Source organism: Pseudomonas sp. Mb7, assembly GCF_054790525.1.
Genome location: NZ_CP186501.1, coordinates 4,243,076 through 4,300,746 on the forward strand (window position 1 = coordinate 4,243,076; position 57,671 = coordinate 4,300,746).

Consider the following 57,671-nt stretch of genomic DNA (forward strand, 5'->3'; position numbering starts at 1 on the left):
GGTTGGCGCCTGACCCTGCCGGGTCTGGCCGGTGAGCCATTGCAACGCTGGGATCAGCGCGACAACCATTGGCGCACGAGCTTCGATGAGCAGCTGCGGGTGATCGCGGTCGAGGAAAATGGTCAGTCCAATGTCGACGTTTTTACTTACGCCGACGCCTCGGCCGAGGCCGGGTACAACCGCCGCGGCCAGTTGCTGGAACAGAAAGACCGTTCCGGTTCGCTGCTCACGGACAGTTATTCCCTGACCGGCCAGCCGCTGAGCGAAACCCGCACGTTCCACGACGGCGAGCCGTTCACCACTCACCATGTGTTCAGCTCGCTCGGCGCGCTGCTCGAGCAGACCGACGCCGGCGGCCATCGGCGACGATCGCGCTACGGCCTGGCCGGGCACCTTCGGCAGGTACAACTGTTGATCAGCGGCCAGAGCCAATGGCAGCCCGTGTTGCTTGATGCGCAGTACAACGCCGCCGACCAGATCATCGAGCAGCAGGCCGGTAATCTTGTCCTCAGTCGCTGGACGTACGACCCTGCAGACAGTCGTCTGCACACTCAGTCCAGTCGCAAAGACACTGGAGCAGTGCTGCAGAACCTCGAATATTTCTACGATCCCGTCGGCAATATCACCCGCATCGAAGACCACGCCTTTCAACCACGTTACTTCGCCAATCAGTTGATCGATGGCCACCGCGACTTCACCTACGACTCGCTCTATCGGTTGACCAGCGCCACCGGCTACGACGACGCCCCGCCGCCGGACATTCCCGGCCTGCCGCAACCGGGCGACCCGAACAATCGCCTCAACTACACCCAGACCTACCAGTACGACAACGGTGGCAACCTGATCGAACTGTGTCACGTACGCACCGGCAACAACTCGACCCGGCAAATGTTCATCGATCTGAAAAGCAATCGCGGGGTGCGCTGGAAAACCGGCGACGAGCCGCCGGATTTCGACACTTTGTTCGATCGCCACGGCAATCAACTGACCGTGCAACCGGGCCAACCGCTGCTCTGGAATACCCGCGATGAGCTGGAAAGCGTGATCCTGGTCCAGCGCGATGGCGGTTCCAATGATGCCGAGTACTACCGTTACAGCCAGGGTATGCGCGTGTTCAAACGCCACGAAACCTTCGCTGCCAACGCCGAGCATTTCCACCAGGTGCGCTATCTGCCGGGGCTTGAAATCCGCACCCGCGACAACGGTGAAGAACTGCACGTCATCACGCTCGGCAACGCCCGCTGCCTGCATTGGGCAAAGAACAATCCCAAAGACATCGACGGCGATCAATTGCGTTACAGCCTCGAAGATCACCTCGGTTCCTGTGCGATGGAACTGGATCAGCAAGCACAACTGATCAGCGAGGAAGGCTATTACCCGTTTGGCGCCACGGCGTGGATGACCCCACCTCCAGAGACCGGGGTCAGCTATAAATTCATCCGTTATTCGGGCAAAGAGATGGACGTCAGTGGCATGTATTACTACGGCGCACGCTATTACGCGCCGTGGTTGCAGCGTTGGGTCAGTGCCGATCCGGCCGGAGATGTGGATGGGTTGAATCTGTATGCGATGGTGTTGAACAACCCGTTAACTTATGTGGATGTGCAAGGCAACAGCCAAGAGAAATTCGATATCGTCAATTTCTCAAACTTCGTGACCACTCTCGGTGATTACTCAGCCACAACGCTGGACCAAATGCTGAAAGTATCAAGCGGACAGTACGGGACTGAACTGCTGGCGAATATTGTTGCAGAATCACTGATAGGCACTGCCGGCTTCTTCGCTGGTTATTTCGGCGGCGGGTTCGCAGGCTCAACACTTACCGCTGCTATGCCCGCCGCCGTCGGCTTCTTGTCGGAGATGATTGCCATGCACATCAGCGGCGATATCGGCGAGGAGATCGCCAGCAAATACACGTCCTTTGCAAATATGACAGTCCCATTGATTCCACAAACTTCGGCAATGAGCGTCGCAGCCATTGATCAAAAGGTCGGCATCACAGAGCGTTCATCGAGTTTCACGCCGGCCGATGCCGCCAACACCTTACTGAACCGCGGCGTCGGAACATTTGTTCCAGGCGTGGGGGCGACACTTAATATCGGTTCGCGGGTGCAGGAGGTGGAGGACATTAAACAGGGTCTGGATCCGGTCAAGATTGAAAAAATCGAAACGATGCTCGCCGACTGGAAACAAGTCCTCACTTCGCGAATGGCCGATATTGAGAAAGCCTTCAGACGCGTAGGACAAAACACGATCAATTCGGCTGACGTGCTACCTGACAAGAGCCGCTTAATGGCTGCCAAGACCATTCGGCTCGATACCTTGCGAGAGCAGACCAGTGCAATCCTGGGATATATCGAAAGCAGCCAGACCACCCTGAAGTGGCACAAAGAAGATTTGCTGACAGACAACAGATTTTTGCGCAAACAAGCGAAACCAGCGTCGAAATTTCAGACATTTGTTCAGCCCTTCACCAAACACAAATTCGCATGAAATACGACCCTGTTCATAGGCGCACTCCAACGGTGGCGGTGATCGATGGCCGGGGCTCGCCGATCCGTCAGGTCAGTTACTTGCGCACTCTGGCAGACGACACACCAAAAGCACTCGTGTCGCTTCAGCAATACGATGTGGTCGGCCGTATGGTGGCGCAGCGGGATCCGCGTCTGCCCACTGCGAACCTCATTAACGTCTACTCACTAAACGGTGATGGGGTATTGACCGACAGCGTCGACGCCGGCTGGCGCCTGATCCTGCCGGGGCTGGCGGGTGAGCCGTTGCGGCGCTGGGATCAGCGCGGTAGCCAGTGGCAGACGATCTTCGATGAGCAACTGCGGGTGGTCGCGGTCGAGGAAAATGGCCAACCCGATGTCGATGTTTTCATTTACGCCGATGCCTCGGCCGAAGCCGGATACAACCGTCGCGGCCAGTTGCTGGAACAGAAAGACCGTTCCGGTTCGCTGCTCACGAACAGCTTTTCCCTGACCGGCCAGCCGCTGCGGGAAACCCGCACGTTCCACGACGGTGAGCCGTTCACCACTCACCATGTGTTCAGCTCGCTCGGCGCGCTGCTCGAGCAGACCGACGCCGGTGGCCATCGGCGACGCTCGCGCTACGGCCTGGCCGGGCAACTCAAGCAAACGGAACTGCTGATCAAGGATACGTCTGACTGGCAACCGGTATTGCTGGACGCACAGTACAACGCCAACGAGCAGATCATTGAACAACTAGCCGGCAATCGCGTCCTCAGTACGTGGACGTACGACCCTGCAGACAGTCGTCTGCACACTCAGTCCAGTCGCAAAGACACCGGCGCAGTGCTGCAGAACCTCGAATATTTCTACGATCCCGTCGGCAATATCACCCGCATCGAAGACCACGCCTTTCAACCACGTTACTTCGCCAATCAGTTGATCGATGGCCACCGCGACTTCACCTACGACTCGCTCTATCGGTTGACCAGCGCCACCGGCTACGACGACGCCCCGCCGCCGGACATTCCCGGCCTGCCGCAACCGGGCGACCCGAACAATCGCCTCAACTACACCCAGACCTACCAGTACGACAACGGTGGCAACCTGATCGAACTGTGTCACGTACGCGCCGGCAACAACTCGACCCGGCAAATGTTCATCGATCTGAAGAGCAATCGCGGGGTGCGTTGGAAAACCGGCGACCCGGAACCGGTGTTTGGCGATCTGTTCGACAGTCACGGTAACCAGAAAGCGATGCACCCCGGCAAGCCGCTGATCTGGAATGCCCGCGATGAGGTGAAGAGCGTGACGCTGATCCAGCGTGAAAACGATCGCAATGACGCCGAGCATTACCTTTACAGCCAGGGCATTCGCGTGTTCAAACGCCACGAAACCTTCGCTGCCAACGCCGAACATTTCCACCAGGTGCGCTACCTGCCCGGGCTTGAAATCCGCACCCGCGACAACGGTGAAGAACTGCACGTCATCACCCTCAGTAACGCCCGCTGCCTGCATTGGGCAAAGAACAACCCCAAAGATATCGACAGCGATCAATTGCGTTACAACCTTGAAGATCATCTCGGCTCCAGCGTGATGGAACTGGATCAAGACGCCGTCATGATCAGCCAGGAAGGCTATTACCCCTTCGGCGAAACCGCGTGGATGGCACCGAATTCGGAAACCAGGTACCGCTTCATCCGCTATTCGGGCAAGGAGATGGATGTCAGCGGGTTGTACTACTACGGCGCCCGCTATTACGCGCCGTGGTTGCAACGCTGGGTCAGTGCCGACCCGGCAGGGGATGTGGATGGGCTGAACCTATATGGGTTTGTGCGCAACAATCCCATGACTTACTTCGACACGACAGGCAACAAAACAGAAGAAGCTCAACCGTCAAGCGCAGGCGTTCGGGCATTTATTACCGGAAACACTCCCACAGAGCGTATGCAGAAGAAACTGGCCTTCCATAACGAGCTGCTTTCAGCCGTCGATCTGGCTGTCAGGGATGTCACCACTCAAATACTCAATCATCGCTCTGAGCCCAACAGCAGGGTATCAACCGCGAAACGTACAGGTTTTTTTCTTGCGGAAAAGGGCACATCCAACGCGGTTGGCATAGGCATGAGCGCAGCCGGGGTAGCACTGGGAATCCCTGGCGGCCCTCTGGGAATGCTGATTGGCGGGGCTCTTGGTTTCCTAGTCGGAAAAACCGTGAGTAAAACGACGAAAGCGATCGGCAGAAAAACCGGTTTGAACACCTCCATCAGCTTGCAACCGGATCGATTGAAAGGAACCAGGCTGTTAAAGCAAACACAGGCCGAACAAGGGCCCGTGGTTAACTTTAAAGCTATCGCCGATTACAACCCGCTCAAACCCGAAGGACGGCAAGAGATCAAACAAGGCGGCATCGCGGCTGGCAAGGAATTGGCGCTGGCAGGCGCTGGCAAGATCCCCTACGTCGGGCCGACTATCAAGGTGATTCCGGACACCCTCGATCTCTTGAATGAAATAGCAACCAGCGCAAATGATCTTACCGAGGATGAGGTGACTGCACTGGATGCCGACATTACCGACACGATTAATATGCTGCAGTATCGCTCGGAACATTTAATCGAAACGGTCAAGACCCTGAGTCGTACTGACCCCTCTAAGCGCATTGAACGCATTGAACGCGACACAGGACAGCGAATAAAAAGGCTTCGAAACCTGAGGACCGTGCTTCATTCCAATTCGTCGACTTTTACTGCCGTATGAAAAGGTGACGACGCGACTCCTGGCCTGAACAGTGCTCATGGTAAGGTGCCTGCCCGTCCTTATTCCTGCGCCCAGCATGCTGCCGACTTCCCGTACCCTGCGTCTGTCGTTGTATACCCTGCTGATCATTGCCGGCGCGGCGCTTGCCGCTACGCTTGCGATCCGCCACGCCGAACGTCAGGCGCTGGAGGAGGATGCCGCCCGTGCCAACCAGCAACTGGCGTTGTACGCCAACTCCCTGCATACCCTGATCGACCGCTACCGCGCCCTGCCCGCCGTGCTGGCGCTGGACCCGCAATTGCGTTCGGCGCTGGCCGGGCCGGTCGATGCCGACGAACAGGCGGCGCTGAATCTCAAGCTGGAAAAGATCAACGGCGCGGCGCAATCCTCGACCCTTGAACTGCTTGATCACACGGGCCTCGCCGTGGCGGCGAGCAACTGGCGCTTGCCGAGCAGTTACGTCGGCCACAATTACGGTTTCCGCCCCTACTTCAGCCAGACCCGCACCCAAGGCACCGGGCGTTTTTACGCGGTGGGCGTGACCAGCGGAATTCCCGGCTATTTCCTCTCCAGCGCGGTGCTCGGCGACAACGACGAGTTCCTTGGCGCAATGGTGGTCAAGCTGGAATTCCCCGAGCTGGAACGCGAATGGAGTCAGGGCAATGACACACTGCTGGTCAGCGATGCGCGCGGGATCATCTTCATCGCCAACCAGCCCGGCTGGCGCTATCGCGCGCTGCGGCCATTGAGCGCCCGCGACATCGATGAGATCAAAGCCACCCGGCAGTACGACAAGCAATCGCTGCAGCCCTTGACTCATTTGTCGCTGCGCCGCTTCGATGACAACAGCGACCTGCGCCGCGTCGAAGGCCCGCAAGGCACGGCGGATTATCTATGGGAATCGCTGCCCCTGAGCGCCGAAGGCTGGACCCTGCACCTGCTGCGCCATCCGCAAGTGGCGTTCGAAGACCTGCGCAACGCCGGGCTGGCCGCCGCCGGGGTGTGGCTGGCGCTGGTGTTTCTGTTGCTGTTTCTCAACCAGCGCTGGCGCCTGTCGAAAATCCGCCAGCGCAACCGCGAAGAACTTGAACAGTTGGTGGAAGAACGCACCCGCGATTTGCGCACCGCGCAGGACGGCCTGGTGCAATCGGCCAAACTCGCCGCGCTCGGCCAGATGTCCGCCGCGCTGGCCCATGAAATCAATCAGCCGCTGACCGCTCAGCGCATGCAACTGGCGACGCTGCGCCTGCTGCTCGAGCATGGCCGGGTCGACGATGCTTATAAAGCCTTGAAACCGGTAGACGAGATGCTCACGCGCATGGCTGCCCTCACCGGCCACCTCAAGACCTTCGCGCGCAAAAGCCCCAGCGGCTTGCGTGAGCGCCTGGATCTGGCGACGGTGGTCGATCAGTCTTTGCAGTTACTCGATGCACGGTTGCGTGACGAGCAGGTCAGTCTGGTGTTGCACCTGACGCGTCCGGCATGGGTGCGCGGTGATGCGATTCGTCTCGAACAGGTGCTGATCAACCTCCTGCGCAACGCCCTCGATGCGATGCAGGGCAAAGCGTGCAAGCGTCTCGAAATCCGTCTGGAAGCCGATGAACAACTGTGGCGCCTGAGCGTCAGCGACAATGGCGGCGGCATCGCCGAAGACCATTTGGGCCAGGTCTTCGATCCGTTCTTCACCACCAAACCGGTGGGCGACGGTTTGGGTCTCGGCCTGGCGGTATCCTTCGCCATCGTGCATGAATCCGGCGGCCGTCTGAGTGCTGAAAATGGCGACAGCGGCGCGGTGTTCAGCCTGACTTTGCCGATCGATCTGGAGGCACACATCTGATGCTCAATTCAGTGATGGTGGTCGATGACGAAAGCAGCATTCGCAGCGCCGTCGAGCAGTGGCTGAGCCTGTCCGGCTTCGAGGTGCAGCTGTTCAGCCGCGCTGAAGAATGCCTCGCCGCCCTGCCCGCGCACTTTGCCGGGGTGATCCTCAGCGACGTGCGCATGCCCGGCATGGGCGGCCTGGCGTTGTTGGCCGAAGTGCAGAAACGCGACGCTGACCTGCCGGTAATTCTGCTCACCGGTCATGGCGATGTACCGATGGCCGTCGAGGCGATGCGCGACGGTGCTTACGACTTTCTGGAAAAACCGTTCAGCCCGGAAACCCTGCTCGGCAGCTTGCGCCGGGCGCTGGACAAACGCCGGCTGATTCTGGAAAACCGTGCACTGCACGAGCAGGCCGACAACCGCGCGAAACTCGATGCGACGTTGCTTGGTGTGTCCCGTGGTTTGCAGACGTTGCGTCGGCAAGTGCTGGACCTGGCGGCGCTGCCGGTCAATGTGCTGATCCGTGGCGAAACCGGCAGCGGCAAGGAATTGGTCGCGCGTTGCCTGCATGATTTCGGTCCGCGCGCGGCCAAGCCGTTTGTGGCGCTGAACTGTGCGGCGATCCCTGAGCAGTTGTTCGAGGCGGAGTTGTTCGGTCACGAGAGCGGTGCATTTACCGGCGCCTCGGGCAAGCGCATCGGCAAGCTGGAATACGCCGATGGCGGCACCTTGTTTCTCGATGAAATCGAAAGCATGCCGCTGGCACAACAGGTGAAACTGTTGCGCGTGTTGCAGGAGCAGAAGCTTGAACGGCTGGGCTCGAACCAGAGCATTCGCGTTGACCTGCGCATTGTCGCAGCGACCAAACCCGACCTGCTCGATGAAGCCCGGGCCGGACGTTTTCGCGAGGACCTGGCGTATCGCCTGAACGTTGCCGAACTGCGCTTGCCGCCGTTGCGCGATCGCCGCGAAGACATCCCGTTGCTGTTCGAAACCTTCGCCCACAATGCCGCTGAACGCTTGGGCCGCACCTTTCCACCCTTGAGTGGCGCGCAATTGAGCCATCTGCTCAGCCACGACTGGCCGGGCAACGTACGCGAACTAGCGAACGTTGCCGAACGTCAGGTGTTGGGCCTGGATGAACCGGCACCGGGGATTGATCCGGGGCAATCGCTGGCGGCGCAGCAGGAGGCGTTTGAGGCGCAGTGTTTGCGTGCGGCGCTGACCCGGCACAAGGGCGATGTGAAAGCGGTACTTGAAGAGTTGCAACTGCCGCGCCGCACGTTCAATGAAAAGCTGCAGCGGCATGGATTGAGTCGGGAGATGTTTTTGGCTGAGTGAGGCTGGGTCGGGATTTTTGCTGCGGCTGAAAACCATCCCCCTCACCCCAGCCCTCCCGAAACGTCGGACCGCCCCCAAGGGGGCGAGGGGGAAAGGGAGCCGATCTTCATGCTTTTCGAAACCTGAGTTCGACTCGGTATCTCAGGTCGGCGTAACTATCAAAAGCACCTCGATCAGTCCCCTCTCCCCCCGGGAGAGGGTTAGGGTGAGGGGCTTTTGATCTCAGCCCCAATAAGCGGAAATCCGCTCACAAGATCAATTCCATCGGCACAAATCCGCTCACCCAATCCCGCCACGCCCTCTAAATCGGCCCTCCCCCCGTTGGCACACCTCCTGCTATAGCCCTCGCAGGCTGCGTTTCGACGCGCTCCACAAAAACAATTAAACGAAGGATCCTTCAATGGATAACTCCAACGCCCTGCCACTTGGGTCGGCTGCCGTGCCGGCCAAAGAAAGAACCACCGCCAGCCGGATCAAATCGATCTTCAGCGGTTCCGTCGGCAACATGGTCGAGTGGTACGACTGGTATGTGTATGCCGCCTTCTCCCTGTATTTCGCGAAAACCTTCTTCCCCGCCGGTTCCACCACCGCCCAACTGATGAACACCGCTGCGATTTTCGCCGTCGGCTTTCTGATGCGTCCGATTGGCGGCTGGCTGATGGGGATGTACGCCGACAAGGTCGGCCGTAAAAAAGCCTTGATGGCCTCGGTTTACCTGATGTGCTTCGGCTCGCTGCTGATCGCCCTCAGCCCGAACTACGAAACCATCGGCATCGGCGCGCCGATCCTGCTGGTGTTCGCCCGTCTGCTGCAGGGCCTCTCGGTCGGGGGCGAATACGGCACCTCGGCAACCTATCTCTCGGAGATGGCGACCAAGGAACGTCGCGGCTTCTTCTCCAGCTTCCAGTACGTGACCCTGATCTCCGGCCAGCTCATCGCGCTGGGCGTCCTGATCGTGCTGCAGAACGTGCTGACCACTGAACAACTGTACGCGTGGGGCTGGCGTATTCCGTTCGCCATCGGCGCGCTGTGTGCGGTCGTGGCGCTGTACCTGCGTCGCGGCATGGAAGAAACCGAGTCGTTCACCAAAAAAGAGAAGTCCAAGGAAAGCGCCATGCGCACCTTGATGCGCCACCCCAAAGAGCTGTTGACCGTGGTCGGCCTGACCATGGGTGGCACCTTGGCGTTCTACACCTACACCACTTACATGCAGAAATACCTGGTGAACACGGTCGGCATGAGCATCTCCGACTCGACCACCATTTCTGCCGCCACGCTGTTCCTGTTCATGTGCCTGCAACCGATCATCGGTGGCCTCTCGGACAAGATCGGTCGTCGTCCGATCCTGATCGCCTTCGGCGTGCTGGGGACGATCTTCACCGTGCCGATCCTGATGACCCTGCACACTATTCAAACCTGGTGGGGCGCGTTCTTCCTGATCATGGCAGCGCTGATCATCGTCAGCGGCTACACCTCGATCAACGCGGTGGTGAAAGCCGAACTGTTCCCGACCGAGATCCGCGCCCTGGGCGTTGGCCTGCCGTATGCACTGACCGTGTCGATCTTCGGCGGCACCGCTGAATACATCGCGCTGTGGTTCAAGAGCATCGGCATGGAAACCGGTTACTACTGGTATGTGACGGCATGCATCGCGGTGTCGTTGCTGGTGTACATCACCATGAAGGACACCCAGAAGCATTCGCGGATCGTGACTGACTGATCGGGTTTCACAGCCACTGCAATGGTGGCTGTGATGGACTCTTCGCGAGCAGGCTCGCTCCCACATCTGGAATGCATTTCCCTGTGGGAGCGAGCCTGCTCGCAATTGGGTCACAGCGTTATCCAGACCTGCATGAAAAATCCCTCACACACGCCGCACAGCGATTAATCGCTAATTAATACTGCCCCCTCATTCTGCAATCACCTGATCGATGACCTGCGCGACGCTCGCTCCGACGACGAAAGCGAATTCAACGTGTCGCCCTTAACATCAAGTTAATCGATTGTTCTTAGCATTAATTTGCGCTTTTTAATCAATTTATTTGGCGTAGCATTAAACCCATGCAAGACACACCGCCAACGAATCTGGAGTAACCGACATGAAAACCAAACTGATCCTCGCCCTGACCCTGTCCGTACTGGCCGCTAATACCTTTGCTGCCGACGGCTCGGATCGCACCAAATCCGCAGACTTCATCAACGGCGCCAGCGCCGCCATCGAAACCAGCCACACCGGCACTTACGCTGCTGATGGTTTTGATAAAACCAGCCTTGGCAAAGCTGTGGCTGCTGATGGTTTCGACAAGACCAACCTGGGTAAAACCGTCGCGGCTGACGGTTTCGATAAAACCGGTACCGCCGCTGCCATCAGCTAAGTATCAGCAGTCCTCCCACAGCCCGGCCTCGGCCGGGCTTAGTCATTTCTGGGGCATGACAATTTTCTCAAATACACACAAATCCACTGTAGGAGCTGCCGAAGGCTGCGATCTTTTGATCTTGATCTTTAAAAGCAAAATCAAAAGATCGCAGCCTTCGGCAGCTCCTACACGGGGTTTTGCGTCTGGCTGGAAATATGCGGGGCGTCCTTGCACTATGGCTGCATCCGAAACGCAGCCTCAGGAATTCACCCACCATGCCCGATGACATCCACTTCTACGAACCCGCCAACGGCCACGGTCTGCCCCACGATCCGTTCAACGCCATCGTCGGCCCACGCCCCATCGGCTGGATTTCCTCGCAGGATGCCAACGGCCGCTTGAACCTGGCGCCGTACAGCTTCTTCAATGCCTTCAACTACATTCCGCCGATCATTGGTTTTTCCAGCGTCGGGCGCAAAGACAGCCTGAACAACATCGAGCAGACCGGCGAGTTCGTCTGGAACCTCGCCACCCGCCCGCTGGCCGAGCAGATGAATCAGAGCTGCGCGATGGTCGCGCCTGAGGTCAACGAGTTTGAATTGGCGGGTTTGACGACAGTGGCGTCAAAGGTGATTTCAGTACCACGGGTCGCAGAAAGTCCGGTGTCCTTTGAATGCAAGGTCACGCAGATCATTCAGTTGCAGCGCGCCGATGGCGAAACCGTGCCGAGCTGGCTGATCCTCGGCGAAGTGGTCGCCGTGCATATCGCCAAGTGGCTGTTGAAGGACGGCATTTACGACACCGCCGCAGCAGAACCGATTCTGCGCGGCGGCGGACCGGCGGATTATTTCCAGTTGGGGCCTGAGGCCCTGTTCAAGATGTGGCGTCCGGGCGCAAACAAGTAACGCGTTACCAGATCAACTCGGCGTCTTCAGTGACGCCTTTGAGGTTATCCAGCTCATTGATGGCCGCTTCATCAGCGGCAATGGCGCCGGGGAAGATCTGGTCATTCAACAGTTTGTGAAAGCGTGGTGCACCGCCATCGACCAGGGCCTTGACCGCGATTGCCGCGTGATAGCCCTTGTTGCCGCCCAACTCGACGGGGACGACTGCGGAAACTGCTTCGAAGTGTTCGAACTCTTTACGTGCCATGTCACATATCCCGGCTCAGACAAACAAGCCGGACATTAAACCCTCAACCGACGAGTTTGTGTACCGGCGCCGGGCATTGACCGAGGGCTTGCGCCGCCGACACGTCCTTGAACGTGTGGAAGTCGAGGCTGTTGACCACCAGTTCCTGCACCAGCTCGGCGAAGATTTCCATCGACGGGCTGTTGAAATAGTTGGTCATCATTTGCTGGCTGCTCCAGAACCCGCAGACCAGCCACAACTCGGAATCACACTGCGAATGCTGCAAGGCAAAGCTCAGGCAACCGGGGGCGGCGCGGGACGGCTCGATCAACGCGCTCAGGCGTACACCGAGTTCCGCCGAACGCCCGGCGCGCGCTCGAACGAAGGCCACATGACTGACGGGAATCTGCTTGGACATGTTCAACCCTCCCAGGGAGTCGCGTGGCAGCCGGGGGACGGGCTGCGACAGGATCAAAGGTTAAGGGCCGCACGCCAGCCGCCGTTAGTCGATTCCTGTCGCTGCGTTGCACAATCCTGCGAGACTGCGCAGAAGACCTGTAACAACCTGTAAAACTGCGTCACACGGTTGTCATACGGCGTATCAAGCAACTTTGCCGCCCTACATCCTGCTATGGCTGAGCCCGCCCACAATCCCATGCAGAATCAGGCAAGCATTTCGCAGGATGTGTCTACCGCTGGCGCTTGCACAAACATATGCTCTGCTCCATTCCACCTCCCCTGCCGAGGATGCCGTGCATGACGTCATTCGATCGTTTTCAAGCCGAACCCACCGCTGACATGGAAAAACAGCGCGCGGAACTGGCGGCGATCATCCGCCGCAACACCACCGACGATGGCAGCTACGAGACCGCCATCGGCTCGCTGTTCATGTCGCGCCACACCCGATCCCACGACTTTGCCCCGGTGCTCGCGCAACCGGCGCTGTGCATCATGGCGCAGGGACGTAAGGAAGTGCGGCTGGCCGACGAGTTCTTTAATTACGATCCGCTGAATTATCTGGTGGTGTCGGTTTCGATGCCGTTAAGCGGGCGCGTGGTGAATGTCTCGCCGGAAGAACCGATCCTCGCCGTGCGCCTGGATATCGACCCGACCGAAATCACCGCGCTAATCGCCGACGCCGGCCCGATGGGCGTGCCGACGCGGCCGACCGGGCGGGGTTTGTATGTCGAGCAGATCGACAGTTCGATGCTCGATGCCGTGCTGCGTCTGGCCCGATTGCTCGATGCACCGAAAGACATCGCCATGCTCGCGCCGCTGATTCGCCGGGAGATTCTTTATCGCCTGTTGCGCAGCCCGCAGGGCCATCGTTTGTATGAAATCGCGATCGCCAACAGCCAGAGCCATCGCATCAGTCAGGCGATCAAATGGTTGAACGGCAACTTCGAACAGCCGCTGCGCATTGATGACCTGGCCAAAGAAGTGAACCTCAGCGTCTCGACCTTGCATCACCGTTTCAAGGCGATGACGGCGATGAGTCCGTTGCAGTATCAGAAGCAGTTGCGCCTGCAAGAGGCGCGGCGCCTGATGCTGGCCGAGGGGCTGGAAGCGTCGGCGGCGGGGTATCGCGTCGGGTATGAAAGTCCGTCGCAGTTCAGCCGTGAGTACAGCCGCTTGTTTGGTGCACCGCCGTTAAGGGATTTGGCGCGATTGAGACTTTCGGTGTGAACTTCAAGAGCCCCTCACCCTAACCCTCTCCCAGAGGGAGAGGGGACTGAATGGGGAATATTGGAGAGGTTCACCGACCTGAAAGTGCTTTACCGAATCCACAATCAACTGGATTTTTCAGGTCGATGGATAACGCCTGACACCTCGGTCGGCTCCCTCTACCCCAGGAAAGGGGACTGAATGGGGGATATTGAAGAAGTACGCTGACCTGAAAGTACTTTGCCGAATCCATAATCGACTCGATATCTCAGGTCGATAGATAGCGCCAGACACCTCGGTCGGCCCCCTCTCCCTCCGGGCGGTCCGACGTTTCGGGAGGGCTGGGGTGAGGGGCGATTTGGAGTCAGCCCCCAATCTAAGCCCCCAACACCCGACAAGCGTCCGCCGGCAACGTCACCGACACCGGATGCCCAATCCCCAACCCGATCCCCTGACACGGCGTACTCAGCGCCGTAAACGTCACCCCGGAACACTCCACCGTCGTCTCGATGGTCGCGCCGATATCACGCACAAACGTCACCTTGCCGAGCAATCGATTCCCCGCCGTCGCTTGCGGTGCGGACAGTTGCAGGTCTTCGGGGCGAATCAGCATCTTCACCTTCTGCCCGACGACAATGCTGCTGCAGATCGGCACTTGCAGCGCGTCACCACCCGGCAGGCTGACCTTGCCATCGCCCAGCGCCGTGGCCGGGAAAATATTGCCCGAGCCGATGAAGTCCGCGACAAACTCATTGGCCGGATGCCGATAGATTTCGATCGGCGTACCGACCTGCTGCACCTTGTGTTCGCCCAGCACGACGACGATATCGGCCATGGTCATCGCTTCGCGCTGATCGTGGGTGACCATGATCGTGGTGATGTTCAGGCGCTGCTGCAGTTGGCGGATTTCCACCTGCATCGACTCGCGCAGCTTGGCGTCGAGCGCCGATAGCGGCTCATCGAGCAGGAGGATTTTCGGGTGCGAAGCAATCGCCCGGGCAATCGCCACGCGCTGCCGCTGGCCGCCGGAAAGTTTCGCCACCGGGCGATCGATCATCGCCTGCAACTGGATCAGCTCCAGCAACTCGACCACGCGCTTGTGTTGATCAGCCTTGCTGACACCGCGCAACTTCAGCGGGTAGGCGATGTTCTCGCCAACGGTCATGTGCGGGAACAGCGCCAGCGACTGGAACACCATGCCGAAGTTGCGCAGGTGCGCCGGGGTCTGGCCGATGTCTTCGCCGTCCAGACGAATCTCGCCACCACTCAAGGTTTCCAGCCCGGCGATCATCCGCAGCAAGGTGGTTTTGCCGCAGCCGGACGGGCCGAGGAAACACACCAGTTTGCCTTCCGGCAAATGCAGGTTGACGTCTTGTACCGCGCACGCCGAGCCGTAGAATTTCTCGACGTTTTCCAGAATCAGACCAGTCATGTTGCACCTCAAATCAAAAGGAAACGCCGCCCTCGCCCACCAGCTTCTCCAGCGCCCAGATCAGGACGAAGTCGATCAGCACGATCAGCACGGCAAACGAGAACACGGTAGGGTCGAGCGATGACACGGTGCGGCTGTACATCCAGATCGGCACGGTCATGACGTCGATGGTGTAGAGGAAATAGGTCACGGTGAATTCGTTGAACGAGACGATGAACGCCAGCAGCATGCCGGCCAGAATCCCCGATTTCATCAACGGCACCACCACATCGACAATTGCGCGCAACGGCGAAGCGCCAAGCATCCGCGCCGCTTCCTCGACTTCGCTGCCGATGGAAAGCATCGCTGCGGTACAGTTCTTCACCACAAACGGCAGCGCCAGAATCACGTGGGCAATCACCAGCCGCGAAGTGGTCAGGTGGAACGGCAGGCTGTCGAACACCAGCAGCAAGGCCAGGCCTAACACCACCATCGGGAACACCAGCGGCAGCGACATCAGTTGCAGCGCCACGGCCTTGCCACGGAATTCGCAGCGGGTCAGCGCATACGCGGCAGGCACCGCGATCAGCGTGGCAAAAACCATCGTCAGGCACGACACCAACAGGCTGGTGGCCATGGCCTGACCGAGGCTGAGCACGTCGCTGGCGTCCGGCGAAACAAAGGTGTGCCAGGCCGCTTTGTACCATTGCAGGCTGTAGCTGCTCGGTGGGAAGTCGAGGTTCGACGCACCGCTGAACGACATGACGATCATGGTCAGGATCGGCAACACCGCCAGCAGCAGAATGAAGCCGGAGAGGATGCCGGCGAACTTGCCGGTTTCGCCGGGCAACAGCACCATGCGCTTCTTGGTCAGGGCACTCATTGCGAAGCCTCCAGCAGACGCCGACGACGGCCAGTGATGTATTCAGAGAGAGTCATGATCGCCAGCGTGGTGACAATCAGCACCACCCCGGCTGCCGACGCGGCGGGCCAGTTCATCAGCGGCGCGATCTGGTCATGCACCATCACCGCCAGCATCGGCACGCGACGGCCACCGAGCAGCAACGGCACCACGAAGCTGCTGGCGTTGTAGGCGAACACCAACGTTGCACCGGTGATGATCCCCGGCAAACTCATCGGCAGAACCACTTGGCGGAACACTTGAAAACGGCTGGCACCGAGGGTTGCGGCTGCTTCTTCATAGCTTCGCGCGACGCCGCGCATGGCGCTGGCAATCGGCAACACCGCGAGTGGAAACGCTGTTTGCACCAGGCCCATCAGAACGCCGTTCTGGTTGTACAGCAACATGATCGGCCGCTTGATCAGGCCGAGGCCCATCAGCGCCTGATTGAGCATGCCGCCGGGACCGAGAATCACCAGCCAGCCGTAGCTTTGCAGCAGCAGATTGACCAGCAGTGGCAACAGCACCGCTGCGAGGAAAATCCGCCGCAGAAACGGCGAGGTCAGCCGCGACATGGTGTACGCCACCGGGATCGCCAGCACCACGGCAATCACCGCGCTGATCAGCGCCAGACGCAAGGTCAGCAGCAAGGATTTCAGGTAATAGGGTTCGAGCAACTGGGCATAACTGGCCAGGCTGAAACCGCTCCATTCCGCGCCTTTGGTGCCGACGCTCATGCGTAGCACCAACAGGCTGGCGGCGATCAGCACGCCGAGAAACAGCATCGACGGCGTGAGGAAAAGCCACGCCCGCGCTGTCGGAGAAATACCGCGCGCCGGACGCACATCGCCGGCGCCAACCGGTTGGGTCAGGGATTGATGTTCCATAGCAATGATCTCGTCAATGGAAGAACAACTGACAAACACAACCTTCATATTCACTGAGAAACCTGTGGGAGCTGGCTTGCCAGCGATAGCAATCTGTCAGTGACATCATTGTCGACAGGAAGGCCGTCATCGCTGGCAAGCCAGCTCCCACAAGGGTTTGCGGTGTTCTGAAGGTTTGTGTTCGGCTCAGGAAGAAAAAATTTCCGTATAGCGACGAATCCATTGGTCATGCACGGTGGCCAGGAAGGCGTTGTCGTGCATGATCGCCTTCTCGGCAATCTGCTCCGGCGTCAGAATGAACGGGCTCTTGCGCGCTTCGGCGGAGATGATCGCCTTGGCGTTGACCGGGCCGTTGAAGATGTCTTCGGCCATCTTGCCCTGCACCAGCGGGTCGAGGGAGTGGTCGATAAACGCGTAAGCCAGATCGGTATCTCCCGGCCGATTCTTCGGCATCACCGAAAGCATCAGGTCGGTGTAGAAACCTTCCTTCATGCCGAACGTAGCGCCGAGGCCGTAGTTCGGATCGCGGATCTGCTTGGGAAAAAATGCCGGGGCATAGAGGCCGCCCATGTCCAGCGAACCGGTGCGGAACAGCTCGGCAATCTGGTTCGGGTTTTCGCCCAACGTCACCACGCGATCCTTGAGTTCGGCGAGTTTCTTGAAGCCCGGTTCGATGTTGTGTTCGTCACCGCCGGCCAGTTTCGCGGCGATGATGATCAGGTCCATCGCCTCGGTCCAGTTCGGCGGAGGCAGGAAAATATTCGGCGCCAGATCGGCATCCCACAACGCGGCATAACTGCTCGGCGCCTCTTTCTGGGTGCGAGTGCTGTAGACCAGACTGTTGCACCACAACAGGTAACCGATGCCGTGGCCATTGGCGCCAGTGCGGTATTTTTCCGGGACGTCGATCAGGTTGGGAATACGGTTGAGGTCGGGTTTTTCCAGCAGCCCGGCGGCCGCCAGACCTTCGGCACCGACGCCGGCCAACGTGATGATGTCGTACTGCGGACGATCACCGCCGGCCTTGAGTTTGGCGACCATTTCCGAAGTGCTGCCGGTGCGGTCGGCGATGACCTTGGCGCCAGTCTTGGCTTCGAACGTGGCGGCGATGTTGCGCAGTGCCGCGAGGCCGGTGTCATCCGACCAGGTCAGCAAACGCAGGGTCTTGCCGGCGAACCGCGTGTCGCTGGCGCTCGCCCGGATGAAGGGCATGCTCAGGGCGGCCGCAGCCACCGAGGCGACGCCGACGGTTTTAATGAATTGACGCCTGTTCAGATCGTGCTCGCCCATGACGGACTCCCTTTGTTCTTTTAAGTATGAGGTTGGTCGCAACCGTTGCATCCGCGCGGCCGGATCCGCTGCAGGCCTTGTTTTCAAAGGCCTGCAGCGCTGCCGACGGGTTCATCCTGAGGTCGTGCAAAACACCTGACTATCGAAAAAAACTCATTGAAGCCATGACGTCGACGCATGCCTCGTTGCGAGGCATGCGCTCACCTTTTTCGGGCGTTCAGAGCGCCCGGATCACGTGTTTGATTTCCTGAAACGCGGCCAGGCCCCACGGTCCCAATTCGCGGCCGATGCTGCTCTGCTTGTAACCGCCCCACGCGGTTTGCGGGAAGATCACTTGCGGCGCGTTGAGCCACACCAGCCCCGCCTGCAGGGCGTTGGCGACCCGCTCGGCGGTCTCGGCGTTACGCGTCACCACACTGGCGACCAGGCCGAATTGGCTGTCGTTGGCCAGGGCAATTGCCTCGGCTTCGCTGCTGAAACTGCGCACACACAGCACCGGACCGAAAATCTCTTCGCACCACAGCGCACTGTCGAGGGGCACGTCGGTGAACACGGTTGGCTGCAAAAAATATCCGCGCGGCAGATCTGCCGGACGATTGCCGCCGCACACTAGCTTCGCGCCAGCGCTCAGACCCCGGTCGATGTGACCAAGCACGCGCTGGTATTGCGCCTGATTGACCAGTGCGCCCATCTCCACGTCCGGGTCGAACGGATCCGCCACGCGAATCGCCTGCGCACGCTTGTGCAAACGTTCAAGGAATTCATCCGCCAATTCATCGGCAACCAACACACGGCTGGTGGCCGAGCACATCTGCCCGGCATTGAAGAAACCGCCACCGCAAGCCAACTCGACCGCTAGTTGCAGATCCGCATCTTCGAGCACCAGCAGCGAAGATTTGCCGCCCAGTTCCAGACTCACGCCCTTCACCGTTTCGGCGGCGCGCTGCATCACCTGGACACCGACGGCGTTACTACCGGTGAAGGAAATCTTGGCGATGCGCGGATCCGCCGACAGTGGTGCACCGACCGCCAGGCCAGTACCGCAAACGACGTTGAACACGCCGTTGGGCAGGCCGGCTTCGGCGATGATCGCCGCCAGCTCCAGCTCTGGCAGCGGCGTGACTTCCGACGGTTTCAGCACCACGCAGCACCCGGCGGCGAGGGCCGGCGCAAGTTTCCACGCGGTGGTGACCATGGGGAAATTCCACGGCACGATCAGCCCGACCACGCCGCACGGCTCGCGCCGCAAGCGTGCGCTGAAATCATCGCTGGGCAGCGGCACGTTGCTGTCCTGTCTGGCGTCGAGGCCTTCAGCGAGTTCGGCGTAGTACTCGAAGGTGGCGATCACATCGTCGACGTCGATGGCCGCTTCGAACTGCGGTTTGCCGTTGTTGCTCGATTGCAGTTTCATCAAGTGATCGCGACCGTTGCGCACGCCATTGGCGATGTTGCGCAGAATCGCGCCGCGCTCAGCACCGCTGGTTTGCGACCAGTCCCTGAATGCTTCAGTCGCAGCGCTCACGGCCTGGCTCACCGCGTGCTCGTCACCACCATTGACCGTGGTCAGCAACGCCTCAGTGGCCGGGTTGATCACGCGCAGATGTTCGCGGCCGGCCGACCATTGGCCGTTGATGTAGAGGCCGTCGAGTGTGGTTGGAAAATTGATCACTTGGCCACCGCCTGCATCCACTGGTTCTGGTCGATTTCGATTACGCTCGGGCCTTGGCGATCGGTCGCGGCACGCAGTGCACTGCGCAGTTGTTCCACTGAGTTGATCGCTTCGGCGGCGCAGCCGAGGGCCTTGGCCACGCCAATGAAGTCCGGGGTGTAGATGTCGACGCCGACCGGTTCGATGGCGCGGTTGACCATGTATTTCTTGATCTCTTCGTAGCCCTGGTTATTCCACAGCAGGACGATCACCGGGGTGCGCGCTTCGACGGCGCTGGCCAGTTCCGGCAGGGTGAACTGCAGACCGCCGTCGCCGATCAGGCACACCACCGGTGGCCGTGCACCTTTATCGGGTTGTCCACCGAGCCATGCGCCAATCGCTGCCGGCAACGCATAGCCGAGGGTGCCGTAGCCGGTCGACGAGTTGAACCAGCGACGCGGACGCTCCGGATTGAAGGTCAGGTTGCCGGTGTACACCGGTTGCGTGGAGTCGCCGACGAACACCGCGTCGGGCAATTCGTGCAGCACGGTTTCGAGGAAACGGGTTTGCGCCAGCGTCGGTGCATCCCAGGTCGCGGCCAGATCATCACGCAGACGCGCCGCGCGTACCTGGCCCCAATCGTTGCGGCGCTCGGCCAGCGTTTTGTGCGACAAGGCGCTGAGCAATGCCTGCGCGGCATTGCGCGAATCGGCAACCAGGGCGACGTGTGGCGGATAGTTACGCACGGTCTGATCGGCGTCGATGTCGATGCGCAGCAGCTTGCCGGGAATCTCGAAACCACCGGCGAAGGTCACGTCGTAATCGGTTTCGGCCAGTTCGGTGCCGATCGCCAGTACCACATCGGCATCGGCGACCAATTCGCGGGTGGCGACCAGGCTTTGTGTCGAGCCGATCAGCAGCGGATGCGTCGACGGCAACAGACCTTTGGCGTTGATCGTCAGCGCTACAGGTGCGTCGAGCAGTTCAGCCAGTTCGGTAAGCTCTGCTGCGGCATCGATCGCACCGCCACCGGCGAGAATCAACGGACGTTGGGCGCCGGCCAGCAACGCGCTCATACGGCTTACGGCAGCGGGCGCGGCACCGGCGCGGTCGATGTTGACCGGAATACTGGCGAGCAGCTCATCGGCCTCTTCCACCAACACGTCCAGCGGAATTTCGATGTGCACCGGACGCGGACGCCCGGCCTGGAACAAGGCGAATGCGCGAGCGAGCACGCCGGGCAATTCCGACGCCGACATCAGGGTGTGAGAGAACGCTGCGACGCCAGCGACCAGTGCGCTCTGGTTCGGCAACTCGTGCAGCTTGCCGCGCCCGCCGCCCAACTGGTTGCGGCTCTGTACGCTGGAGATCACCAGCATCGGGATCGAGTCGGCGTAAGCCTGGCCCATGGCGGTGGTGATGTTGGTCATGCCCGGGCCGGTAATGATGAAGCACACACCCGGTTTGCCGCTGGTGCGCGCATAACCGTCAGCCATGAAACCGGCGCCCTGTTCATGCCGTGGGGTGACGTGGTTGATGCTCGAACGGGCCAGCCCGCGATATAGCTCCACGGTGTGCACGCCGGGAATGCCGAACACCTGCTCGACCCCATAACCTTCGAGTAACTTGACCAGTACTTCGCCACACGTCGCCATGTCATTGCCCTTTTGTCAGCTAAAAACACAGATCCCTTGTGGGAGCGAGCCTGCTCGCGAAAGCGCTGGATCAGCCAACATCAATGCTGAATGTGAAACAGCCTTCGCGAGCAGGCTCGCTCCCACATGACCTGAACATGGGCTCATTGAACGGTCGGCAGGTAGCGGCAACAATCGATTAAAAGTCATACTAGCCATGTCCTCACGTCATACCTTGGATCCCCATGAAACGACTGCCTCCCCTGCCCGCCCTGCATACGTTTCTGATCACAGCGCAGTGCTGCAACTTCACCCGGGCCGCCGAGCAGTTGCATATCACCCAGGGCGCGGTGAGCCGGCAGATCGCCGGGCTGGAAGATCATCTGGGGTATGAACTTTTCATTCGTCTGGCCCGTGGCCTGGAGTTGACGGCCGAAGGCCGGGAGTGGTTGCCACGGGTGGAGAAGGTCTTCGGTCTGATCACTGAGGCCACCGAGCAGATCGGTCTCAAGCGCGAAACCCTGCAACTCAAGGCGCCAAGTTGTGTGATGCGCTGGCTGGTGCCGCGCCTGCTGCAATGGCAAAAGGAACGCCCGGATGTGCCGGTCAAACTGACCACGACGTTGGCCCATGGCGTGGATTTTCAGCGCGAGCAGTTCGACGCGGCGGTGATCTACGGAACGCCGCCGGACAACTCCTCGACCGCGCTGCATCTGTTCGATGAACAACTGACTCCGGTTTGCTCACCGGCACTTTTGAAAGGCCCACCGGAACTGTCCGACCCGGCCGATCTGCAACAGCATCTGTTGTTGCATCCGACCCGCGATATCCAGGACTGGACGGTGTGGCTGACGGCAGCCGAGTTGCAATTGAACAATGTGAACATGGGCCAGCATTTCGAGACGCTGGATCAGGCGATGTCGATGGCGTCGCATGGGACGGGGGTGGCGATTGGCGACTGGTCGTTGATCGGCGATGACTTGCGCGCGGGGCGGCTGGTGATGCCGTTTGCGTTGAAGGTGAGGACGGGGTTGGCGTATTACGTGGTGGTGCCTGCGGGAACCGAGCCTTCGCCGCAGTTGGAGGAACTGATGATCTGGCTGGTAGAGCAGGCGCATTTGCGGTGAGGCTTTTTCCCTCACCCTAACCCTCTCCCAGAGGGAGAGGGGACTGATTGGGGGATGCTCTAGAAATACGCCGACGTGAAATTACTGCGTTGAATCCATAATCGACTCGATCACTCAGGTCGATATACAACGCCAGACACCTCGGTCTGATCTGGCTTAATGATTCTGGACACCCCTAAAGGGCGTTAATCTACGCCCAACGACGAGGTGTGATTTGACCAGACGATATTTTTCGACAGATTTCAAACGGGATGCGGCTTGCCTGGTTTTGGATAAAGACTATTCGGTGAGTGAAGCCTGCGAAGCAATGGGCGTGGGCCCTACAGCTCTGCGTCGCTGGGTTGAGCAACTGCGTGCGGAGCGCAGTGGCAAGACGCCTGAGAAGTCCAAGGCCATGACCGTTGACCAACAACGCATCCAGGAACTGGAAGCAACAATTCGACGGATTGAGCGCGAGAAGGAAATTTTAAAAAAGGCTACAGCTCTCTTGATGTCGGATTCCCTCGATCGGTAAGGCTGGTCGAGGAGTTAAGCGAGCAATATCCAAGATCCGAGTTGTGTGGCGTGTTTGGTATCAACCGCAGCAGTTATTACGAGCGTCTGAAACAGCGGGCGAAAGTGCATGTCGGGCGCGATCGCCTAAAGATCAAGGCTGCCGAATTACATGAGCAAAGTCGCGGCTCAATGGGCGCGCGCAGCCTGTCAAAAGCGCTGTGTAACGAAAAAGAGTCGGTAGGTCGTTACATGGCTCGTAGCCTGATGCGCGAGCTCGGTTTGAAGAGCCAGCAACGGCGCAGGCATCGGTACAAACCCAGCGGTGCGGAGGCGCAATACGCCCCCAATCATTTGGAGCGTAAATTCAAAGTCGAGGCCCCCAATCGAGTGTGGTGTGGCGACGTGACTTACATTTGGGCCGGTACTTACTGGGTTTATCTGGCTGCTGTACTTGATCTGCATGCCCGCCGCATCGTCGGCTGGGCCATGTCCAGAAGTCCGGATTCAGCTCTGACCTGTCGAGCGTTAAAGATGGCTTTCGAGTCGCGAGGACGCCCTGAAAACCTAATGTTCCATTCGGATCAGGGCTGTCATTACAGCAGTAAAGTGTTTCGTGAAACGCTGGCGGACATGCGCATAAAACAAAGCATGAGTCGACGAGGAAACTGCTGGGACAACGCCCCGATGGAGCGTTTCTTTGGCAGTTTGAAATCTGAATGGATACCCAAGGCTGGTTACCGAAACGAAGATGAGGCCAGTACCGATGTATTGCGCTACCTGACCCATTATTACAATCGGATCAGGCTGCACAGTCACAATGGCTACCGAACTCCGGTGGACATGGAGGCCCTGGCGGCATGAAAAAGGGTAAAACCCTATAACCGTGTCCAGTATCGTTTGACCAGATCAGTCGGCTCCCTCTCCCTCGGGAGAGGGCTGGGGTGAGGGGGGAAAGATCTAGAGCCAGACCCATCCCTCAGAAACGCCTCAGTACCCGACAGTAAACCGCTGACGCGAATGCTTCGGCGTTTCCACCTCGTCGATCAGCGCAATCGCGTAATCGGCAAAGGTGATCCAGCTACGCCCCTCGGCACTCACCAGCAAATGATCCTGGCCAACACGAAACTTGCCGCTGCGCTCACCTTCGACAAACTCTGCCGAAGGTGACAGAAAGGTCCAGTCCAGATCTTTCTCCGAACGCAAGGCATCAAGGAAAACCGCGCCAGCGCTGGCTTCAGCTTTGTACTCCGCCGGGAAACCCGCACTGTCGATCACCCGAGTGTCGTCCGGCAGCAACAACGAACCAGCACCGCCGACCACCAGCAAGCGCTGCACGCCCGCCTGCTTCACTGGCCCGACAATCGCCGCCGCAGGCACGGTGGCAAAATGCGCGGCGGTGATCACCACATCGTGACCGGCCACCGCGCCCTGCAACGCGGCCGAATCCAGCACATCGACATTCTTGCTGACCACACCGCTACGGGCGCCGATCTTCGACGTATCGCGGGCAATAGCGGTAACGCTATGGCCGCGACGCAGGGCTTCTTCCAGCAGTTGGCTACCGGCACGGCCGGTGGCACCAATGATTGCGATCTTGCTCATGACATTCTCCAGTTGGCTTGAGAGTGCTGCGTTTTCAGAATCGGCTTACCACTGCATTTCGCCCTTGGCGACTTTCGCGCTCAGCTCCAGCGAACTTTCTTCGCCGAGTGTCGGGTAGCGCTTTTTCATCGCGGCGATCAGTGCGGCGGAATCTTTGGCCTTGGCGGTTTCCGCGTCGAACGCCTTAATGTAGTCGGCGGTGAATTTCACGCTGGCCAGCGAGCGGCGGCTGTCACCCAGGTAGTGACCCGGCACCACGGTGTTCGGTTTGAGGGTTTCGATCGAGTGCAACGTTTGCAGCCAGTCGGCGTGGGATTGCGCGCTCTGGGTATCGGCCATCCATACGTGGATGTTCTCGGCGACAACCACACCACCGACCACGGCTTTGAGCGACGGGATCCACACAAAACTGCGATCCGGTTGTTTGCCGTCGAGGCCGATGACCTGCAATTTCTGCCCTTCGAGCATCAGGCTGTCACCCTTGAGCACGCCCGGCACGATGGTTTTCGCCGGAACGTCGGCGCCCATTTTCGGGCCCCAGAAGGCCAGTTTGCCGGCGACGGTTTTGTTGATGTGATCAACCGTCGGTTGCGAGGCCAGTACCTTGGCCTCCGGGAATGCCTTGGTCAGGGTATCAAGGCCGAAGTAGTAATCCGGGTCGCCATGGCTGATGTAGATAGTGGTCAGGTGCTTGCCGCTGGCGCGGATCTTTTCCACGACTTGCTCGGCCTGGGACTTGCCGAATTGCGCATCAACGAGGATCGCGTCTTTCTCACCGCTGACCAGCACCGAGGTCACCGGGAAAATCGCGTTTGTCCCTGGGTTGTAGACATCCAGGGTCAGATTGGCAGCCGCTGCATGCGCGGCGAAACCCAGAGAAGCAGTGGCGAGCAGAACGCGTTTGAGTGTGGTGAAACCGATCATCTGTTGCTCCGGTGTCCGAATGCCGTGTTTGGCGATGGAACAGAGCTTAGTTGCCTGACTCAGTACAAAAAATGCGATGCTTGAACATAGTTTGTTTCTGAAAGCGGGCAAATCATGGATCGTCTCCAAGCAATGCGGGTGTTTGTCACCGTGGTGGATCTGGGCAGCCAGTCGGCAGCGGCCGATCATCTGGACCTTTCGCGGCCGGTGGTTTCACGTTATCTGGCAGAGCTGGAAGACTGGGTCGGCGCGCGCCTGATGCACCGCACCACGCGCAAGTTGAGCCTGACCGCCGCCGGCAGTGAGATTCTGCCGCGCTGCCGGCAGATGCTAGAACTGTCGACGGACATGCAGGCCTCCGTCAGCGAACCCCACGACGCCCCGCGCGGGCTGCTGCGGATCAGCGTCAGCACTTCGTTCGGCCAGGCCCAACTGGCGGATGCGATGGCCGCTTACGTCAAACGCTACCCGGGGGTGAGCATCGATCTGCAAATGCTCGATCGCACGGTGAATCTGGTCGATGAGCGCATCGACCTAGCGATTCGCACGAGTAACGATCTCGACCCCAACCTGATCGCCCGACGCCTGACCGTTTGTCGTTCGGTAGTCTGCGCCGCGCCCGCTTATCTGCAGGAGCAAGCGGCGCCATTGCGGGTCGAAGAGTTGAGCCAACACAACTGCCTGACGCACTCGTATTTCGGCAAAAGCCTGTGGCATTTCGAGGAGGATGGCGAACCGGTTTCAGTGCCGGTGCAGGGCAATATCAGCGCCAACGAGGCCAGCACGTTACTGCGCGCCACCCTGGCCGGCGCCGGGGTGGCGATGCTGCCGACCTATCAGGCCGGGGTGCATATTCACAGCGGCGAACTGGTCCGCCTGCTGCCCCATGCCGAGCCGCGACAGATGAGCATCTATGCGGTGTATGCCTCACGCAAACACATGCCGGCGGCGCTGCGCAGCATGCTGGATTTTCTGGTGCTCAGATTCCCCGAAACCCCCGAATGGGATACCGGCCTGTAAATCCGATCCACTGTGGGAGCGAGCCTGCTCGCGAAAGCGTCCGTTCAGCCAACTTTTCAGTAACTGAGACACGGCTTTCGCGAGCAGGCTCGCTCCCACACTGGCTATCAATGTGCTGAATGGCCGGTTAAATCCTCAAGCACACTCGCTGGCAACTCCCCAGCGCTGACCTATGCTGAAAGTAATACCGCAGGGTATGTCGTTCAGAGGTCTACGCCATGAACATCAAAACAAGAAGGTACGTCGCGATTTTCATCACCTGCGCCGCCACGCTGGCGCTGTACGGCACCGCCGCCTGGCGGGTCGAACAGCTGCGACAACTGCCGCGCGAGTATGCGAGCTGCAACTTCGAGCGCTGCATTCCGCACAATGCCACGCTGAACGCGCTGCGCTGATATTCAACTGTAGGCGCGAGCAGGCTCACTCCTACAGGGAGGGTTGTGATGTCAGTGGATTACTGCTCGGCCTTCAGACGGTCGCGGAAAGCCTTTGGTGAAATCCCCACCCGGCGCCGAAACAGGCGCGTGAAGTTGGTCGGATCGGAAAATCCCAACAACTCCGACATCTCGTAAATCGTCATGCTGGTGTAGGTCAGCAAGCGCTTGGCTTCCAGCAACTGACGCTCGTGCATGATCTGCAACGCCGGTTGCCCCGCCAGTTCACGGCAAGTGCCGTTGAGGTGCGATACCGAAATCCCCAGCCGATGCGCAAGGTCTTCAACCTTCACGTGTTGGCGGTAAGTCTCCTCGACCAATTGAATAAAGCCATTGAGGTATTCGCGCTGACGTTGCGGCCGCTGACTGGCTTTGTGCCGCACGATCGCCTGACGGCTAACCCAGACCATGATCACGCTGACCAGCGAATGCATGAGCATTTCCCGCGCCGGTTGGTGGCCGTTGTACTCAGCCTGCAACGCCGAAAACAGGCTGTTGAGGTAATCACCGTCGGTGCCTGCCGGGTAGTTTTCTGCACTGGCCAGTGCGTGCACCGAATCGCCCAGTTGCGCCTGCAAGTGATTGATCAGCGGTGTGGCGAGGGTAACGATGAACCCTTCGACGTCTTCGGAAAAGCGAAAGCCGTGCACCGATAACGGTGGCAGCACTTGAATCGCCGGGGTTTGGAGTTGCGTGCGCTGCCCTTCGATCTCAAGCTCTGCCTGACCTTTGAAGACGAAGAGCAACTGGCACAAATCAGCATGGCGGTGGGGTTTGATTTCCCACTCATGTTCGCGACTGCGGGAGGAAATGGTTTCACAGTGCAGCAAGTCAGGGGTCGGCCAGTCCAGGCTTTCACCGTAGAGCTTGAACACTGGAATCGAAGGCAGCTCAGGCTTGTTCATCACTTCAATCCAGGCCTCGGGGTTGTGGGCGATAATCGCACCGATTGGCAGAATGTACAGGTATCAGCTCAGTTTTCACCTTCAATTGACAGACCCGCAAGGGAAAAATGCAAGCACTCGATCCATAAAAATTATTCACCGGCGCTTGTCGCGTGAAGCTTGCGAGCCATAAAAACAATGAAAACGCTGAAAACCCAAGTCGCCATTATCGGCGCCGGTCCGTCCGGATTGCTCCTCGGCCAGTTGCTGCACAACGCTGGTATCGACACCCTCATCCTTGAACGCCAGACACCTGATTACGTGCTCGGACGCATTCGCGCCGGGGTACTTGAACAAGGCATGGTAGAGCTGTTGCGTCAGGCTGGCGTGAGTCAGCGCATGGACGCCGAAGGTCTGGTGCATGGCGGTTTCGATCTGGCTCTGGACGGACGTCAGGTGCACATCGATCTGCACGCGCTGACCGGTGGCAAGAGCGTGATGATCTACGGCCAGACCGAAGTCACTCGCGACCTGATGGCCGCTCGTCGGGAGGCTGGCGCGCCGACGATTTACCAGGCGAGCCATGTCGTTCCTCACGACATGAAAAGCGACGAGGCATTTGTCACCTTCGAAAAGGACGGCGAAATCTTTCGCGTCGATTGCGACTACATCGCCGGCTGCGACGGCTTCCACGGTGTCGCGCGGCAGTCGATTCCGGCCGATAGCCTGAAGGTCTTCGAGCGGGTTTATCCGTTTGGCTGGCTGGGGATTCTGGCCGACACACCGCCGGTGCATGAAGAGTTGGTCTACGCCCGCCATGAACGTGGCTTTGCGTTGTGCAGCATGCGCTCGGCCACCCGCACGCGTTATTACCTGCAAGTGCCGGCGGATGAAAACGTCGATGACTGGAGCGATCAGCGTTTCTGGGATGAGTTGAAAAATCGTCTGCCGGTGGAGCTTGCCGAGAAACTGGTTACCGGCCCTTCGATCGAAAAAAGCATCGCGCCGCTGCGCAGTTTTGTCGTCGAGCCGATGCAGTACGGGCGGATGTTTCTGGTCGGTGACGCCGCGCACATCGTTCCGCCGACCGGCGCCAAGGGTTTGAATCTGGCCGCCAGCGACGTCAGTACGCTGTTCAATATTCTGTTGAAGGTTTATCGCGACGACCGCACCGATCTGCTGGAGAAATACTCGGAAATCTGCCTGCGCCGCGTGTGGAAAGCCGAGCGCTTTTCCTGGTGGATGACCTCGATGCTGCATCGCTTCGATGATCACGATGCGTTCAGCCAGCGCATCAGCGCCTCGGAACTGGACTACTTTGTCAGTTCAGAAGCAGGGCGAAAAACCATTGCAGAAAATTACGTCGGACTTCCTTATGAGGCTATCGAATAGCCTGCTACCGACTTACACTGGCGAGCATCCCCGCTCGCCTGACGATCTGCGGGACTCTCACTGCCCGCAGGTTTTGCCCGTGACCAATCTCAATCACCCCGAAACGCCCAAACCGGCCATTCGCAGCGTGCTGGTCGCGCTGATGATGGCGATCTTTCTCGGCGCGCTGGACCAAACCATCGTCGCCGTGTCGATGCCGGCCATTTCTGCGCAGTTCAAGGACGTCAGCCTGCTGGCCTGGGTGATTTCCGGGTACATGGTCGCGATGACGGTGGCCGTGCCGATCTACGGCAAGCTCGGCGACTTGTATGGGCGGCGCAAACTGATGCTGTTCGGCATGGGCCTGTTCACCCTCGCCTCACTCTTTTGCGGCATGGCGCAAAGCATGGAGCAACTGGTGCTGGCGCGGATCCTTCAGGGCATCGGCGCCGGCGGGATGATCTCGGTGAGTCAGGCGATCATCGGCGACATCGTGCCGCCGCGCGAACGCGGGCGCTATCAGGGTTACTTCAGCAGCATGTACGCGGTGGCCAGTGTCGCCGGCCCGGTACTCGGCGGTTACATGACCGAATACCTGTCATGGCGCTGGGTATTTCTGATCAACCTGCCGCTGGGCCTCGGTGCCTGGTGGGTGGCCCGCCGCAATCTGCGTGGCCTGCCGATTCCCCAGCGCAAACCGGTCATCGACTACCTCGGCACGCTGCTGATGATCATCGGCCTGACCGCCCTGCTGCTGGGCATCACTCAGGTTGGTCAGGGGCATTCGTGGCGCAGCAGCGAAGTGCTCGGTCTGCTCGCTTGTGCGGTGGTGGTGTTGGCGCTGTTTGTCTGGCACGAGCGTCGGGCGCGCGAGCCGTTGCTGCCGATGCACCTGTTTGCCAACCGCAATGCCCTGCTGTGCTGGTGCACGATTTTCTTCACCAGTTTCCAGGCGATTTCGTTGATCGTGCTGATGCCGCTGCGCTTTCAGAGTGTCACCGGGGCCGGGGCCGACAGTGCCGCGTTGCACTTGCTGCCGCTGGCGATGGGGCTGCCGATTGGTGCGTTTTTCGCCGGGCGTCGCACGTCGATCACCGGGCGCTACAAACCGCAGATTCTGACCGGTGCGATGCTGATGCCGGTTGCGATCTTCGGCATGGCGCTCAGCCCGCCCGAGGCGACGCTGGTCGGTGGTCTGTTCATGTTGCTCTGCGGTATTTCCAGCGGCATGCAATTCCCTACTTCGCTGGTCGGCACGCAGAACTCGGTGGAGCAACGCGACATCGGCGTTGCGACCAGCACCACCAACCTGTTTCGCTCCCTCGGCGGCGCAGTGGGCGTGGCGCTGATGTCGGCGCTGTTGCTGGCGTTGCTGCAGGACTCCAGCTTCGCCCATCTGGCGAGCAGTTCGCTGATGAGCGAGGGCCATTCGGGCAACGTCCTGCTGGATGGTCTGAACGCCGCGCCGGGGGATGCGCAAAATGCCTTGCGTGCGGAGTTGCTGGTGACGTTCCGGCATTTGCTGTGGGTAAGTGCGGCGGTGTCGTTGCTGGGATTGGCGGCAGCGATTGCGATGCCGAACAACCTGCTGCGCGGGCGCGAGCACGGCGCAAAATAACTGTCTCCCCTTGATCATTCCCACGCTCTGCGTGGGAATGCCTCAACGGACGCTCTGCGTTCGGCTTTGGATGGGACGCAGAGCGTCCTGGGCTGCATTATTCCCACGCGGAGCGTGGGAACGATCATCCTTCAAGGGCTGTAGTAACCCACGGCGACAAGGAAGTGCCCGGCCTTCTTCAGGTAAGCATGTTTATCCTCAACCTTGCCGGTCACCGGGTTCTTCCAGCGGTATTCATATTCACCCTCATCCTGCTTGCCGATCAGCGCCAGAATCGGCTCGCCCACCGGTTTGCCTTCCGGATCCTTGACCTTGCCGAAGTCGGTATTGATCAAGCGCAGATTGGTGCCGTGGGCGACATAACGCTGGGTATTCAGATCAACGACGAACACGTACAAGTCATCCTGCAAGTAGCCGCCCTTGAGCGAATTGATCGCGGTCAGCGTGCCCTTCTCGTCTTTGCCCAAATCAGTCGCCGCTTTGTCGAGCAACGCCTTGGCCTGCTCGGCCGACGCTCGCGGCAAGTAGTAACCCACTGCCAGAATTCGCTGGCCGATGCGCTGGTAATACACGTGCTTGCGCTCGACCTTGCCATCGGCCCAATTCTGCCAACGGTATTCGGCCTGCTGGATGCCATTGCCTTCCGGCACTTTCAACGCGTCCTTGAAAGTTTTCTGCAAATCCGGGCCGAGCACCTCACTGACGTCACGACCGATCAACGCTGATGAAGGCCCGCCGCTGGCGAGCATCACGCCTTTGGTGTCGACCACGAACACGTAGCGATCCTTGTCGACGAACTCGCCCTGGCGGCTGAACGCGGCAAACGCCTTGTCGCCATTGTCGTGGTAATAGGCCAGGGCTTTCTCCAGCAAGGCGATGGCGGCCTGACTGTCATCCTTGGCGGTCGTGGCGGCGCTGGCCTGGCCGAAACCGGCCAGTAATATCACGCCGAGCCAGGCCACTTTATGCAAAAACCCCATAGCGCATCCCTCGTTCTTGTTGGTGTTTCAAGAGCGTAGACGGCTTGGGGTGATGTACGAGTATTCAGAATGATGCAGGGGATTACAGAATCCCCTGCACTGATCAACAAAGCTTATGGGCGGGCGTTGATCTGCTGCTGCAGATTCTGGATTTGCGCCTGCAACGTATTGATGTTGCGGGTCATCTGCCCGCGGAAGGCGTCGAACTCGGCGGTATTGCCGCCTTGCGGGGCTGCCGGGCGGTTGTCCTGCTCGCTTTTGAGGACGACGATTTCCTGTTCGAGGCGATCGATCGCCGCGCTCGGGTTGCCCTGCTTCTTCAACGCCGCGATGTCGGCGCCGAGGCTTTTGAACTGCGCGTCAAAGGCCTTCAACTGAGCATCGACCTTGCTGGTGTCGGCCGGTGTGCTTTTCACCGTCGCCAGTTCCGCAGTCAAGGCTTTGACCTGCGCCTGCAACTGGGTATTGGCATTCTGCTGTTCAGTGGTCTGCGCGGTCATCTGTGCCAGTCGTTTGTCCAGATCACTGGCCTGCCCCGCGACGCCTTGCTGCTGTTTGCTCTGATCGAGCAGCTTGCCTTCAAGCTGTTTGATCTGCAGCTTGAGGGCTTCGCTGTCGCTGGTGACGTTGGACTGGCTGGCCACGACCTTGCCGGAAATGTCCTGCAAGCGCCCCGCCGCTTCTTCACTGATGCGCGCGAAGCTTTCCTGAGTCGCAACCAGTTGCTGCTCCATCAACGAGATTTGCTGGAAACTCCACCAAGCCAGACCGACGAAGGCGAAAAACAATGCGCCGACCAACGCCCACAACGGGCCGGTGCTGGCCGCCTTGACCTTGACCACGGGCGGCGTGCGCGAGTGCACGGAGGTGCGAGCGGTGGTCGGAATGTCATCGTCGTCGAAGGTGTCGGCCCGCAGGCTCGGGACATCATCGAAATCGTCGTGGGCATCATTACGCATGGACATTGAGGCAACCTTTGTGAAACGCGGTGATGGCTAAATGCTGCGAAGTATAACCGCCGCAGCCGCAGGGATTGACCCCCAAGCGGCTACACGGTTCATTGCCGCCCGGCCGAATCGTTTCAACGGATGTCCTGAGCTTTCCACCAGCCGCAGAACTCATCCAGCGCCGACCACAGGCTGACTTTCGGATCGTAGTCGAGATAATGCCGGGCGCGGCTGATGTCGAGGGTGAAATTTTTTTTCATCACCTGCATGCCCAGGCGCGACAGGGTTGGCTCCGGGCGCCCCGGCCAGAGTTTGCAAGCGCCCTCGTTGAGCGCCGCGACGCTGTAGGCCAGACCATACGAACGGTACTTGGTGACCTGCGGCACTTCCATTTTGCGCATCACGTAATTGACCACATCCCAAAGCGGCACCGGCGCGCCGTTGCTGATGTTGTAGGCCTTGCCCAGTGCGGAACCGGCGGCCAGCAAACTGCTGAGCATCGCTTCGTTGAGGTTCTGCACGCTGGTGAAATCGACTTTGTTCAGGCCATTGCCGATGATCGCCAAGCGGCCCTTGCGCTGCATATTAAGCAGGCGCGGGAAGATGCTCATGTCGCCGGCGCCGGTGACGAAACGCGGGCGCAGGGCGATGGTTTCCAGGCCGAACTCCTGCGCACCGAAAACCTTTTGCTCAGCCATATATTTGGTCGCGGCGTAGTGATGCTTGAACCGCTTGGGCACTTGCTCTTCGGTCAGGTTGAAATGATCACGGCCATCGAAATAGATCGATGGCGACGACAGATGCACCAAACGGCGGACGCGCTGTTTCAGACAGGCTTCGACAACGTTTTCGGTGACCTGCACGTTGCCTTGATGAAAGTCCTGATAGCGGCCCCACAGCCCGACGGCGCCCGCGCAATGCACCACGGCTTCAACGTCGGAACACAGCTCGCGGACCAGATCGGGATCGGTCAGGTCGCCGGGGACAAACTCGGCGCCACGGCGCACCAGATGTTCGACGCTCTCGGCCCGGCGACCGTTGACCCGCACGTCCAGGCCCTGCTCCAGGGCGAAACGCGCAAAGCGTCCGCCAATGAAGCCGCTTGCGCCGGTGACCAGAATTTTCATGTAAAGCTCCGATGTCTTTCGTTTTGCCTGATTCGTGTGTCTTGACGCTGGCCGTCAGTCCAACGGCACCAGCCATTGCGCCGAAGAACGCAGCAATTGCTCGGTCAGCAAGCCCAGCAGTTGACCGCCATTGCGCCAATGATGCCAGTACAACGGCACGTCGATCGGTTTATCTGGCAGCAGTTCACGCAATAACCCGCGTTGCAATTGATCGCGCACTTGCAGTTCCGGCACCAGGCCCCAGCCCAGTCCGGCTTCGATCAGGCGGATAAAACCTTCCGAGGACGGACATAAATGGTGTTCGAATCCGCCATCGACGCCCAACGAGGCGAGGTAGCGATGCTGGAGGAAGTCGTCCGGGCCGAACACCAGCGCCGGGGTGCGTGGCAGTTGCTCGGCGCGCACGCCGTCGGGGAAATGTCGCTCGATAAATGCCGGGCTGGCCAGCGCGCGATAACGCATCGCCCCGAGCAACACGCTGCGTGCGCCGGCCACCGGCCGTTCACTGGCGCAGAGGCATGCGGCCACTTCACCGGCGCGCATGCGTTTGAGGCCGACGGTCTGGTCTTCGACAATCAGATCGAGCAGCAAATGTTGTTCGGCGCAAAAATCTCCCACCGCTTCGGCCCACCACGTGGCGAGGCTGTCGGCATTAAGAGCGATGCGCAAACGTTCCGGCAAACCCTCCTCGTCCAGCGCGGGCACAAGGGTTTGCAGGTCACGCTCAAGCAGACGCACCTGCTGCACATGGTTGAGCAGACGCCGGCCTATCTCGGTCGGCGACGGTGGCGTGCCGCGAATCAACACCGGCTGGCCGACCCGCGCTTCGAGCAGTTTGATCCGCTGCGAAATCGCCGATTGCGACAAACCCAGCACTTGCGCGGCCCGTTCGAATCCGGCCTGCTCGACCACGGCGGCCAGAGCAGAAAGCAATTTGTAGTCGAACATCAGTTTTCCTAATGAGCGATCAGCACTATTGGTTTTTCTTATACAGGTTTCGCCCGGAGAATAGCCAGCAAGCACTCTTTATCAAGGATCACTGCAATGGCTGGCGAAACCTCACTCACAACCTTGTTGCGCAGCATGAGCCCGCAATTGAACGCCGGCGAATACGTATTCTGCACCCTGCCCGATGGCGTGTTACCGAGGGATCTGGAGATCGTCGGCAGCTTCCGCGAACAGGAAGGCCTGACCGTGATTCTCGAACGCTCCCAAGCTGAACAGGCCGGTTTCAGTTTCGACTACGTCGCCGCGTGGATCACCCTCAACGTGCACTCGGCGCTGGAAGCCGTGGGCCTCACCGCCGCATTCGCCACGGCACTGGGCAAGGCCGGGATCAGTTGCAACGTGATTGCCGGCTATTACCACGACCATTTGTTCGTCGGCCAGGCCGACGCCGAACGCGCCATGCAAGTGCTGCGCGATCTCGCAGCCAACGCGGAGTAATTGTTATGTGGCAAAGCTATGTGAACGGCCTGCTGGTGGCGTTCGGGCTGATCATGGCGATCGGCACGCAGAACGCATTTGTATTGGCGCAGAGCTTGCGTCGTGAGCATCACCTGCCGGTGGCAGCACTGTGCGTGGTCTGCGATGCGCTGCTGGTCGCGGCCGGGGTGTTCGGGCTGGCAACAATTCTGGCGCAGAACCCGACACTGCTGGCGATTGCTCGTTGGGGTGGCGCGACATTCTTGATCTGGTACGGCAGTCAGGCGTTGCGCCGGGCCTGTTCGAAACAGAGCCTGGGTCAGGGCGAGAGCCAGACCGTGCGCTCCCTGCGGGCGGTGATGCTCAGCGCTTTGGCGGTGACTCTGCTCAATCCGCACGTTTACCTGGATACGGTGCTGCTGATCGGCTCGCTCGGCGCGCAGCAATCGGTGCCGGGCGCTTATGTAGTGGGCGCGGCGAGTGCTTCGTTGCTGTGGTTTTTCACGTTGGCACTGGGTGCTGCGTGGTTGGCGCCATATCTGGCACGTCCGAGTACCTGGCGGATTCTCGATCTGGTGGTGGCGCTGATGATGTTTACCGTGGCTGGGCAATTAATTTTCGCCAGCTGATTTATTCCAAACAGCTAAGGGGATGCCCTCACTAAATGACGGTCGCGCCGCCGCCCCGTAAAGCGCAAGACTAGGCGTAAGGAGCGTGGTTTGGCGGGCCAAATGAGCGACGAACAACGACGGATTGCGCCTTACGGGGCGGCGGCCCTTCGGGTTGGAGCTGTGATCGTGCCAAGCGGCGTTGCAGGACTCGAAGAGGCAAAAAGCATCCTCTTCGTCCCGCGCCTTGCTTGGCACGATCACAGTTCCAACGCGATCCGTCATTTAGTGAGGGCATCCCCTTGAACCTCTATCCCACACAGTTGTTGCGTGGTTATGGCGCAACCCCGGTGCTATGATCGAAACCCTGCGCCGCAAAGAGTAAAAACTCGCCGGTGCATTTCTGGCCGCCCGTGATCGGCCTTGCGCTCACCGCAACAGACCTGATTAGGAGAATCATCATGGCTTTCGAATTGCCGCCGCTGCCTTACGCACACGATGCCCTGCAGCCGCACATTTCCAAGGAAACCCTGGAATACCACCACGACAAGCACCACAACACCTATGTCGTGAACCTGAACAACCTGGTGCCAGGCACCGAGTTCGAAGGCAAGACCCTGGAAGAAATCGTCAAGACTTCCTCGGGCGGTATCTTCAACAACGCCGCTCAGGTCTGGAACCACACTTTCTACTGGAACTGCCTGGCGCCAAACGCCGGCGGTCAACCAACCGGCGCGCTGGCTGAAGCCATCAACGCTGCTTTCGGTTCGTTCGACAAGTTCAAGGAAGAGTTCAGCAAAACCTCGATCGGCACCTTCGGTTCCGGCTGGGGCTGGCTGGTGAAAAAGGCTGACGGTTCCCTGGCTCTGGCCAGCACCATCGGCGCCGGCAACCCGCTGACCAGCGGCGACACCCCGCTGCTGACTTGCGACGTCTGGGAACACGCTTACTACATCGACTACCGCAACGTTCGTCCGAAGTATGTCGAAGCGTTCTGGAACCTGGTCAACTGGAAGTTCGTTGCTGAGCAGTTCGAAGGCAAAACCTTCACCGCTTAAGCTGCGCGCCAGTCAAAAAACCCGGCTTTTGCCGGGTTTTTTTATGCCCGGATAGACCCCGTACGATGATCGTTCCCACGCTCCGCGTGGGCATGCAGCCGTGACGCTCCGCGTCACTGGACGCAGAGCGTCCCTGGAGGCATTCCCACGCGGAGCGTGGGAACGATCAAACAGAAAATGCAGCCTCAGGCCGCTTGCTGCCGTGCCACTGCGGGCTAACATCAAAAAGAGGAAAAAATGCTGCGAACCGCTCAAGTTGAGGGGCGAAACTACCGACATAGTACAAATTAGGGCTAATACTCCAGACAGCAGCATTTCGGACGAGACCACGGGCAAATCATCCCCGGCCTGATTGTCCCTTTGACTGCCAACTCGGGATTGCCAATACTCATGGCAACTTGACGCTACCCGCACGGAACAAGGAATAACCCTTTGAAGCTGGAACTCAAGAACAGCTTGTCGGTGAAGTTGCTCCGGGTCGTGCTCCTGTCGGCATTGATCGTCGGCGTAGTCTTGAGCTGCGCACAGATCGTTTTCGATGCTTACAAAACCCGCCAGGCCGTTGCCGGCGACGCCGAACGCATCCTCGACATGTTCCGCGATCCCTCGACCCAGGCGGTTTACAGCCTCGACCGGGAAATGGGCATGCAGGTGATCGAAGGCCTGTTCCAGGACGATGCCGTGCGTCAGGCCTCTATCGGCCATCCCAACGAAGCCATGCTCGCGCAGAAATCCCGCGAATTGCAGCAGTCCAACAGCCGCTGGCTGACCGACCTGATTCTCGGCCAGGAACGCACCTTCACCACGCAACTGGTAGGGCGTGGTCCGTACAGCGAGTACTACGGTGACCTGAGCATCACCCTCGACACCGCCACCTATGGCGAGGGCTTTATCGTCAGTTCGGTGATCATCTTTATTTCCGGGGTGTTGCGCGCACTGGCGATGGGCCTGGTGTTGTATCTGGTCTATCACTGGCTGCTGACCAAGCCGTTGTCGCGGATCATCGAACACCTCACCGAGATCAACCCCGATCGCCCCAGCGAACACAAGATTCCGCAGATCAAGGGCCACGAAAAAAACGAGCTGGGGATCTGGATCAACACCGCCAATCAGTTGCTTGAGTCGATCGAACGCAACACTCATCTGCGTCATGAAGCGGAAAACAGTCTGCTGCGCATGGCCCAGTACGACTTCCTCACCGGCCTGCCGAATCGCCAGCAACTCCAGCAGCAACTGGACAAAATTCTGGTCGACGCCGGCAAGCTGCAACGCCGGGTCGCGGTGTTGTGCGTGGGGCTGGATGATTTCAAAGGTATCAACGAGCAATTCAGCTACCAGACCGGCGACCAATTGTTGCTGGCCCTGGCCGATCGTCTGCGCGCCCACAGCGGTCGCCTCGGCGCCCTCGCTCGTCTCGGCGGCGACCAGTTCGCACTGGTACAAGCGGATATCGAGCAACCTTACGAAGCGGCCGAACTGGCGCAAAGCATCCTTGATGATCTGGAGGCGCCGTTCGCCCTCGACCATCAGGAAATCCGCCTGCGCGCGACCATTGGCATCACCCTGTTCCCGGAGGACGGCGACAGCACCGAGAAGCTGTTGCAGAAGGCCGAGCAGACCATGACCCTGGCCAAGACCCGCTCGCGCAACCGTTATCAGTTCTATATCGCCAGCGTCGACAGCGAGATGCGCCGCCGTCGCGAACTGGAAAAAGACCTGCGCGATGCGCTGTTGCGTGATCAGTTCTACCTCGTCTATCAGCCGCAGATCAGCTATCGCGATCACCGCGTGGTCGGCGTCGAAGCGTTGATTCGCTGGCAGCATCCGGAACACGGTCTGGTGCCGCCGGACTTGTTCATCCCGCTGGCGGAGCAGAACGGCACGATCATCGCCATTGGCGAATGGGTGCTCGATCAGGCCTGCAAGCAATTGCGCGAATGGCACGATCAGGGCTTCGTCGACTTGCGCATGGCGGTCAACCTGTCGACGGTTCAGTTGCACCACGCCGAGCTACCGCGAGTGGTCAACAACCTGCTGCAGATGTACCGCCTGCCACCGCGCAGTCTGGAACTGGAAGTCACCGAAACCGGCCTGATGGAAGACATCAGCACCGCCGCCCAGCACTTGCTCAGCCTGCGCCGCTCTGGCGCATTGATCGCCATCGATGACTTCGGCACCGGCTATTCATCCCTGAGCTATCTGAAAAGCCTGCCGCTGGACAAGATCAAGATCGACAAGAGCTTCGTTCAGGACCTGCTCGATGACGACGACGATGCGACCATCGTTCGCGCGATCATTCAACTGGGCAAGAGCCTGGGCATGCAGGTGATTGCCGAGGGCGTGGAAACCGCCGAACAGGAAAGCTACATCATCTCCGAAGGCTGCCACGAAGGTCAGGGTTACCACTACAGCAAACCGCTGCCGGCCCGGGAACTGGGCGCCTATCTCAAACAGGCGCAACGCAGTAACGCGGCCATTCTCTAGAAGATCAAAAGATCGCAGCCTGCGGCAGCTCCTACATTTGGAATGCGTTCCCACTGTAGGAGCTGCCGCAGGCTGCGATCTTTTGATCTGCGTAAATAAGAAATATTTCCAGCCACAACCCTTTACACATAATGCGAAAGATTTGCATTATGTCGCAGTTTTGCGCACCCCCAGCGCGAGTCCACTCAACTATCGAAGCAGGATGTTCGCCATGATTCGTATGCCTCTGGCTACCGCCAGTCTGCTGGCCATCGCTATTTCCCTCGCCGGTTGCGGCGAAGGCAAAGACAAGGCCGCCGCTCCGGCCGCACCGACCCCAGCCGCCAGCACCACCGCACCTGCGGCGGCGCCTGCCACTGCCGGTAAAGTCGACGAAGCCGCCGCCAAGGCTGTGGTCGCGCACTACGCCGACATGGTCTTCGCCGTTTACAGCGACGCCGAATCCACCGCGAAAACCCTGCAAACCGCCGTTGACGCCTTCCTCGCCAAGCCGAACGCCGACACCCTGAAAGCCGCCAAGGCTGCCTGGGTCGCCGCGCGCGTTCCGTACCTGCAGAGCGAAGTGTTCCGCTTCGGCAACACCATCATCGACGATTGGGAAGGTCAGGTTAACGCCTGGCCTCTGGACGAGGGTCTGATCGACTACGTCGACAAATCCTACGAGCACGCTTTGGGTAACCCGGGCGCCACCGCCAACATCATCGCCAACACCGAAGTTCAGGTCGGCGAAGACAAGGTCGACGTCAAAGACATCACCCCGGAAAAACTCGCCAGCCTCAACGAGCTGGGCGGTTCCGAAGCCAACGTCGCCACCGGCTACCACGCGATCGAATTCCTGCTCTGGGGCCAAGACCTCAACGGCACCGGCCCTGGCGCTGGCAACCGTCCGGCCTCCGACTACCTGGAAGGCGCCGGCGCCACTGGCGGTCACAACGATCGTCGTCGTGCTTACCTGAAGTCCGTGACCCAACTGCTGGTCAGCGACCTGGAAGAAATGGTCGGCAACTGGAAGCCGAACGTGGCTGACAACTACCGCGCCACCCTGGAAGCCGAGCCGGGCGAAACCGGTCTGCGCAAAATGCTCTTCGGCATGGGCAGCCTGTCCCTGGGCGAACTGGCCGGCGAGCGCATGAAGGTTTCCCTGGAAGCCAACTCCCCTGAAGACGAGCAGGATTGCTTCAGCGACAACACCCACAACTCGCACTTCTACGATGCCAAAGGCATTCGTAACGTCTACCTGGGCGAGTACACCCGTGTTGACGGCACCAAAATGACCGGCGCCAGCCTGTCGTCGCTGGTGGCCAAGGCCGACCCGGCTGCCGACACCGCACTGAAAGCCGATCTGGCCGCTACCGAAGCGAAGATCCAGGTCATGGTTGATCACGCCAACAAGGGTGAGCATTACGATCAACTGATCGCTGCCGGCAACACCGCAGGCAACCAGATTGTTCGCGACGCCATCGCCTCGCTGGTCAAGCAGACCGGTTCGATCGAAGCCGCTGCCGGCAAACTGGGCATCAGCGACCTGAACCCGGACAACGCTGATCACGAGTTCTGATCAACTGCGTCTGCGTCAAACAAGGCGACCTTCGGGTCGCCTTTTTCATACCTGCCGTACACGGCTCACTGTAGGAGCTGCCGAAGGCTGCGATCTTTTGACTTTGCTTCTAAAAAGACAGATCAAAAGATCGCAGCCTTCGGCAGCTCCTACAGGGGTTTTGCATAGGCCTTCAGATTCGCGTTGTATCAAGCAAACGATAATTCCTCTTATTCAAACTCCTTCGCCCTGTTAGACTTTGCGCCTTTATTTTCGCCCGTCCGCAGGATGTCTGATGCCCTCGCTGCCTCTTCGCTTGTCCGCACTGTTGCTGGCCCTGGGCCTGAGTGCGTGCGATGACGCCCCGCGTTTCACCAAGGCTGAGCCGGGTGAAGCACGTTCGGGCGGTGCAGCGACCGTGCGCAAGACCGATCAGAACGCATTCTCCCTGCCTTCGGCGAATCTGCCACCGTCGCGGCGGGTGGATTTCAGTGTCGGCAACAGTTTCTTCCGCAGCCCATGGGTGATCGCACCGTCGACCACCACTGCGCGCGATGGTCTCGGCCCGCTGTTCAACACTAACGCCTGCCAGAACTGCCACATCAAGGACGGTCGCGGCCATCCGCCAACGCCGGATGCCGCCAACGCGGTGTCGATGCTGGTGCGCCTGTCGATCCCTGATGCGCCGCAATTCGCCAAGCTCATTGAGCAGGTCGGCGTAGTGCCGGAGCCGGTCTACGGCGGCCAGTTCCAGGACATGGCCGTGCCCGGCGTAGCCCCCGAAGGCAAAGTGCGCGTCGACTACACGCCTGTGCCCGTGCGTTTCAAGGACGGCACCGAAGTCGAGTTGCGCAAGCCAGTGTTGCAGATCACCCAACTGGGCTACGGCCCGATGCACCCGGACACGCGTTTTTCCGCCCGCGTCGCGCCGCCGATGATTGGTCTGGGCCTGCTCGAAGCGATCCCCGAAGAAGCGATTCTGGCCAACGCCACCGCGCAAGCCAAAGACAACAAAGGCATCAATGGCCGTCCCAATCAGGTCTGGGATGATGCGTTGCAGAAGACCGTCATGGGCAGATTCGGCTGGAAAGCCGGGCAACCGAACCTCAATCAACAAAATGTTCACGCGTTTTCCGGTGATATGGGTCTTACGACGAGTTTGAGACCCTTTGATGACTGCACCGACGCGCAAACTGCCTGCAAACAGGCACCGAACGGCAATGGCCCGGACGGCGAGCCGGAAGTCAGCGACAACATCCTGCGTCTGGTGCTGTTCTACAGCCGTAACCTCGCCGTACCCGCGCGGCGTGGCGTCAACGATGAACAAGTGCTGGCCGGCAAGAACCTGTTTTTCCAGGCCGGTTGCGATTCGTGCCACACGCCGAAATACACCACCGTCGCCAACGCAGCCGAACCTGAACTGGCCAATCAGGTGATTCGTCCGTACAGCGATCTGTTGCTGCATGACATGGGCGACGGCCTAGCCGACAACCGTACGGAATTCCAGGCCTCTGGCCGCGACTGGCGCACGCCGCCGTTGTGGGGGATCGGCCTGACGCAAGCCGTCAGCGGCCACACACAGTTTTTGCATGACGGTCGCGCGCGCGATCTGCTCGAAGCGGTGCTTTGGCATGGCGGCGAAGCGCAAGCCGCGCAGCAACAGGTTTTGTCTTTCAATGCCGAGCAGCGTGCCGCGCTGCTGGCGTTTTTGAACTCACTTTAAACACTGAAAAGAATCGGGAGCCCGACATGTTCCGTCCCAAGCTACTGTTCACCAGCCTTGCCGCGCTCGCCCTCGGTGCCTGCTCGCCGCAGGATCCGCAAGCGGTCACGTCGGCGGCCATCGCCAAATCAGTGATCCTGCCGACCTACACCCGTTGGGTCGAGGCCGACAAGCAACTGGCGGTCAGCGCCCTCGCCTACTGCCAGGGCAAGGAAACCCTGGAAACCGCCCGCGCCGATTTCCTGCACGCGCAGAAAGCCTGGGCCGAGCTGCAACCGCTGCTGATCGGCCCGTTGGCCGAGGGCAACCGTTCGTGGCAAGTACAGTTCTGGCCGGACAAGAAGAACCTCGTCGGCCGTCAGGTCGAGCAATTGGTCGTCGCGCAGCCGCAGATCGACGCCGCCGCCCTGGCCAAATCGAGCGTAGTCGTTCAAGGTCTGTCGGCGTACGAGTACATCCTGTTCGACGCCAAGCCTGACGTGGCCAACGCCGAGCAGAAAGCCAAGTACTGCCCACTGCTGATCGCCATTGGCGAACGACAGAAGCAACTGGCCGAAGAGATTCTGCAGGGCTGGAACAACACTGACGGCATGCTCGCGCAGATGACCAAGTTCCCCAACCAGCGCTATGCCGACTCCCACGAAGCGATCGCCGATCTGCTGCGTGTGCAAGTCACTGCACTGGACACTCTGAAGAAAAAACTCGGCACGCCAATGGGCCGCCAGAGCAAAGGCGTGCCTCAACCGTTCCAGGCCGATGCCTGGCGCAGCCAGTCCTCGCTGACCGCACTGGAAGCCAGCCTCGCCGCTGCCAAAACCGTCTGGGAAGGTGTCGACAACAAAGGCCTGCGCGGTCTGTTGCCGGCTGAGCAGAAGCCACTGGCGGACAAGATCGACGCTGCCTACGCCGCTTCGCTGAAACTGTTCGACAGCACTCAGCGTTCGCTCGGCGAAATGCTCGAAGACGACGCCGGTCGTCAGCAACTGAACGACATCTACGACAGCCTCAACGTCGTCCATCGCCTGCACGAAGGCGAACTGGCCAAGGCGCTGGGCATCCAACTGGGCTTCAACGCCAACGACGGTGACTGATGAGGGCAAGTGCCATGCTGCGACGTCAGGTTCTGACTTTAGGTAGTGCACTGCTGGGAGCAGTGACGCTGGGCGGCTGGACGCTGTTCAAACGCAAGGATCAGAGCCCGCTGTTGCTGTCGGCGCGCGACGACACCGACGGCAAGCACTACGCCGTCGGCTATCGGCTGGATGGCACGCGGGTGTTCGCCACCGAAGTCGGCCAACGCTGCCACGACATCATCAACCATCCGACGCAGCCGATTGCACTGTTCGTCGCACGTCGCCCGGGCACCGAGAGTTACCTGATCGACCTGCGCGACGGTAAGTTGCTGCAGACGGTGACCTCGCAGCCGAACCGGCACTTCTACGGCCACGCCGTGGTGCACAAGGACGGCGAATACCTGTACGCCACCGAGAACGACACCACCGATCCTGGCCGTGGTTTGCTCGGTGTGTACAAGTTCGAAGGCGAACGGCTGGTGCACACCGGCGAAATTTCCACCCACGGCCTCGGCCCGCATCAGGTGTCGTGGATGCCCGATGGCGAGACGCTGGTGGTGGCCAATGGCGGGATTCGTACCGAGGCAGAAAGCCGCGTCGACATGAACCTCAACGCCATGGAGCCAAGTCTGGTGCTGATGCAGCGCGATGGCACCCTGCTGAGCAAGGAAACCCTCGCCCAGCAGATGAACAGCGTGCGCCATCTGGGCATCGCCAGCGATGGCACCATCGTCGCCGGTCAGCAGTTCATGGGCGCCTCGCATGAGCGTTCGGAGTTGCTGGCGATCAAGCGTCCGGGGCAGCCGTTCGTGGCGTTCCCGGTGCCGGAGCATCAGTTGCAGTCGATGGGGCATTACACCGCCAGTGTTGCGGTGCACAGCGACTTGCGCCTGGTTGCGCTGACGGCGCCGCGTGGCAACCGCTTCTTTATCTGGGATCTGGACAGTGGCGAGGTGCGCCTCGACGCGCCGTTGCCCGATTGCGCGGGTGTGGGTGCGGTGAAGGACGGTTTTGTCGTGACCTCCGGGCAAGGACGTTGCCGTTACTACGATTGCCGTCAGGATGAGCTGCTGGCCAAGCCACTGGAATTACCGGCGGGGCTCTGGGACAACCATCTGCACTTGATGGCGTAAAACTGCCTTAAAAGATCGCAGCCTGCGGCAGCTCCTGCATTGGAATGCACTCCTCTGCAGGAACTGCCGCAGGCTGCGATCTTTTTGCGCCCCCCTGTAAGAACTGCCAGTTGGAATCCCCCCTGTACTCGGAGTAATGTGCCCGCCTGTCTCACCTGATTTATCCAAGGAACTGGAAATATGCTGCGTCGCCGCATGCTGATCATGTTGGGTGTTGTTTTGTTGATCGTCCTGGTGCTGGGCGGATACAAAGCCTTTTCGATCTACACAATGATCCAGGGCTTTTCCAAGCCGAAACCGCCGATCAGCGTTGCCGTGGCCAATGCCACCGAACAGCCGTGGCAGATGCGTCTGCCGACCGTCGGCACGCTCAAGGCGCTGCAAGGTGTCGAGCTGAGCCTGGAAGTCGCCGGCACCGTCACCGAACTCAAATTCGAGTCCGGACAGAAGGTCAAGGCCGGGCAACCCTTGCTGCAACTCGACAGTGGCGTCGAAACCGCCCTGCTGGAAACCGCCAAGGCTGATCTCGGTCTGGCGCAACTGGACTTCGGCCGTGGCGCGCAACTGGTCGACAGCCGCGCAATCTCCAAAGGCGAGTACGACCGGCTCTCCGCTGTACTGCAGAAAAATAAAGCCACGGTCAATCAGCTCAACGCTTCGCTGGCGAAAAAACGCATCCTCGCACCGTTCAGCGGCACCATCGGCATCCGTCAGGTCGACGTCGGCGACTACCTCGCCAGCGGCACCAAAATCGCCACGCTGCAGGACTTGAGCAGCCTCTACGCCGACTTCTACCTGCCCGAACAATCGGTGCCGAAACTGGCCATCGGTCAGCCGGTGCAGATTGCAGTCGCCGCCTATCCCAAGCAAAACTTCGCCGGCAAGATCAGCGCGATCAACCCGATCGTCGAAAGCACTACGCGCAACATTCTGGTTCGCGCCACGCTGGCCAACCCCGACGGCAAATTGCTGCCGGGCATGTTCGCCAGCCTCGAGGTGTTGTTGCCGGATCCGCAGAAACACATCGTCGTGCCGGAGAGCGCGATCACCTACACCCTCTACGGCAACTCGATCTACGTGGTCGGGCAAAAGAAAGCCGAAGACGGCAGTCTCGAAAAGGACGACAAGGGCCAACCGGTGCTGATCGCCGAACGCCGCTTCATCGAAACCGGTGAACGCCGCGATGGCCTGGTGATGATCAACAAGGGCGTGCAGAGCGGCGAACAAGTGGTAACGGCTGGCCAGATCAAACTGGACAACGGCGCCCACATTGCCATCAGCGACGACAAGACCCTCGGCGAGCAGAACAGTCCGCCGCGCGCCGACTGATCAAGGAAATCCCATGGCTTTTACTGATCCGTTCATCCGCCGCCCGGTGCTCGCCACCGTGGTCAGCCTGTTGATTGTGCTGCTGGGCTTTCAGGCCTGGAGCAAGTTGCCGCTGCGCCAATACCCGCAAATGGAAAACGCCCTGATCACGGTGACCACCGCTTACCCCGGGGCCAACGCCGAAACCATTCAGGGCTACATCACCCAACCTATGCAGCAGAGCCTCGCCAGCGCCGAGGGCATCGACTACATGACTTCGGTCAGCCGGCAGAACTTCTCGGTGATCTCGATCTACGCGCGCATCGGCTCCAACACCGACCGTTTGTTCACCGAACTGCTGGCCAAAGCCAACGAGGTGAAAAACAAGCTGCCACAGGACGCCGAAGACCCGGTGCTGAGCAAGGAGTCCGCCGACGCCTCGGCGCTGATGTACATCAGCTTCTTCAGCAAGGATTTGAGCAACCCGCAAATCACCGACTACCTGTCACGGGTGATCCAGCCAAAACTGGCGACCTTGCCGGGCATGGCCGAGGCGGAGATTCTCGGCAATCAGGTGTTCGCCATGCGCCTGTGGCTCGACCCGGTGAAACTCGCCGGTTTCGGCCTCAGCGCCAGCGATGTGACCAACGCCGTGCGCCAGTACAACTTCCTCTCCGCTGCTGGCGAAGTGAAAGGCGAGTACGTGGTCACCAGCATCAACGCCAACACCGAACTGAAATCCGCTGAAGCCTTCGCGGCGATTCCGCTCAAGGTCAGTGGCGACAGCCGCGTGTTGCTGAGTGATGTCGCGCGGGTGGAAATGGGCGCGGAAAACTACGACTCGATCAGCTCGTTTGGCGGCACGCCGTCGGTGTACATCGGCATCAAGGCCACCCCGGGCGCCAACCCGCTGGATGTGATCAAGGAAGTGCGCAAGCTGATGCCGGAGCTGGAAGCGCAACTGCCGCCGAACCTGAAAAGCGAGATCGCCTACGACGCCACACTGTTTATCCAGGCCTCGATCGATGAAGTGGTAAAAACCCTGTTCGAGGCGGTGCTGATCGTCATCGTCGTGGTGTTCCTGTTCCTCGGCGCATTGCGCTCGGTAGTAATCCCGGTGGTGACCATTCCGCTGTCGATGATCGGCGTGATGTTCTTCATGCAGATGATGGGCTACTCGATGAATCTGCTGACGCTGCTGGCGATGGTGCTGGCCATCGGTCTGGTGGTGGACGATGCGATTGTCGTGGTGGAAAACATTCACCGGCATATCGAGGAAGGCAAGACGCCATTTGATGCGGCGCTGGAAGGCGCACGGGAAATCGCCATGCCGGTGGTGTCGATGACCATCACCTTGGCGGCGGTGTATGCGCCGATCGGTTTCCTCACCGGGCTGACCGGAGCGTTGTTCAAGGAGTTTGCGCTGACCCTGGCCGGCGCCGTGGTGATCTCCGGGATCGTCGCCCTGACCCTGTCGCCGATGATGTGCGCGTTTTTGCTACGCCACGAGGAAAATCCCAGCGGCCTCGCGCACCGCCTCGACCGCATTTTTGACGGCCTCAAGCGCCGCTATCAGAGCATGCTCCACGGCACGCTGAACACGCGTCCGGTGGTGCTGGTGTTCGCAGTGATCGTGTTGTGCCTGATCCCGGTGTTCCTCAAGTTCACCAAATCGGAACTGGCCCCGGACGAAGATCAGGGCATCATTTTCATGATGGCCACTGCGCCGCAGCCAACCAACCTCGATTACCTGAGTACCTACACCGACGAGTTCATCAAAATCTTCAAGGAATTCCCGGAGTACTACTCCTCGTTCCAGATCAACGGCTACAACGGCGTGCAGGCCGGCATCGGCGGTTTCCTGCTCAAACCATGGAACGAGCGCAGTCGCACGCAGATGCAAATCCTCCCCGAGGTACAAGGCAAACTGGAAGGCATTCCTGGCTTGCAGATCTTTGGTTTCAACCTGCCCTCCCTGCCCGGCACCGGTGAAGGCCTGCCGTTTGAGTTCGTGGTCAACACCGCCAACGACTATGAACTACTGCTGCAAGTGGCAGACCGGATCAAGAAACGTGCAATGGAGTCGGGCAAGTTCGCCTTCGTCGATCTCGATCTGGCGTTCGACAAACCCGAGGTGGTGGTCGATATTGACCGCGCCAAAGCAGCGCAGATGGGCGTGTCGATGCAGGATCTCGGCGGCACGCTGGCGACGCTGTTGGGCGAGGCGGAAATCAACCGTTTCACCATTGATGGGCGCAGCTACAAGGTCATTGCCCAGGTCGAGCGCCCCTATCGTGATAATCCGGACTGGCTGAACAACTACTACGTGAAAAACACTCAGGGCGAGTTATTGCCGCTGTCGACGCTGATCAAGGTCAGCGACCGCGCTCGACCGCGCCAGCTCAATCAGTTCCAGCAACTTAACGCCGCGAAGATCTCCGGTTTCCCGTTGGTGAGCATGGGTGAAGCTATCGACACCGTGTTGCAGATTGCCCGCGAAGAAGCACCGGCCGGGTTTGCTTTCGACTACGGCGGCGCATCGCGACAGTTCGTGCAGGAAGGCAGTGCCCTGTGGGTAACCTTCGCGCTGGCGCTGGCGATTATCTTTCTGGTGCTGGCGGCGCAGTTCGAAAGCTTCCGCGATCCGCTGGTGATCCTGGTGACGGTGCCGTTGTCGATCTGTGGGGCGTTGATTCCGCTGTTCCTCGGCTGGTCGAGCATGAACATCTATACCCAGGTCGGGTTGGTGACGCTGATCGGGCTGATCAGTAAACACGGCATCCTGATCGTCGAGTTCGCCAACCAGTTGCGCAAGGACAAGGGCCTGACGGCGCGCGAAGCCGTTGAGGAAGCGGCGGCGATTCGCTTGCGGCCGGTGTTGATGACCACGGCGGCGATGGTGTTTGGTATGGTGCCGCTGATTCTGGCCACGGGCGCCGGTGCGGTGAGCCGTTTTGATATCGGCATGGTGATTGCCACGGGGATGTCGATTGGCACGTTGTTTACGCTGTTCGTCTTGCCGTGCGTTTACACCCTGCTGGCGAAACCCGATCCCAAACAAACCGCGTAACCCCTGTAGGAGTGAGCCTGCTCGCGATAGCGGTGTGTCATTTAAATCATTTTTAACTGACAAATCGCTATCGCGAGCAGGCTCACTCCTACAAGGGATCTGTGTTGCTCCGGGCATAAAAAAAGGCCTCGCATCTGCGAGGCCTTTTATGTGGGCTTCAATCGTTTCAACTCTGCGGCCTCATCCCTTGAGAAAGTCCGAACATGAACAACAACAGATCATGATCGGGTTTGGTCGCCACGGAGGCTTTCGCCACCCGTGGGACTGCGCAGTGGGCGTCGTCTACGGACGCGCCCACCACCTGCATGCGGGGCTGCTCCCAGGCAGCCACCGCCAATGACGCAACTGCCAAGGCTCCAACTAAAAACAAACCTCGTGCAATTTCTAGTTTCATCGCTATAAACCTTTGATAGCGCTGCCAAACGCCGTCTCATAAAAGTAGACGAGTTTTTTCCAGTCCGCGTCGCGGAACGACGAATGGCGGCGCAATTGCTTCATGTCGTGGGAAGCGGCGCGATAGGCGGTCAGACGCTGGCGGCATTTCTCCAGATCAATCAAAGCGACCTCGACCTTGGCCGAGTCGCCTTCGCCCGTCACACGCACAAACACGTGTTTGATGTAGATGCAGCTGTGCTGCCAACGGCCCTTGTGCATGCGCGCCAGGTTTTCGGCGAGGTCCTTGAGCACACGCTCATACACCACATCGCCGCACTGATCGCGACCGCCGGCAGCCGCCAGCCAATGTTCCAGTTCCTGGAAACCGTCCAGGGACTTGGTGACCAGCAGTGCACGCCATTTGTGCTGCGGATCAGGCTGAGCGCCGCAGAAAACGATTTGCGGCACGCGCACACCGAGCTTGCTCACGCCGGTCAGCGCATCAAGTTCACGCAAAACAGTAGGACGGCCAAAAGGGTGCAACCAACTGCGATAAATATGACCGGTCTGGCGCTTGGCATACAGCAGTTGACCATCGCGCCCCACGACCCTTTGCACGCCACTTTCCCCACCACGTCGAACGTTGGGTTCTTCCACCCACTCGCCGCGCTGGTTCCAGTAAAAGTCAAAGCGATCTTGCGGAGCGACGTCCGTTTCTGCTGCAAATTGCACTGCCATCCTGTTACCTCTTGCGTAATACGTAAACCCGCCACATGGCGTAGAGCGGAATAAAGTCCAGTTGTTCCTGAATCCGAAAACCTGCTTCCTCGAACTCCTTTTCCACCGTAGCGGCCGGTAACACAAAGCGATTCTGATACTCGCGTTTGTCACGGTTGCGCTCGGCTCGCTGGCGTTTCCAGGCTTTGAAATTGCCATCAACCCACAGCGAAACGATCACACTGTCCCGGGTAACGCGCTCGAATTCGCTCAGAATTGCCCGGCGATGCTCGGCTTCACCGATGTGGTGGAGCAAACGCATGCAGAAAATGCTGTCGACGGCGTTGTCAGGCAAGGCAATGTCGAAGGCAGATGTGTGCAAGGGTTGTACCCGTTTCACTACATCCGCCGGTTGCGACTCCATGGCCGTCTTGATCATCGACTCGGAATTGTCCGCGCCGATAATCACCCGGTTGGCCTTTTCGCCCAACAACGGCCAGAAACGCCCGGCACCGCAAGGCAAATCCAGCACCAGTCCCGGCTCACCCACCAACGCCAGCGCCTTGCGGGCTAGCTGTTCGTCACGCCAATGGGAGAGACGACGTCCAAGGCTTTCTTTGTGCTTGCGCAGGTATTTCTGCGCGTGTTGATCGTCGTACTTCTCGGAAAAATCGAGTTTGATCGGACCGGCCATCACCTGGACTCCTGAATTGCTGATGTCACCACCTTAAGGAGCGGCATGTCAGCGTCAGGTCATCCATTTGTGAAAAAAATGTCCGGTAAATAGACAAATTATTACAGCGTTATACAGGATTTAGACAGGAAGGAGGGAGTAGCATCGAGCCACTCCGTGCGTCAGATTTTGCCCAGATCCACCTCGAAGCGGCAGCCATTGGGTTCCATCGTGCTCAAGCTGACGGTCCAGCCCTGGTTCTCGCAGATCCGCTGAACCAGCGACAATCCCAACCCCAAGCCTTCGCCGCGCTTTTCGCTGCCACGCACGAAAGGCTCGAACATGGCTTCACGCTTTTCTTCCGGAATGCCGACACCGGAGTCTTCCACCACGAAGCCGTTGGCCGTGAGTGTCAGGCGAATGAAGCCTTTCTCGGTGTAATGCAGCGCGTTACGCAACAGGTTACCCATCACGGCATTCAACAGGGTCGCGTTGTAACGAGCGTCCGTCGGATTGCCAGGTTCGAAGACCAGATTCAGGCCTTTGCTCTCGATCGGCCCGCGCCACAGACACAATAAGTTTTCGGCCACCTGCGAGAGGTTCTGCTGCAGAGCCATCCCCGCATCTTCGTGCTGGGCGCGCGCCAGCATGAGGAAGGTCTGCACCAGCTCGCGCATTTCCTCACTGGCGCGGGCAATTCGCTCGACTTGCGAGCGGCCGCGCTGGTCGATCCCCGGGTTCTCCAACAGCAGTTCGCAGGAACTGGCCAATACCATCAACGGCGTGCGCAATTCATGGCTGACGTCGCTGGTGAACAACCTTTCACGCGTCAGCGCCTGACGAAGGCGTCCCAGCGTGGCATCGAACGCCACCGCCAGTTCACCCACCTCGTCTGCCGCATAATCCGGTGCCAGCGGCGGCGCCAGACCGAGCAACTGATCGCGATGGCGCACCTGCCGGGCCAGTCGCACCACCGGCGCCATTACCTTGCGCGCCAGCACCCACCCGAGGAATACCGCCAGGGCCAGACTGAGCACGAAGCCGACCAGCACCACGGCAAACAGCACGCGCTCGCGCTCTTCGAAATCACTTTGATCCTGCAGCAGCACATAACGCCGACCGTCGACGACCTCGACCATCGCGTGATACGACAGCTGCTCGCGGAACACTTCATGGAAACCCGAATCGAGGTGACGCAGGTCCTTGGGCAGCTCAAAATCGCCCGGCCCGCCACTGAAATAGAACAACTGGTCGGGTTCCGGGCGATGGCTCCAGTCCGAAACGTTGTCCATCAGCAGAAGCCGTTGCAGATCGCCGCCCAGCCCCGCCGAAATCAATTTTTCTTCCACCAGGTGCACGGTCGCGACGATGCCCATCGCGAAGGCGCCGGCCACAAGTGCGCTCATCAAGGCAAAAGCAATGATGATCCGCTGGGAAAGACTTTGCCTGAACTCCATTACACGTCGGCCAGCCGGTAACCCACCCCGTGCACAGTGTGCAGCAGTGGTTTGGCAAAAGGTTTATCAATGACTTGTCGCAGTTGGTGAACGTGGCTGCGCAGGCTGTCGCTGTCCGGGCAATCATCGCCCCACAACGCTTCTTCGAGAATTTCCCGACGCAGTACGTGTGGGCTCTTCTGCATCAACACGGCCAGAAGCTTGAGGCCTACCGGGTTGAGCTTGAGCAGTTTGCCATCGCGGGTCACTTCCAGCGTGTCGAGGTCGTAACTCAGATCTGCGACTTTCAGGGCCCGGCGGCCACCACCCTGAGCACGTCGCATCACCGCTTCGACCCGCGCCGCGAGTTCAGACAAGGCAAATGGCTTGATGAGGTAATCGTCAGCCCCGGACTTGAAGCCTTGCAAACGATCGTCCAGTTGATCGCGAGCGGTGAGCATGATCACCGGCGTGTCCCGGCGGGCATCCTCACGCAGGCGTTTGCACAGGGTGTAGCCATCGATGCCGGGCAACATGATGTCGAGCACGATCAGGTCGTAATGCTCGGTGGCGGCCAGGTGCAGGCCCGACAGACCGTCCTGGGCGCAATCGACGGTATAGCCTTTGAGGCCCAGATAATCGGCCAGATTGGCCAGGATGTCGCGGTTGTCTTCGACCAATAGAATTCGCATGGGCACCTCCTCCGTACGGGGTAACGGCCGTCTTGGCCCGCGCAGCTTACGGCCAAGTGTGGCTCAGAGCTAGGCGTGCGTCGGGTTGTTTAACGAGAAAAAGCTCATTGTGCATGCCAACGTTTTTTTCACTTTCGGTTAACAAATCGGCGACGCGCACGCGCGCAGACTCCGCGCGGTTGCGCTCTTCAGACCCTATTTACGACCAAGGAATTGCCCCATGGTGTCGACTTCTGCCCGCCCCGTTTCCAGGCCACTGAATTTTTGGTTATGCCTGGGAATACCCACCGTCGCGGCGATCATTCTGGTGCTGCTTGAATTGACTGATCTGGACATGGATCTGGCCCGACTGTTCTATGACCCGGTCGCAGGTGACTTTATCGGGCGACACAGTTTTTTCCTTGAAGACATCCTCCATGATCGCGCCAAGCAGGTGGTCATTGCGTTCTCGGTGTTTGCCATCCTCGGCTTCATCAGCTCGTTCTTCGTCGGCAGACTGAAACCGTTCAAGCGCGAACTGGGCTGTCTGGTGCTGTCGCTGGGCCTGGCGACCTCGTTCGTTACCCCGGTCAAAGCCGTGACGGCGGTGCAGTGCCCATGGAGCCTGGAGCAATTCGGCGGCCATGAAACCTACAGCAAACTGATGGAACATCGTCCACAAACGGACAAACCCGGCCGTTGCTGGCCCGGTGGTCATGCGGCGACGGGGTTCACCTTGTTTGCGCTGTTCTTTGTCCTGCGTGATCGCCGTCCGCGTCTGGCCCGTCAGGCGTTTATCTTTGCCTTCGCGCTGGGTTCGGTGTTTTCGATCAGCCGGATGATGCAGGGTGCGCACTTCTTTTCGCACAACGTGTGGACGGCGATTTTCTGCTGGCTGATTTGTCTGGGGTCGTATTACTGGGTGCTGTATCGCCCGGCGGTGAAAACCGCGGCCGTGGTCGAGGCGCAACCGGTCAGCGCCTGATCTGACGCCATCGCTGGCAAGCCAGCTCCCACAGGGTTGGTGCCGAGCACACATTTTGTGAACGCTCGAATCACTGTGGGAGCTGGCTTGCCAGCGATGAACGATTACTCGGACTTGCGCCAACACTAAATCAAAGGCAATAAAAAAACCCCGCTGGCTTGCGCCAGCGGGGTTTTGCGTTACAGGGGTAAGGCTGGCTTACATCATGCCGCCCATGCCACCCATGCCGCCCATGTCAGGCATGCCGCCGCCTGCAGCGCCGTCTTTCTTCGGCGCGTCAGCTACAGCTGCTTCGGTGGTCAGGATCAGACCGCCGATCGACGATGCCGCTTGCAGAGCGGAACGAGTCACCTTGGTTGGGTCCAGGATGCCCATTTCGATCATGTCGCCGTATTCGCCAGTCGCAGCGTTGTAACCGAAGTTACCTTTGCCGTTCTTGACTTCGTTGACGACAACGCTTGGCTCGTCGCCGCTGTTGGCAGCGATCTGACGCAGCGGTGCTTCAACAGCGCGACGCAGCACAGCGATACCCACGTCCTGATCAGCGTTGTCGCCTTTCAGGTCAACCAGGGTTTGCAGAGCGCGGATCAGCGCAACGCCACCGCCAGGTACCACGCCTTCTTCAACGGCTGCACGGGTTGCGTGCAGGGCGTCTTCAACGCGGGCTTTCTTCTCTTTCATTTCAACTTCGGAACCAGCGCCAACCTTGATCACTGCAACGCCGCCGGACAGCTTGGCCAGACGCTCTTGCAGTTTTTCACGGTCGTAGTCCGAGGAAGTTTCACCAACCTGAGCACGAATCTGAGCGATACGCGCCTGGATGTCGGAATCTGCACCGGCACCGTCAACGATGATGGTGTTTTCCTTGGAAATGGTCACACGCTTGGCGCTGCCCAGGTTTTCCAGGGTAGCTGCTTCCAGGCTCAGGCCGATCTCTTCGGAGATAACGGTACCGCCGGTCAGAACAGCGATGTCCTGCAGCATGGCCTTACGACGGTCGCCGAAGCCTGGCGCCTTGACGGCTGCGACTTTAACGATGCCACGCATGTTGTTTACAACCAGAGTCGCCAGGGCTTCGCCTTCAACGTCTTCGGAAACGATCAGCAGTGGACGGCCGGCTTTGGCAACGGCTTCCAGCACTGGCAGCATTTCACGGATGTTCGAGATCTTTTTGTCGACCAGCAGGATCAGCGGGCTGTCCAGCTCGGCAACCATGGTCTCTGGCTTGTTGACGAAGTACGGGGACAGGTAGCCACGGTCGAACTGCATGCCTTCAACAACCGACAGTTCGTTTTCCAGGCCAGTGCCTTCTTCAACGGTGATCACGCCTTCTTTACCGACTTTTTCCATGGCTTCGGCAATGATGTCGCCGATGGAGTTGTCGGAGTTGGCGGAGATGGTGCCTACCTGAGCGATGGCCTTGGTGTCAGCGCATGGCTTGGACAGGTTCTTCAGCTCTTTGACGATAGCGATGGTCGCTTTGTCGATACCGCGCTTCAGGTCCATCGGGTTCATGCCGGCAGCGACGGCTTTCAGGCCTTCGTTGACGATCGACTGAGCCAGAACGGTAGCGGTGGTAGTACCGTCACCAGCGTCATCGTTGGCACGGGAGGCAACGTCTTTGACCAGCTGCGCGCCCATGTTTTCGAAGCGATCTTCGAGTTCGATTTCTTTGGCGACGGAAACGCCGTCCTTGGTGATGGTCGGAGCGCCGAAGCTCTTCTCGATGATCACGTTACGGCCTTTCGGGCCCAGGGTCGCTTTTACAGCGTCAGCCAGGACGTTGACGCCCTTGAGCATTTTTTTACGGGCGGAATCGCCAAACAGAACTTCTTTAGCAGCCATGATCGATATTCCTTAAATACTTTGTAGTAGCGGGAAAATGAACGGGGTTATCAGCCTTCGATAACAGCGAGGATTTCGTTCTCGCTCATTACCAGCAGGTCTTCGCCGTCGACTTTCACTGTGTTGCTGCCGGAGTAAGGACCGAACACAACCTTGTCGCCTTCTTTCACGGACAGTGCGCGCACTTCGCCGTTTTCCAGAGCTTTGCCCGGGCCTACAGCGAGAATCACACCGTGGTTGGCTTTTTCAGCAGCCGAACCTGGCAGGACGATACCGCCAGCGGTTTTCTTTTCTTCTTCGCTGCGACGGATTACGACGCGGTCATGCAGAGGACGAAGCTTCATTGTCGATCTCTCCTAATTGTGGTTTTCATCGGCCGGTGTAGTCCCGGCGGGTTTAACAAATCCGGCCTGCGCCGGTTGCGATTCGTCAAGCGAACCGCGGAAGTCTGTCCGGTTCAAATACCGGAAACCTTTCGGTGACCGATACATAAGGGCGCATAAGCTTATTACAAGGGCGAGGCGAAAAAATTTTCACCTATGTGCTGCACAAAAGCAGCCCATAAACGGACACGGCACCCGAAGGTGCCGTGTCGATGCAGATGTTACTTGGAGTCCCGGTGTTCGAACTCGCCTTCGATCACGTCACCCTCGCGGCCCAGAGGCTGGCGCGGTGCAGGACCGCCACGGGGTTGCAGGTCGTCGGCGAACGCACGCTGGCGCATGGCCTGTTCTTCGGCGCGCTGGCGCATTTTGTTCGCCAGCAGGCGACGGGTGAATGGCAGCAACATCACCAGACCGACCACGTCACTGATGAAGCCCGGCAGGATCAACAGGCCACCGGCCAATGCCAGCATCAAACCTTCCAGCATGGTTTGCGCAGGCAGTTCGCCGCGGTTCAGGCTTTCACGGGCACGCAATGCAGTGGCCAGACCGGCGACGCGCAGCACGAAAATGCCGAACATCGAGCCGAGAATGATCAGCAGCAGGGCCGGGAAAAACCCGATAGCCCCTGCCACTTTGACGAATACGAACAGCTCCAGCACCGGAAACAGCAGAAAGAGCAACAGAAAAGGGCGCATCAAAGTTTCCTCAACGCAAGAAATGCCTTGCAGTAAGCCTTAGATGACGTCGCCCTTTCGTGAATTCAAGCACCAGCCACCTCATTTTTTGGCCAGACCTCGGCGTGAGCCAGAGAAACCAAGGCTTCGCGCACTTGTGTCGGCGTATTACAAGGTGCCGGGAACGGCAGCCAGTACAACGCCTGACCGATGCGCAGGTGCATGCCCTCGGTGTCGATCCCGGCCAGTTGCGCCGGCACGGTTTTCGGCAGACCGGCCAGGTCGACGTAGTGCGCGATGGCTTTGGTGTGGTCACTGTTCATGTGCTCGACCATGCTGATTTCAGCCTTGCCAGCGAACGGGTTGGCCAGGGTCAGTTGGTCGACCCAGTGAATCGCGCCGAAGCCGCCGATGTAGCGGTGACGTACCGGGTTCAGCACCCAGAAGTCAAAATCATGGGCCTTGTGATAGTTCTGCGAATCGGGGAAATAACGGTAGTAACGCTCGGCGGCGGCTTCGATCGCGGCAACGTCTTCGAGCTTTTGCGCCTCCGCCAGATAGGTCAGGCGACCAACGGCTTGCACATCATCTGCCTCACGCTCGCCGACGAGCAATGAGCACTTCGGGTCTTTTTGCAGGTTGTG

At 59.5% G+C, this 57,671-nt stretch carries 49 protein-coding genes (2 of these 49 running past the window's edge); 25 read left to right on the forward strand and 24 right to left on the reverse strand.

The window, feature by feature from the left end:
* The 7 genes from ACOYXH_RS19095 to ACOYXH_RS19125 all read left to right on the forward strand — a co-directional run.
* Window positions 1-2,493 carry the 3' portion of an RHS repeat-associated core domain-containing protein gene (locus ACOYXH_RS19095; RefSeq protein WP_460409881.1) on the forward strand. Its footprint begins 246 nt before the window's first position, so only the last 2,493 of its 2,739 coding nucleotides appear in the window; its start codon lies off the left edge, out of view; the stop codon is at window positions 2,491-2,493.
* Window positions 2,490-5,228 (forward strand): RHS repeat-associated core domain-containing protein, encoded by a 2,739-nt coding sequence (locus ACOYXH_RS19100; protein WP_460409882.1) that lies wholly within the window; start codon window positions 2,490-2,492, stop codon window positions 5,226-5,228. The genes ACOYXH_RS19095 and ACOYXH_RS19100 overlap by 4 nt, the downstream gene beginning before the upstream one ends.
* A gap of 76 nt (window positions 5,229-5,304) precedes the next feature.
* Window positions 5,305-7,065, forward strand: a complete 1,761-nt coding sequence (locus tag ACOYXH_RS19105; protein WP_095048244.1) for an ATP-binding protein — start codon at window positions 5,305-5,307, stop codon at window positions 7,063-7,065.
* A complete protein-coding gene (locus ACOYXH_RS19110; protein WP_150693255.1) occupies window positions 7,065-8,393 on the forward strand; it encodes a sigma-54-dependent transcriptional regulator in 1,329 nt (442 codons plus the stop codon). Before ACOYXH_RS19105 ends, ACOYXH_RS19110 begins: the two co-directional genes overlap by 1 nt.
* Before the next feature lie 400 nt (window positions 8,394-8,793).
* On the forward strand, window positions 8,794-10,113 hold the full coding sequence (locus ACOYXH_RS19115) for an MFS transporter (protein ID WP_007912608.1): 1,320 nt from the start codon (window positions 8,794-8,796) through the stop codon (window positions 10,111-10,113).
* Between the two features lie 379 nt (window positions 10,114-10,492).
* Window positions 10,493-10,768: a hypothetical protein gene (locus tag ACOYXH_RS19120; protein ID WP_038366788.1), complete on the forward strand. Its 276-nt coding sequence runs from the start codon at window positions 10,493-10,495 to the stop codon at window positions 10,766-10,768.
* A 257-nt stretch (window positions 10,769-11,025) separates the two neighbouring features.
* Window positions 11,026-11,655 (forward strand): flavin reductase family protein, encoded by a 630-nt coding sequence (locus tag ACOYXH_RS19125; protein WP_007912610.1) that lies wholly within the window; start codon window positions 11,026-11,028, stop codon window positions 11,653-11,655.
* 4 nt (window positions 11,656-11,659) lie between these two features.
* Here ACOYXH_RS19125 and ACOYXH_RS19130 read toward each other — a convergent pair whose 3' ends face one another.
* Together ACOYXH_RS19130 and ACOYXH_RS19135 are read right to left on the reverse strand one after the other, a co-directional pair.
* Window positions 11,660-11,902: a hypothetical protein gene (locus ACOYXH_RS19130; protein WP_095048247.1), complete on the reverse strand. Its 243-nt coding sequence runs from the start codon at window positions 11,900-11,902 to the stop codon at window positions 11,660-11,662.
* A 43-nt stretch (window positions 11,903-11,945) separates the two neighbouring features.
* A complete protein-coding gene (locus ACOYXH_RS19135; RefSeq protein ID WP_460409883.1) occupies window positions 11,946-12,299 on the reverse strand; it encodes an antibiotic biosynthesis monooxygenase family protein in 354 nt (117 codons plus the stop codon).
* A 338-nt stretch (window positions 12,300-12,637) separates the two neighbouring features.
* Between ACOYXH_RS19135 and ACOYXH_RS19140 the strand changes: the two genes are divergently transcribed.
* Window positions 12,638-13,567 carry an AraC family transcriptional regulator gene (locus ACOYXH_RS19140; protein WP_093430530.1) on the forward strand — a complete coding sequence of 310 codons (930 nt, stop codon included), beginning with the start codon at window positions 12,638-12,640 and terminating at the stop codon, window positions 13,565-13,567.
* A 355-nt stretch (window positions 13,568-13,922) separates the two neighbouring features.
* On the opposite strand, the gene ACOYXH_RS19145 is transcribed toward ACOYXH_RS19140, so the two are convergent.
* The 6 genes from ACOYXH_RS19145 to ACOYXH_RS19170 form a co-directional block, all read right to left on the reverse strand.
* Window positions 13,923-14,978 carry an ABC transporter ATP-binding protein gene (locus ACOYXH_RS19145; RefSeq protein ID WP_095048250.1) on the reverse strand — a complete coding sequence of 352 codons (1,056 nt, stop codon included), beginning with the start codon at window positions 14,976-14,978 and terminating at the stop codon, window positions 13,923-13,925.
* A 13-nt stretch (window positions 14,979-14,991) separates the two neighbouring features.
* On the reverse strand, window positions 14,992-15,840 hold the full coding sequence (locus tag ACOYXH_RS19150; RefSeq protein WP_095048251.1) for an ABC transporter permease: 849 nt from the start codon (window positions 15,838-15,840) through the stop codon (window positions 14,992-14,994).
* Complete coding sequence (locus tag ACOYXH_RS19155) at window positions 15,837-16,745, reverse strand: ABC transporter permease (RefSeq protein ID WP_095125856.1); 909 nt, start codon at window positions 16,743-16,745, stop codon at window positions 15,837-15,839. Before ACOYXH_RS19155 ends, ACOYXH_RS19150 begins: the two co-directional genes overlap by 4 nt.
* A gap of 186 nt (window positions 16,746-16,931) precedes the next feature.
* Window positions 16,932-18,035 (reverse strand): ABC transporter substrate-binding protein, encoded by a 1,104-nt coding sequence (locus ACOYXH_RS19160; protein ID WP_095048253.1) that lies wholly within the window; start codon window positions 18,033-18,035, stop codon window positions 16,932-16,934.
* 217 nt (window positions 18,036-18,252) lie between these two features.
* Window positions 18,253-19,701, reverse strand: a complete 1,449-nt coding sequence (locus ACOYXH_RS19165; RefSeq protein ID WP_095125947.1) for an aldehyde dehydrogenase family protein — start codon at window positions 19,699-19,701, stop codon at window positions 18,253-18,255.
* Window positions 19,701-21,338 carry a 5-guanidino-2-oxopentanoate decarboxylase gene (locus ACOYXH_RS19170; protein WP_095048254.1) on the reverse strand — a complete coding sequence of 546 codons (1,638 nt, stop codon included), beginning with the start codon at window positions 21,336-21,338 and terminating at the stop codon, window positions 19,701-19,703. Before ACOYXH_RS19170 ends, ACOYXH_RS19165 begins: the two co-directional genes overlap by 1 nt.
* 224 nt (window positions 21,339-21,562) lie before the next feature.
* Between ACOYXH_RS19170 and ACOYXH_RS19175 the strand changes: the two genes are divergently transcribed.
* Together ACOYXH_RS19175 and ACOYXH_RS19180 are read left to right on the forward strand one after the other, a co-directional pair.
* Window positions 21,563-22,444: a LysR substrate-binding domain-containing protein gene (locus ACOYXH_RS19175; protein WP_095048255.1), complete on the forward strand. Its 882-nt coding sequence runs from the start codon at window positions 21,563-21,565 to the stop codon at window positions 22,442-22,444.
* Between the two features lie 214 nt (window positions 22,445-22,658).
* A protein-coding gene (locus tag ACOYXH_RS19180; protein ID WP_320413090.1) for an IS3 family transposase occupies window positions 22,659-23,800 on the forward strand; the annotation gives its coding sequence in 2 pieces (ribosomal slippage) (window positions 22,659-22,920 and window positions 22,920-23,800; 1,143 coding nt in all).
* 126 nt (window positions 23,801-23,926) lie between these two features.
* On the opposite strand, the gene ACOYXH_RS19185 is transcribed toward ACOYXH_RS19180, so the two are convergent.
* Both ACOYXH_RS19185 and ACOYXH_RS19190 read right to left on the reverse strand, forming a co-directional pair.
* Window positions 23,927-24,541: an NAD(P)-dependent oxidoreductase gene (locus tag ACOYXH_RS19185; protein ID WP_258708742.1), complete on the reverse strand. Its 615-nt coding sequence runs from the start codon at window positions 24,539-24,541 to the stop codon at window positions 23,927-23,929.
* A gap of 45 nt (window positions 24,542-24,586) precedes the next feature.
* Window positions 24,587-25,465, reverse strand: coding sequence for an MBL fold metallo-hydrolase (locus ACOYXH_RS19190; protein ID WP_095048257.1), 879 nt, complete (start codon window positions 25,463-25,465; stop codon window positions 24,587-24,589).
* Window positions 25,466-25,579: 114 nt separating this feature from the next.
* Here ACOYXH_RS19190 and ACOYXH_RS19195 point away from each other — a divergent pair, with 114 nt between their 5' ends.
* Window positions 25,580-26,485, forward strand: coding sequence for a LysR family transcriptional regulator (locus tag ACOYXH_RS19195; RefSeq protein ID WP_220556923.1), 906 nt, complete (start codon window positions 25,580-25,582; stop codon window positions 26,483-26,485).
* A gap of 218 nt (window positions 26,486-26,703) precedes the next feature.
* On the forward strand, window positions 26,704-26,880 hold the full coding sequence (locus ACOYXH_RS19200) for a hypothetical protein (RefSeq protein ID WP_007912636.1): 177 nt from the start codon (window positions 26,704-26,706) through the stop codon (window positions 26,878-26,880).
* Between the two features lie 59 nt (window positions 26,881-26,939).
* Here the strand turns inward: ACOYXH_RS19200 and ACOYXH_RS19205 are convergent, their stop codons facing one another.
* Window positions 26,940-27,824, reverse strand: a complete 885-nt coding sequence (locus ACOYXH_RS19205) for a helix-turn-helix domain-containing protein (protein ID WP_093430541.1) — start codon at window positions 27,822-27,824, stop codon at window positions 26,940-26,942.
* 186 nt (window positions 27,825-28,010) lie between these two features.
* Between ACOYXH_RS19205 and pobA the strand changes: the two genes are divergently transcribed.
* Both pobA and ACOYXH_RS19215 read left to right on the forward strand, forming a co-directional pair.
* The gene (pobA, locus tag ACOYXH_RS19210) at window positions 28,011-29,195 is read left to right on the forward strand and encodes a 4-hydroxybenzoate 3-monooxygenase (RefSeq protein ID WP_176471312.1); all 1,185 of its coding nucleotides are present in this window, start codon (window positions 28,011-28,013) and stop codon (window positions 29,193-29,195) included.
* A gap of 79 nt (window positions 29,196-29,274) precedes the next feature.
* The gene (locus tag ACOYXH_RS19215) at window positions 29,275-30,792 is read left to right on the forward strand and encodes an MDR family MFS transporter (RefSeq protein WP_460409884.1); all 1,518 of its coding nucleotides are present in this window, start codon (window positions 29,275-29,277) and stop codon (window positions 30,790-30,792) included.
* A 131-nt stretch (window positions 30,793-30,923) separates the two neighbouring features.
* Here ACOYXH_RS19215 and ACOYXH_RS19220 read toward each other — a convergent pair whose 3' ends face one another.
* The 4 genes from ACOYXH_RS19220 to ACOYXH_RS19235 form a co-directional block, all read right to left on the reverse strand.
* Entirely contained in the window at window positions 30,924-31,772 is an 849-nt protein-coding gene (locus ACOYXH_RS19220; protein WP_460409885.1) for a cache domain-containing protein, read from the reverse strand.
* Window positions 31,773-31,885: 113 nt separating this feature from the next.
* On the reverse strand, window positions 31,886-32,737 hold the full coding sequence (locus ACOYXH_RS19225; protein ID WP_095048262.1) for an ATPase: 852 nt from the start codon (window positions 32,735-32,737) through the stop codon (window positions 31,886-31,888).
* Window positions 32,738-32,853: 116 nt separating this feature from the next.
* Window positions 32,854-33,846, reverse strand: coding sequence for an NAD-dependent epimerase/dehydratase family protein (locus ACOYXH_RS19230; protein ID WP_095048263.1), 993 nt, complete (start codon window positions 33,844-33,846; stop codon window positions 32,854-32,856).
* 54 nt (window positions 33,847-33,900) lie between these two features.
* Window positions 33,901-34,794: a LysR family transcriptional regulator ArgP gene (locus tag ACOYXH_RS19235; RefSeq protein ID WP_095048264.1), complete on the reverse strand. Its 894-nt coding sequence runs from the start codon at window positions 34,792-34,794 to the stop codon at window positions 33,901-33,903.
* A 96-nt stretch (window positions 34,795-34,890) separates the two neighbouring features.
* Here ACOYXH_RS19235 and ACOYXH_RS19240 point away from each other — a divergent pair, with 96 nt between their 5' ends.
* The 10 genes from ACOYXH_RS19240 (at window position 34,891) to ACOYXH_RS19285 (ending at window position 49,265) form a co-directional block, all read left to right on the forward strand.
* A complete protein-coding gene (locus tag ACOYXH_RS19240; RefSeq protein WP_186622841.1) occupies window positions 34,891-35,292 on the forward strand; it encodes an ACT domain-containing protein in 402 nt (133 codons plus the stop codon).
* A gap of 5 nt (window positions 35,293-35,297) precedes the next feature.
* Window positions 35,298-35,900: a LysE/ArgO family amino acid transporter gene (locus ACOYXH_RS19245; RefSeq protein WP_095048266.1), complete on the forward strand. Its 603-nt coding sequence runs from the start codon at window positions 35,298-35,300 to the stop codon at window positions 35,898-35,900.
* Between the two features lie 440 nt (window positions 35,901-36,340).
* The gene (locus tag ACOYXH_RS19250; RefSeq protein ID WP_007918933.1) at window positions 36,341-36,937 is read left to right on the forward strand and encodes a superoxide dismutase; all 597 of its coding nucleotides are present in this window, start codon (window positions 36,341-36,343) and stop codon (window positions 36,935-36,937) included.
* Between the two features lie 432 nt (window positions 36,938-37,369).
* Window positions 37,370-39,421, forward strand: coding sequence for a putative bifunctional diguanylate cyclase/phosphodiesterase (locus ACOYXH_RS19255; protein ID WP_095125862.1), 2,052 nt, complete (start codon window positions 37,370-37,372; stop codon window positions 39,419-39,421).
* Between the two features lie 211 nt (window positions 39,422-39,632).
* A complete protein-coding gene (locus tag ACOYXH_RS19260) occupies window positions 39,633-40,979 on the forward strand; it encodes an imelysin family protein (protein ID WP_095125863.1) in 1,347 nt (448 codons plus the stop codon).
* Between the two features lie 274 nt (window positions 40,980-41,253).
* On the forward strand, window positions 41,254-42,681 hold the full coding sequence (locus ACOYXH_RS19265; RefSeq protein ID WP_320413412.1) for a di-heme oxidoreductase family protein: 1,428 nt from the start codon (window positions 41,254-41,256) through the stop codon (window positions 42,679-42,681).
* 26 nt (window positions 42,682-42,707) lie between these two features.
* Window positions 42,708-43,772, forward strand: coding sequence for an imelysin family protein (locus tag ACOYXH_RS19270; RefSeq protein ID WP_038366849.1), 1,065 nt, complete (start codon window positions 42,708-42,710; stop codon window positions 43,770-43,772).
* A gap of 14 nt (window positions 43,773-43,786) precedes the next feature.
* The gene (locus tag ACOYXH_RS19275) at window positions 43,787-44,887 is read left to right on the forward strand and encodes a DUF1513 domain-containing protein (RefSeq protein WP_095048271.1); all 1,101 of its coding nucleotides are present in this window, start codon (window positions 43,787-43,789) and stop codon (window positions 44,885-44,887) included.
* Window positions 44,888-45,067: 180 nt separating this feature from the next.
* Entirely contained in the window at window positions 45,068-46,216 is a 1,149-nt protein-coding gene (locus ACOYXH_RS19280; protein ID WP_095048272.1) for an efflux RND transporter periplasmic adaptor subunit, read from the forward strand.
* Between the two features lie 13 nt (window positions 46,217-46,229).
* Complete coding sequence (locus ACOYXH_RS19285; RefSeq protein ID WP_258708747.1) at window positions 46,230-49,265, forward strand: multidrug efflux RND transporter permease subunit; 3,036 nt, start codon at window positions 46,230-46,232, stop codon at window positions 49,263-49,265.
* Window positions 49,266-49,431: 166 nt separating this feature from the next.
* On the opposite strand, the gene ACOYXH_RS19290 is transcribed toward ACOYXH_RS19285, so the two are convergent.
* The 5 genes from ACOYXH_RS19290 to colR all read right to left on the reverse strand — a co-directional run bounded on the left by ACOYXH_RS19290 (window position 49,432) and on the right by colR (window position 53,158).
* The gene (locus ACOYXH_RS19290) at window positions 49,432-49,659 is read right to left on the reverse strand and encodes a hypothetical protein (RefSeq protein WP_034153490.1); all 228 of its coding nucleotides are present in this window, start codon (window positions 49,657-49,659) and stop codon (window positions 49,432-49,434) included.
* 2 nt (window positions 49,660-49,661) lie between these two features.
* Window positions 49,662-50,378, reverse strand: a complete 717-nt coding sequence (locus ACOYXH_RS19295) for a lipopolysaccharide kinase InaA family protein (RefSeq protein ID WP_095048274.1) — start codon at window positions 50,376-50,378, stop codon at window positions 49,662-49,664.
* Window positions 50,379-50,382: 4 nt separating this feature from the next.
* Window positions 50,383-51,051: a class I SAM-dependent methyltransferase gene (locus ACOYXH_RS19300; RefSeq protein ID WP_095048275.1), complete on the reverse strand. Its 669-nt coding sequence runs from the start codon at window positions 51,049-51,051 to the stop codon at window positions 50,383-50,385.
* Window positions 51,052-51,212: 161 nt separating this feature from the next.
* The gene (locus ACOYXH_RS19305; RefSeq protein WP_095048276.1) at window positions 51,213-52,487 is read right to left on the reverse strand and encodes a sensor histidine kinase; all 1,275 of its coding nucleotides are present in this window, start codon (window positions 52,485-52,487) and stop codon (window positions 51,213-51,215) included.
* Window positions 52,487-53,158 (reverse strand): two-component system response regulator ColR, encoded by a 672-nt coding sequence (gene colR / locus ACOYXH_RS19310; protein ID WP_095048277.1) that lies wholly within the window; start codon window positions 53,156-53,158, stop codon window positions 52,487-52,489. The genes ACOYXH_RS19305 and colR overlap by 1 nt, the downstream gene beginning before the upstream one ends.
* Before the next feature lie 220 nt (window positions 53,159-53,378).
* On the opposite strand from colR, the gene ACOYXH_RS19315 reads away from it, so the two are divergent.
* The gene (locus ACOYXH_RS19315) at window positions 53,379-54,122 is read left to right on the forward strand and encodes a phosphatase PAP2 family protein (protein ID WP_095048278.1); all 744 of its coding nucleotides are present in this window, start codon (window positions 53,379-53,381) and stop codon (window positions 54,120-54,122) included.
* Window positions 54,123-54,320: 198 nt separating this feature from the next.
* Here ACOYXH_RS19315 and groL read toward each other — a convergent pair whose 3' ends face one another.
* From groL to ACOYXH_RS19335, 4 genes are all read right to left on the reverse strand, one after another.
* On the reverse strand, window positions 54,321-55,967 hold the full coding sequence (groL, locus tag ACOYXH_RS19320; RefSeq protein ID WP_095048279.1) for a chaperonin GroEL: 1,647 nt from the start codon (window positions 55,965-55,967) through the stop codon (window positions 54,321-54,323).
* 50 nt (window positions 55,968-56,017) lie between these two features.
* Window positions 56,018-56,311: a co-chaperone GroES gene (locus ACOYXH_RS19325; RefSeq protein WP_007916610.1), complete on the reverse strand. Its 294-nt coding sequence runs from the start codon at window positions 56,309-56,311 to the stop codon at window positions 56,018-56,020.
* A gap of 260 nt (window positions 56,312-56,571) precedes the next feature.
* A complete protein-coding gene (locus tag ACOYXH_RS19330; RefSeq protein ID WP_095048280.1) occupies window positions 56,572-57,048 on the reverse strand; it encodes an FxsA family protein in 477 nt (158 codons plus the stop codon).
* 65 nt (window positions 57,049-57,113) lie between these two features.
* A protein-coding gene (locus ACOYXH_RS19335) for a HugZ family pyridoxamine 5'-phosphate oxidase (protein WP_320413414.1) crosses the window boundary here: on the reverse strand, window positions 57,114-57,671 show its 3' portion. It continues 174 nt past the right edge of the window; 558 of the gene's 732 nt are visible here — the last part of the coding sequence; its start codon lies off the right edge, out of view; the stop codon is at window positions 57,114-57,116.

Coding starts and splice junctions, on each gene's coding strand:
- ACOYXH_RS19105 (WP_095048244.1), top strand. CDS start 5,305: ATGCTGCCGACTTCCCGTACCCTGCGTCTGTCGTTGTATACCCTGCTG.
- ACOYXH_RS19225 (WP_095048262.1), bottom strand. CDS start 32,737: ATGTCCATGCGTAATGATGCCCACGACGATTTCGATGATGTCCCGAGC.
- ACOYXH_RS19295 (WP_095048274.1), bottom strand. CDS start 50,378: ATGGCAGTGCAATTTGCAGCAGAAACGGACGTCGCTCCGCAAGATCGC.
- ACOYXH_RS19220 (WP_460409885.1), bottom strand. CDS start 31,772: ATGGGGTTTTTGCATAAAGTGGCCTGGCTCGGCGTGATATTACTGGCC.
- ACOYXH_RS19300 (WP_095048275.1), bottom strand. CDS start 51,051: ATGGCCGGTCCGATCAAACTCGATTTTTCCGAGAAGTACGACGATCAA.
- ACOYXH_RS19280 (WP_095048272.1), top strand. CDS start 45,068: ATGCTGCGTCGCCGCATGCTGATCATGTTGGGTGTTGTTTTGTTGATC.
- ACOYXH_RS19305 (WP_095048276.1), bottom strand. CDS start 52,487: ATGGAGTTCAGGCAAAGTCTTTCCCAGCGGATCATCATTGCTTTTGCC.
- ACOYXH_RS19155 (WP_095125856.1), bottom strand. CDS start 16,745: ATGGAACATCAATCCCTGACCCAACCGGTTGGCGCCGGCGATGTGCGT.
- ACOYXH_RS19205 (WP_093430541.1), bottom strand. CDS start 27,824: ATGAACAAGCCTGAGCTGCCTTCGATTCCAGTGTTCAAGCTCTACGGT.
- ACOYXH_RS19325 (WP_007916610.1), bottom strand. CDS start 56,311: ATGAAGCTTCGTCCTCTGCATGACCGCGTCGTAATCCGTCGCAGCGAA.
- ACOYXH_RS19115 (WP_007912608.1), top strand. CDS start 8,794: ATGGATAACTCCAACGCCCTGCCACTTGGGTCGGCTGCCGTGCCGGCC.
- ACOYXH_RS19185 (WP_258708742.1), bottom strand. CDS start 24,541: ATGAGCAAGATCGCAATCATTGGTGCCACCGGCCGTGCCGGTAGCCAA.
- ACOYXH_RS19160 (WP_095048253.1), bottom strand. CDS start 18,035: ATGGGCGAGCACGATCTGAACAGGCGTCAATTCATTAAAACCGTCGGC.
- groL (WP_095048279.1), bottom strand. CDS start 55,967: ATGGCTGCTAAAGAAGTTCTGTTTGGCGATTCCGCCCGTAAAAAAATG.
- ACOYXH_RS19120 (WP_038366788.1), top strand. CDS start 10,493: ATGAAAACCAAACTGATCCTCGCCCTGACCCTGTCCGTACTGGCCGCT.
- ACOYXH_RS19190 (WP_095048257.1), bottom strand. CDS start 25,465: ATGATCGGTTTCACCACACTCAAACGCGTTCTGCTCGCCACTGCTTCT.
- ACOYXH_RS19270 (WP_038366849.1), top strand. CDS start 42,708: ATGTTCCGTCCCAAGCTACTGTTCACCAGCCTTGCCGCGCTCGCCCTC.
- colR (WP_095048277.1), bottom strand. CDS start 53,158: ATGCGAATTCTATTGGTCGAAGACAACCGCGACATCCTGGCCAATCTG.
- ACOYXH_RS19125 (WP_007912610.1), top strand. CDS start 11,026: ATGCCCGATGACATCCACTTCTACGAACCCGCCAACGGCCACGGTCTG.
- ACOYXH_RS19285 (WP_258708747.1), top strand. CDS start 46,230: ATGGCTTTTACTGATCCGTTCATCCGCCGCCCGGTGCTCGCCACCGTG.
- ACOYXH_RS19315 (WP_095048278.1), top strand. CDS start 53,379: ATGGTGTCGACTTCTGCCCGCCCCGTTTCCAGGCCACTGAATTTTTGG.
- ACOYXH_RS19150 (WP_095048251.1), bottom strand. CDS start 15,840: ATGAGTGCCCTGACCAAGAAGCGCATGGTGCTGTTGCCCGGCGAAACC.
- ACOYXH_RS19245 (WP_095048266.1), top strand. CDS start 35,298: ATGTGGCAAAGCTATGTGAACGGCCTGCTGGTGGCGTTCGGGCTGATC.
- ACOYXH_RS19265 (WP_320413412.1), top strand. CDS start 41,254: ATGCCCTCGCTGCCTCTTCGCTTGTCCGCACTGTTGCTGGCCCTGGGC.
- ACOYXH_RS19110 (WP_150693255.1), top strand. CDS start 7,065: ATGCTCAATTCAGTGATGGTGGTCGATGACGAAAGCAGCATTCGCAGC.
- ACOYXH_RS19230 (WP_095048263.1), bottom strand. CDS start 33,846: ATGAAAATTCTGGTCACCGGCGCAAGCGGCTTCATTGGCGGACGCTTT.
- ACOYXH_RS19250 (WP_007918933.1), top strand. CDS start 36,341: ATGGCTTTCGAATTGCCGCCGCTGCCTTACGCACACGATGCCCTGCAG.
- ACOYXH_RS19275 (WP_095048271.1), top strand. CDS start 43,787: ATGCTGCGACGTCAGGTTCTGACTTTAGGTAGTGCACTGCTGGGAGCA.
- ACOYXH_RS19235 (WP_095048264.1), bottom strand. CDS start 34,794: ATGTTCGACTACAAATTGCTTTCTGCTCTGGCCGCCGTGGTCGAGCAG.
- ACOYXH_RS19195 (WP_220556923.1), top strand. CDS start 25,580: ATGGATCGTCTCCAAGCAATGCGGGTGTTTGTCACCGTGGTGGATCTG.
- ACOYXH_RS19130 (WP_095048247.1), bottom strand. CDS start 11,902: ATGGCACGTAAAGAGTTCGAACACTTCGAAGCAGTTTCCGCAGTCGTC.
- ACOYXH_RS19140 (WP_093430530.1), top strand. CDS start 12,638: ATGACGTCATTCGATCGTTTTCAAGCCGAACCCACCGCTGACATGGAA.
- ACOYXH_RS19240 (WP_186622841.1), top strand. CDS start 34,891: ATGGCTGGCGAAACCTCACTCACAACCTTGTTGCGCAGCATGAGCCCG.
- ACOYXH_RS19100 (WP_460409882.1), top strand. CDS start 2,490: ATGAAATACGACCCTGTTCATAGGCGCACTCCAACGGTGGCGGTGATC.
- ACOYXH_RS19290 (WP_034153490.1), bottom strand. CDS start 49,659: ATGAAACTAGAAATTGCACGAGGTTTGTTTTTAGTTGGAGCCTTGGCA.
- ACOYXH_RS19260 (WP_095125863.1), top strand. CDS start 39,633: ATGATTCGTATGCCTCTGGCTACCGCCAGTCTGCTGGCCATCGCTATT.
- ACOYXH_RS19145 (WP_095048250.1), bottom strand. CDS start 14,978: ATGACTGGTCTGATTCTGGAAAACGTCGAGAAATTCTACGGCTCGGCG.
- ACOYXH_RS19330 (WP_095048280.1), bottom strand. CDS start 57,048: ATGCGCCCTTTTCTGTTGCTCTTTCTGCTGTTTCCGGTGCTGGAGCTG.
- ACOYXH_RS19175 (WP_095048255.1), top strand. CDS start 21,563: ATGAAACGACTGCCTCCCCTGCCCGCCCTGCATACGTTTCTGATCACA.
- ACOYXH_RS19200 (WP_007912636.1), top strand. CDS start 26,704: ATGAACATCAAAACAAGAAGGTACGTCGCGATTTTCATCACCTGCGCC.
- ACOYXH_RS19135 (WP_460409883.1), bottom strand. CDS start 12,299: ATGTCCAAGCAGATTCCCGTCAGTCATGTGGCCTTCGTTCGAGCGCGC.
- ACOYXH_RS19170 (WP_095048254.1), bottom strand. CDS start 21,338: ATGGCGACGTGTGGCGAAGTACTGGTCAAGTTACTCGAAGGTTATGGG.